Genomic DNA, 52,334 nt, shown 5'->3' on the forward strand with positions numbered 1-52,334 from the left:
GTAAACGGGGCCCGGCGTGGTTGCACCCGAGGTGACGGGATTGTTGTCCGAGGGCGAGCTCGGCGTGGCGCTGGGGGAGCGGGCGACGCTGGTGCAGTTCTCCACCGCGTTCTGCCAGCCGTGCCGGGCCACCAGGCGGATCCTCGCCGACGTGAGCGCCCTCGTGCCCGGGGTGCGGCACGTCGAGATCGACGCCGAGTCCCGGCTCGACCTGGTGCGACGGCTGGAGGTCACCGGGACGCCGACGGTTCTCGTCCTGGACGCTGTCGGTAACATCGTGCGAAGGGCCTCGGGCCAGCCGCGCAAACCCGACGTCCTGGCCGCGCTCGCGGCGGCCGTCTCATGATTCGTCTCATTAACCGGACGAGATGTGACAGATGACGAGACGCCGAGTAGTGTCATCGGCATGAACCCATCGACAGAGCTGCTGACGAAGCGGCGCGCGGTTGATTTCTGCCGCGTCGCCACCGCGCTCTGTCGCGCTGCCTGAGGACGATCTAGCGGATTTTGATCCGCCCCAATCGACCGCTTCAGGAGCATCCCGCGATGCCTGCCGCCTTCAGAGTGCCGCGCCTTGCCGCGGCGGCCACCACTACGGTCCCCGGTCACGGGGCGCTGACTGCTGCCCGCGTACTCGATGCTCCTCAAGAGATTCCTCAACGCAGCCTGGGGATCCAACCTTGGCTGCGAGACGCACTCCCTATTCGCCGACCAATGCCCGCCGCCAAAATGGAGGTTTCCCAATGAGCCGCTCCGCCGCCCTGGTGGATGCCGACTGGGTCGAGGCCAACCTCGACACCACTGGCGTCGTCCTCGTCGAGGTCGACGAGGATGTCAGCGCCTACGACAAGGGCCACATCCGTGGCGCCGTCAAGGTCGACTGGCAGCAGGACCTGCAGGACCCGGTCCGCCGCGACTTCGTGGACAAGACCGGTTTCGAGGCTCTGCTGTCGGACCGCGGCATCTCCAACGATGACACCGTCGTGCTCTACGGCGGCAACAACAACTGGTTCGCCGCCTACGCCTACTGGTACTTCAAGCTCTACGGCCACGAAAACGTCAAGCTGCTCGACGGCGGGCGCAAGAAGTGGGAGCTCGACTCGCGCGAGCTGGTCCGCGACGTCCCGCAGCGGCCCAAGACCCAGTACGTCGCCAAGGACCAGGACACCGCGATCCGCGCCTTCCGCGACGACGTGGTCGGCGCCATCGGCAAGCTCAACCTGGTCGACGTGCGCTCGCCCGACGAGTTCACCGGCAAGCTGCTCGCCCCGGCACACCTGCCGCAGGAGCAGGCGCAGCGCGCCGGCCACGTGCCCACCGCCCGCAACATCCCGTGGTCCAAGGCGGCCAACGACGACGGGACCTTCAAGGCCGACGACGACCTGCGCACCCTCTACCAGGAGGCCGGGGTCGACTTCGGCAAGGACACCATCGCCTACTGCCGCATCGGCGAGCGCTCGGCGCACACCTGGTTCGTGCTGCACGAGATTCTCGACCAGGCCAACGTGAAGAACTACGACGGATCGTGGACCGAATACGGCTCGCTCGTGGGCGTGCCGATCGAGCTGGGGGAGGCCCGCTGATGACGACTGCACAGGGTTGCGGAGCGCCGGAGCAGACGATCGCGCTGCCGGCCGGGATCGACCTGGCCAACCAGGCCGTGATCCAGGGCGTGGTGACGGGCGCGGGCACGGCGTACGCGCGGCTGCTCGACCACTCGGGTGAGTTCACCGGCGAGGTCGTGGTGTCCGAGGAGGGCGTCTTCCGCTTCTTCGCCGCGCCGGGTGACTGGACCGTCCGCATCATCGCGGGCGGCGGCGTCACCAGGGATGTCCAGGTGGAGGCCAAGCTGGGCGAGGTCTCCCAGCTCGCGGTCGCCGTCTGAGTCTTTTCGCAGAGTCTTTTCGCAGAAGCCCGCGTCCCGCATGGACGCGGGCTTTCGCGTGCAACGAATCCGGGATCGGCGGTGTTGTAGTCCACGTGAGCAGAGCCGACTGTCTCGACCCGGTGCGCAAGGCGCTCCTCGAGGACCTCGACGAGGGGTTCGCCGAGATGTACGCCGCCTACCGCGGCCTGGTCTTCTCGACCGCGTTGCGGCTGAGCGGGCGCTGGGCCGACGCCGAGGATCTCACCGCGGAGGCGTTCCTGCGGGCGTACCGGGCGCTGGCCGGATACGATCATGACCGCATCGCCGCGCTCCAGCCGCGGGCGTGGCTGATGACGATCCTGATGAACATCTGGCGCAACTGCGCCCGGGCCAAGAGCCGCAAGCCGCCGCCCGACCTGCTCGACGAGCCGGTCGACGCGGTCGATCCCGGCGAGGACGTAGAGGAGGCGGCGGCCCGCCGCGAAACCGGGGACGAGCTGGCGGAGCTGCTCGCCCTGCTGCCCGACGAACAGCGGGCCGCGGTGGTGCTCAGACACGTCGTCGACCTGCCGGTCAGTGAGATCGCCGCGGTGCTCAAGATCCCGCAGGGTACGGTCAAGTCGCACGTGTCGCGGGGACTGCAGCGGTTGCGCGCCATGGGAGGTGCCCGATGACCGAGGATCGGTTGCTCGCCGGACTTGCGGCGCTGGCCGCCGACGCGCCGGATGGGCTGCTCGACAGGATCGCCGCCCGCTGGATACGCGTGCCGGCGCCGCTCATCGCGGGCTCGGCGACATCGGGAATCGTCGCGGACCCGGCGACATCCAGAGTCGTCGCGGAGCCGGCGGCGTCTGGAGTCGGGGACCTGCACGTCGCGTTCACCGATCAGGGCGTGGCCTACGTGCACGCCGGAGAGGGGTTCGCCGCGGCGTTCAGGAAGCGCTTCGGCCGCCCGCTGCTGCCCGCCGCCCGCCCGCCCGCCGGGCTGCTGCCCGCCCTGCGCACCGGCCGGTCGTCCGGGGTGCGGCTGGATCTGCGCGAGCTGGGCGACTTCCAGCGCGATGTGCTGGCGGCGGCGCGTACGATCCCGCGCGGCGAGGTGCGCTCCTACGCCTGGATCGCCGCCCGGATCGGCCGCCCCAAGGCGGTACGCGCGGTGGGTACGGCGCTCGCCGGCAACCCGGTGCCGCTGCTGATCCCGTGCCACCGGGTCATCAGGTCGGACGGTGACGTGGGCGACTACGTGTTCGGCACGGCGGCCAAGGAACGCCTGCTGCTGGCCGAAGGGGCCGACCTGGCGCGGGTGCGGGAGCTGGCAGCGGAACGGGTGTTCTACCTGGCCAGCGACACCACGGGCGTGGTGTGCGTACCGACGTGCCACAACGCCAGGCGCATCACGCCCGCACACCGGCACGGCTTCCGCAGCATCACCCAGGCCAGGGCCGCCGGCTACCGGCCCTGCCGGACGTGCCGGCCCGTCTAGGGCCGGTGGCTACGGCTTGGTGGGATAACGCATCAGCAGCGTGGCGCGGACGATGTCGGGGCCGTGCGCGCGGTAGCCGTGCGGCACGTCGGAGCGCCACGAGATGTGGTCGCCGGGACGGGCCGTGAGCGGCTCGTCGATCGGGCCCGCGCTGAGCGTGCCGCTGAAGACCGTGACGTGCTCGCTCACGCCTTCATGGTGCGCGGGCGAGGTCTGGGTGAGGCCGGGCGGGACGCGTACGCGGTAGAGCTCGTAGGTGACGCAGTCGTCGTCGAACACCTCGAGCAGTTCCGCCTCCATCGCCGTGCCGCGCATGATCTGCGGCTCGGGCGGCGGGTCCAGGATGGCCCCGATCGGCACGCCGAGCTGTGCGGTGATCGCCCAGAGCGTCTCCAGGGTCGGGCTGAGTGTGCCCGTCTCGACCCCTGACAGCGTGGCCTTGCCGATGCCGGCGCGCTTGGCGAGCTCGGACAGCGACACGCCGCGCGCCTGGCGCAGCCGCCGCAGCCGGTCTCCCACCACGCGCGGATCGGTGTCGATCGCGGGCCGTGGCTCCATACAGTCATGCTGCCGCACGTACTGTGCTTCGTGCTCGCGCGCTTGCCTGGATAATAAATTGTCACTGCTCAGGGATGCTCAATGCACTGGCACGCGTACACCTGGACCGGCAACGCCGAGGAACGCGACAGGGAAGCGGAGCGGCGCCCCGACTCGCCCGACTTCCCCAGCTCGGCCGTGCCTCCCATGCGGACCGGCGACTGGCTCGCCAAGCCGCGCTCGCGGATCGCCGCCACCTTCGACGACGTCGACGCGGCGCTGGACTGGCTGAGCTCCCGTTACCGCCGCACGCAGAGCGCGTTCCTGCACCCCGACGGGGTGGGCCTGGCCGAGCGGCTGGCGGTGGCGAAGGACGCCCTGCCGCGTGGCGTGGACGTGCAGTGGGGCGAATGGCTCACCGGCGGCAGGTTCACCACCATCGGCGTGATCTGCTGCCCGAACCGGCACGTTGCTCATCCGTGTCCGATCCGCAAGCCGTAGTGCCGCTTCCGGGGTTGCCGCTGCGATACATGGGACACAACGCTACGATTCGACAGATGTCCGGATCGACAGGTGTGATGGCGCCGCCCCGACCTGGGCCAACGCCGGCTCAGCGGATGCCGTCGCCGTACTCGCTGCCCCTGCACGCACTGCGCCTGGCGGGGAAATGCGCCCTGCCCCTGATCCTCTGGTACGCCGCCGGTGAGCTGGTGCGCTTCGTGCTGCTGTACGGCGCCTCCGAGGTCGCCTACGGAGAATTCCGGCAGGTCCGCCTGGTCGCCGTGATGACGCTGCTCACGCTCATCGTGATGGCGGCGATGACGGTCACCGCCGGCATGCTCTACACCCTGCGCAGCGCGCTGTGGGAAATGCGCGCCAGGGCCGAGGAAGGCGTGGCGGACGAGCCCTTTTTCCGGGCGCTGGACCGGGTCGCCCCGGCCTTCGCGGTCCTCTATCTGGCCTGGGGGTTCCATACGGAGGACGCCAGGGACGTCTACCAGATGGACCTCTTCCATAACTTCCAGGACGGGCTGAACGCGGCCTTCTTCGGTGAGGAGAGCCAGGTCGGCCGGGGGCTCGTCGACCTCGACTGGCGGGTGTCGATCGGCGCGATGGCCGTCATGTTCGGACTGAAGCTGCTGTTCGCGAATCTGGTGGAGAAGGGCAAGGGCAGCTTCTCCGGCTTCGCCGCGGCCTTCTCGGAGTTCGCCTTCGTCTTCTACGGGCTCAACGCGAGCGTCGCCTTCGCCGACGCGCGTTCGGAGTGGGTGGAGCAGCGGAACGTGGTCGCCGGCACGGAAAAGCTCTTCAGCGAGGCCGAGAAGAACGCGCCGGTGTGGAAGGCCATCACCAGCGCGTTCGGCGATTGGTGGCCGCTGTTCATCGATGCCGTCGCCGTCCCGCTGGCCTGGCTCACCGTGGCGATGCTCGTCTTCGGCGCCTACTCCGACCAGGCCCGCGCCCTGCTCAAGGGCACCCGGCTGGAGAAGGGGGTGGACCGCCTCGAAAGCAGCCACGATCTCACGCAGAGGTCGTTCGACCAGGTCACCGGGGGTTTCCGGGACCGCTGGCTGCCGCTGGCCAACTCCCTGCGGATGATCTTCAGGGGTGGCGCCCCTCTGTTCGGCATGATGTGCCTGTCCTACGTGACCATCTCCGTGGCCGTGCAATACGCCGACCGGGGGCTGCGGACGCTCATCGGCACGCGGGAGGAGTGGGTCTGGGCCTACCAGGGGCCGCCGCTGTCGTTCCTGCACGAGATGGTCGTGACCGTGCTCACCATGGCGCTCCTGGCGGCCACGTACGACATCGCGGCCACCCGCGCCCGCCTCAAGGGCGAGCCGCTCAGCGACGTCTGAACCGCACCACGTCGACGTCCTTCTCCAGCTTCTCCGCGTTCTCCCGCTTGAACAAGTCCTCCGTCGGGGTGTCGGAACGGTAGTTCGCCGGCCTGAAAGAGAGCTCGACCTCGTTCGCCACCGGGGTCGGCACGATGGCAGCCCCAAGCATCTTGTACTCCTTGCCCACCTCCAGTCGGTCCGTCGGCCGCTTCCCGACCGGTTCGATCAGGACGACCCAGGTACGGCCGGCGCGATCCGCCAGCTTGACGTCTATGGGCTCGGCGATCTTGGTCGCGCTGGCCTCGTCGAGGACCTTCTTCGTGATGTCCACCCGCAGCCACGTCACTTCGGGACCGTACTTGTTGTCCGCGGGCGGTTTCATGGGGGAGACGGCGGCTTTCCACTCGATATTGTTGATCTTGGCTACTTGGCCTGCGGGGACGATGGTCTCCCTGGTCTCCTTCGTGGTCATCTTGTCGTAGAAGAGGTAGCCGTCATACGTCTGGGCGGCCGTGGTCAGCAGCGACACGACGACGGCGGCTCCCGCGATCATGAGCGTGCGGCGCCTGCGAGGTCGCACCGGCTGTCCCGCGTCGGGGGCAGCGTTCTGCTCGGGGCTTGGCGGCGGCGGCTGCTGTCCATCGTGCGCGGGAACGGAGAACGCAGCGGTCAGGGCCTCTGCGGCGTGAGGGGGCGGTACAGCGCGAGCGGGCGCTGCGGCCTGAGCGGCTGGCGCAGCGTGAGCGGGCGGTGCAGGGTGAGCGGGCGGCGTAACCGGGATGTTCGCGCCTACGACGGGAAGGGGCTGGGTGGCCGCGCCGGCGGGCTCGCGCTGGACGGGCGGCCAGACCTGCTGATCGGGATGTGCATGCCGAACCCGGCTCGGCGGCATGCCACGGCCAGAGGGCATGCCCTGCCCCTGCGGCGCCCCGTGCCTGGGCGGTGCCCCGTGCCTGGGCGGTGCCCCGTGCGCGTGCGGTGCGCCGTGGCCCTGTGGTGCGCCGTGGCTCTGTGGTGCGCCGTGGCTCTGTGGTGCCCCGTGCCCTTGCGGTGCTCCGTGCCCTTGTGGTCCCCCCTGCCCCTGCGGCGGCCCATGTCTGGGGGGCGCGCCCTGTCCGTGCCGCATGTCCTGGCCGGGAGGCGTGCCATATCCCCGCGGCATGCCCGCCGCCTGCGGCGCGTCCCCGGGCGGTGTGCTCTGCCGGGGCGGTGCCTCTTGCCCGGGTAGGGTGCCCTGCCTGGGCGGTGCCTCTTGCCTGATGCCGTGCCTGGGAGGTGCGCCATGCCCTTGCGGCGGCCCTTCCCCGTACGGTGCCGCGGGTCCCTGCGGTGCGCCTTGCCCGGGTGGCGTGTCATACCCGGGCGGCGGCGCCCCGGGGCTGTGGCGCCCAGCCCTGTGCGGCGGCATGCCCTGGCCGACGGGCGGCGGCGTGGCGTGCGCGGGAGGAGTTCCCCAACCGGATGGCGCCCCGGTGCCGGGTTGCGGACCGGTGCCCGGTTGCGGGCCAGTGCCGGAATGGGGTCCGGGGCCGGAATGGGGTCCCGGGCCGGATGGCGTGCCGAAGCCGCCGTGCGGTCCGAGGCCCGCCGGCGGGTCCTGGCTGGGCGGCGGTGGGGGTGGGTCGTCCTCGCGGCGCTGGTCCTTCCGAGGTGCGAACCAGTCGCGCTCGTCGTTCGTGCTCATGCTGCGATCACTTCTTAACGGTCGAGTAGACGTCCTGCGGCGAGGCGGCCAGCTTGCGCGCGCCCTCCTCGTCCAGGCCGAGATCGATCTCGACCTCCGGCTGGTACGACTCCACGATCATCGAGTTGGGCAGCCCGAACAGGATGTGCGCACCGGCCAGCGCCGACGGCGGCACCTCGAAGAAGAACTGGCCGCGAACCCAGATGTCCGGCTGCATCCACTTGCTCGACAGCGTCACGCTGTTGTCCACCCTGTCCGTGGCGTCGAACTTCTTCCCGTCGGCGGTCACCAGCACCGGATCACCCAGGTGGTACGGCTCGAGGCTGGACTTGGCCGAGGCGTTGACGATGAGGAAGAGGTTGTCGGTCCCGATGGTCTTGGTGCTGCTCTGGATCGACTTCGCGGCGGTGAAGGAGTCGACCCGCACGGTGAACCGTCGCGCGTCCACGGCCTCGCCCTTGTCCCCGGCATAGGCGAGCGGATCGCTGAGCTCCCCCTCCGCCAGGTGCAGGGTCTGCACGCCCATGGCAGCGCTGACCAGCAGTAGCCCGGCGACGACGCCGAGCGCCTTGGCCGCTCCGCCGCCGCGCCGGCGCTCCGCCCGCCTGCCGCGGCGAGGCGGGGCCACCGCGGATTGCTCCTGTGTGGCGGTCACGCCGCGTCCCCCTTCTTGACCGGCAACGTCACCCGTGCCTTGATCTCGGGGAGAATGTTCTCGCCGGCCTCTTTGGCGATCAGCTGCCAGCGCGGGGTGTTGCTGTTGAAGTCGGGCTCGAATTCGAACGAGGCCACGTCGAGAGTGATCTTCTCGGGCGGCTGCGCGTTCCCCTTCAGCTGGTAACGGACGATGACCTGACTCGTCACTCCAGGGTGGAGCTGCTTGGTCTCGCCCCCCTTGGCCTGGGCGAAGACGAACGGGCCCGTGCCCTCAGGGAAGGCAGGGGCGATCTTGACCAGAGAGCCGGCGAAGGAGTCTCCTGTGAAGGCCTGCTCGAGCTTCTGGGGCGGCAGACCTACCGCGGCGGTCTCCTCGCCCTTGTTGGTGACGTCGAAGACCAGCTCCACGAACCGCTTGTCCTCTTCGAAGTCGAACTCGGCCTTCTGCACCTTCACCCGCGACTCGACGAACTTGGTGGAGAATCTGCCTTGATCGAACACCGCACCCTGGCCCAGCGCCTCCGGCTCTTCAGGGGCCTCGCTGAGACCGCCCAGGAGGGCGGTGATGCCGATGGCGGTGAACGCCACCAAAGCGACTGCGGGCACCACTACCGGGCGTCGGGGCTTGTCGCTGCTGCCGCCGGAGGGTTCCGTCATGGGTATGGATGGTAGTAGGAATCCTCCGTCCCATCTGCCGCAATGCTCCCAATCGGACAGGGTGAATTGCCAAGAACCCTGCCGCTATGGGGCTTGAAGCTCATACGCTGTCACGAAGCGGAAAGGGCTGCCCCCTGCTCCTAATGACATATCGCGGCCGGAGGGTCACGTGACGGACGTGCATCCCGAGCATGCCCAGCTCCAGGCGGACCGCATCTACCTGGGCTGGCAGTACATCCTGCTGCATCCCGACCCGGGCCCGCCGCCCAAACGCCCCTCTCCCGTCGATGAGCAGGCCGCCACCGCCCCCGACCCCGCCGAGATGGAGCTGCTGCGCCGGGAGCGGCTCCAGGAGGACATGCTCAACCGGCCGGTCCGGACCTTCCGCCTGTTCATGCTGGTACTGAGCGTGCTGATCCTCGCCGCGGCCGTCGCCGGCTACCTCGCCTGGTCCTTCGCGCTCGTCGGGCTCGCCGCCGCCGGGGGCGTGGCCGTGATCTGCAGTTACGCGCTCCTGCAGGGCGATCGGGCGGTCAAATACCGGGTGATGGAGCAGCAGGCCAAGGACGAGCGCCAGCGCCAGGAACGTGACAGGGAGCTGTTCCGCGCGCAGGAGGAGCACGCGAGGCGCTACCGCGAGTGGCAGGACTCCAAGGAACGCTACGACAGGCAGCTCACGTGGTACGCGGTCGCCGTACCGCACGAGATCGACCGCATCGACGTGGCGGGCGGCACCTTACCGGGGTGGTCGGCGCTGATCACGCTGCTCGGGGCCACGCGCCTCTACAGCGGCGGGCACCTGACCGTGCTGGACCTGTCCGAGGGCGCGATCGCCAAGGACCTGATCGAGCTGGCCCGCAAGGGCGGCGACGACCCGCTGGTCTGGGTGCTGCCGGTGGATCTGCCCCGGCTCGACCTGGGGGCCACGCTGAAGCCGGAGGCGTTCGCGGACGTGCTGGCGCACGTGGTGAGCGTGAGCGAGGAGCATCGCACGACGCGCGACCTCAGCTTCGACAACGCGATCCTGGAGCGGGTGCTCGAAGTACTCGGCGAGAACGCCACGATCAGCCAGGTCACAGCCGCGCTGCGGGCGCTGGCGCAGGTGGGGGACCCGCGCGACGACCTCAAGTTCGGGCTGATCACAGCGACCCAGTTGGAGCGCATCGGCACGCTGTTCGGCCGCGGGGTGAGTGACCGGGTGGTGATCGAGCGGGCCTGGGCGCTGGAGTCCCAGTTACGCAAGCTGGAGACGCTCGGCACCGAGGCCGTACGGCTGCCGCCCGCGAGGCTCCGCGTGGTGAGCATGGACCGGCAGGCGGGCGTGTTCGGCAACCGGGTGCTCGGCACGTACGTGGCCACCGCGCTGACCCACATCCTGCGCCAGTCGCCCGCCTCCGACCGGCCCTGGTATCACACGATCATCGTGGCGGGCGCGGACAAGCTCAGGGGCGACGTGCTGGACCGGCTGATGGACGCCTGCGAGACCTCGCGTACCGGACTTGTGCTGACTTATCGGTCCTTGACGCCAACCGTGCGGGAACGTCTCGGCAGGGGGCACGCGGCGGTGGCGTTCATGCGGCTGGGCAACGCCGAGGACGCCAGGGTCGCCAGCGAGCACGTCGGGACCGAGCACCGGCTGGAGCTGGCCCAGCTCACCGAGACGATCAGCGACTCGCTGCCGGGCCTCGACGGCGGCTACACCTCCACGATCTCGCAGGTGGACGACGTCAGGGAGATCAGCGGCGAGGGCAGTACCGATCTCGCCGAGGGCATCACGGAGTCCACCGAATGGGGCAGGACCGCCGACAAGATCTCGGAGAAGGAGCGGGTGCTGCAGCGCTCGCGCGAGTTCCTCGTCGAGCCGCACCAGCTCCAGCAGCTGCCCACGACGTCCGTGATCGTCACCGACGCCACGGCCCAGGGCAGACGGGTACGCCTGGCCGACGCGAACCCGGCCATTCTGACCTTTCCCAAGACCACTCTCGGCGAGCTGGAAGAGGTGCGCGAGGCTGTATTGGCGCTCGACCCCGCGGCGCAGGACGGCGACGAGGAGCCGCCGCCGAACCTCGGGCCACCACCGCCACGCCTGGACTGGCGCAAGGGCAGGCAATGACATGGTCAATGTCAAGGTGACGAGCTGACGGTTGGCGGAATTTAGCGAATAACCGTCTGTGGGGGATTGAAAATGCAGCTGAGCGGGCCCTGGTATCGAATCCAATCGATTGCGGCACCCTCGCGATGCTCGTCGGCGGAGTGGGATTTCGTCACCGTGCTGCCTGCGGTGCTGTCGGCGGCGCAGCGCGACCGGCCGTTCGTCATCGGGTGGCTGTCGCGGGGTTCCGGCGCGCCGCTCGAACTGATCACCAACGCGGGGCCGCTGTCGCCGCCGCGCCAGCCGCGCCGGGCCACCGACGTGCCCGGCCACCCGAGCGGGCCGCAGCCGCTGCTGTTCCCCGGCGGGGCACGAGGGGTCCAGCTGTCGGACGAGTACCTGGCCGACCTGGCGGACCTGGTGTGGGCGCCGTGCCCGGGGCGGCAGGCGCCGCCGCTGGGCAGCCGGGGCAGGGAGTTCGACCCGGATGAGCTCAGGCGGCCGACGCTGTTCGAGGCGACGCTGGTGACGCTGATGTCGCGGCCCTTCGCCTGGCTGGTGGTGGCCGAGCCGACGGACCTGCTCGACGCCGAGGTGGCGCACCTGCGTACCCAGCTCAACGTGCTCAGGCAGTACGGCGACGCCTCCGAGCGCTCCCGCTTCGACGCCGAGCGGGCCGAGCGGCGCATGCAGGAGCTCGACGCGTTCAGGGAGGCCGGGCTCTGGAACGTACGCGTGCTGGCCGGCGGCGCCACCGCCGAGGAGCTGCGGCAGATCGCGCCCGTGCTGGTCGGGTCCGTCGAGATGAGCCACCACCCGTACCGGCTGCGCAGCTCCCACGGCTCCGTCCACACGCTGTCCGAGGCGCTCGCCATCACCATGCAGGATCCGGCCGACGGCGCCGCGGCTCCGTTCGCCGCCACCGCCGGAGCGCTCGCCGCGCTGGCCGGGCTGCCCAGGCGCGAGGTGCCCGGAGTACGCGTGCTCGACTCGGGCTTCTTCGACGTGACCTCGGAGGCCGACGAGGGCGAACTGGAGCTGGGCGAGATCCTCGACGGGCAGGACAGGGGCGTCGGCTCGTTCCGGGTGCCGCTGGCCACGCTCAACAGGCACGCGTTCGTCACGGGGGCGACCGGATCCGGCAAGTCGCAGACGGTCCGGCACCTGCTGGAGCAGCTCAGCAGGGCCCGCATCCCGTGGCTGGCCATCGAGCCGGCCAAATCCGAGTACGCCGCCATGGCCGGCCGCGTCGACGAGCCGGTCACCGTGATCAACCCGTCCGCGCCCGACGGCGTGCCGTTCAGCATCAACCCGCTCGAACCCGAGCCCGGCTACCCGGTGCAGGCCCACATCGACATGGTCAGGGCCCTGTTCATGGCGGCGTTCGACGCCGAGGAGCCGTTCCCCCAGATCATGTCGCTGGCCCTGCAGCGCGTCTACGAGGCCACCGGCTGGGACGTCGTCACGGGCGGCGCGGTCCCCGGCTCCAACGTCCCGCCCAGCATCCCCACCCTGGAACAGCTCCAGCAGCACGCCATGGACGTCATCAAGGAGATCGGGTACGGCCGCGAGGTCCAGGCCGACGTCGAGGGCTTCATCTCGCTCCGGCTGCGGTCGTTGCGCGTCGGCTCGGCCGGGCGCTTCTTCGAGGGCGGCCACCCCGCCGACATCGGCGGCCTGCTGGAACGCGACGTCGTGCTGGCCATCGAGGACGTGGCCAACGACGAGGACAAGGCGTTCCTCATGGGCACGCTGATCATCCGAATCGTCGAGCACCTGCGCATGCGGGCCCGCCAGGAGAAGTCCCACGAGCTGCGGCACGTCATCGTGATCGAGGAGGCACACCGGCTGCTGCGCGACCGCGGTCACGGACGGGCCTCCACGCACGCCGTGGAGCTGCTGGCCGGCCTGCTCGCGGAGATCAGGGCGTACGGTGAGGGCATCGTGGTGGCCGAGCAGATCCCCACCAAGCTCGTCTCCGACGTCGTCAAGAACACCGCGCTCAAGGTCGTGCACCGGCTGCCCGCCGAGGACGACAGGAAGCTCGTCGGCGCCGCCATGAACCTGAGCGACGAGCAGTCCCGCCACGTCGTCTCCCTCCAGCCGGGCTCGGCGGCGGTGTTCGCCGACGGCATGGACCGGCCGCTGCGGGTACGCGTACCGCTCGGCGAGTCCAGGGAGAAGGTCCTGCCCGGGCCGCCCCCGCCCATCCGCGGCCGCAGGTCGGCGGCGTGCGGGGCGCAGTGCCGTACCGGGCAGGCCTGCACGCTGGTGGAGCTGCGCGAGGCCGACGTGCTCGCCGACGCCCCCGACTGGGCGTGGCTGCGCATCTGGTGCGACACGGTCGTCCTCGCCTTCGTCAGCAACCGGCCGCTGCCCGGGGTGCCGCGCGCCCTGTCGGCCGCCTGGTCCGAACTGCCCGCGCGACGCCGGGAGTGCCTCCTGGCCACCCTGATCGAACGCTCGGTGCAGCGCCGCGCCTGGTCCCTGCGGAGCTGGTTCGACCCGTCACTGCTCACGGAGAAGGCCGCGGAGACCGCCACGCGCCTGCTCGCCGGGCTCGACGGCGGCGGCGAGCGGCCGGGCGCCTCCTGGGTCATCCCGCAGGTGCGGTGGCTGCACGAGGTCGACAGGCTCTTCCCGTACGGCCGGCCCGCCCCGGACCTGCGCAACCCCGCCCCTCCCATGGAGTACGCCCTCTTCCGCCAGCCGCCGAACGGCAACGGCTCGGCTGATCGGGCGCACACGGAGCTGCTCGGCCACCGGGCCAAGGCGCTGCGACACCATCCGCTGTCGATGGAGGTGGATCACAACCGGGCGCTGGCGTGGCGGGTGATCCTGGGGGACGACGAGAGCGAAGCGGTGCAGCGGGACATCACGACGGTGGCGGTCGGCATCGAGTCGTCGGCCCGGCTCCGGCACGTGGGGCAGACGATGGGGGCCGGATGGCTGGAGGGGGTGCTGTCCTGGCCGCGCCGCTTCGTCCTGCCGTTCGAACACGGCGGCGCCCCGGAAATCTCCTTCACCGAACCCGCGGCCCCATCCCCGTGATCCCGGTCCAGGAGCGCGACCTCGTATGGTGGCAAATAGCCGTGTGCGTCACCAGAGTATGGGCCAACGCCGACTAGGATCCATGGGCATGACCCAGCTTCCTCTGCGGGCCCAGCTCGCCAGCGCCCTGGGCCGCAGTGCCGCCACACTGTCCCGGATGACCGGGCGCGGCGACGGCTCGGTGATCGGCGGGCGAGTCGGCCTGATGCTCGAGCCCGACCTCTTGCGCAAGCTGGCCCGCGATCGCAAGCTGGCCCTGGTCAGCGCCACCAACGGCAAGACCACGACGACCCGGCTGATCACGTCGGCGCTGCTGGAGCTGGGCGAGGTGGCCACGAACGCGTACGGCGCCAACATGCCCGCCGGCCACGTCTCCGCGCTCGCCCAGCACAAGGCCGCCCCCTACGGCGTGCTGGAGGTGGACGAGAAATACCTGCCCGAGGTGCTCGACACCACCGGCGCCAGCGTCGTCTGCCTGATGAACCTCAGCCGCGACCAGATGGACCGAGCCGCCGAGATCTGGCTGCTCGCGCAGAAGTGGCGCAGGGCGCTGTCCGGCAAGCCCACCCACGTCATCGCCAACTGCGACGACCCGCTCGTCACCTGGGGCGCCTCGACGGCCGCCAAGGTCACCTGGGTCTCCGGCGGGCAGCGGTGGAAGGAGGACTCCTGGTGCTGCCCCGAGTGCGGCGGCCCGCTCGACCGCAAGGACGCCTTCTGGGCCTGCCGCGAGTGCACGTTCCACCGTCCTGAGCCGCAGTGGGCGGTCGACGACGACGTGGCGATCGACCCGCGCGGGCAGCGGTGGCTGCTCGACATCCAGCTCCCGGGGCTGGCCAACCGCTCCAACGCGGTGATGGCGCTGGCGGTGGCGGAGGCGTTCGGGGTGCCGGTGGAGCGGGCGCTGCCCCGGCTGCGCGAGGTCACCTCGGTGGCGGGCCGCTACACGACGGTCGAGCGCGACGGCCGCTTCGCCCGGCTGCTGCTGGCGAAGAACCCGGCGGGCTGGCTGGAGGCGTTCGACGTCGCCGATCCGCAGTTCCCGATCATCCTCTCGGTCAACGCGCAGGGCCCCGACGGCCGCGACACCTCGTGGCTGTGGGACGTCGACTACCGCATCCTGCGTGGCCGTCCCGTCTTCGTCACCGGCGAACGCCGCCTCGACCTGGCGCTCCGGCTCGACGTGGCGGATGTGCCGTTCGCGCTGTGCGACACATTCGCGGAGGCGCTGGCCATGCAGCCGCCCGGCCGGGTGGACGTGATCGCCAACTACACCGCCTTCCAGCAGATCCGATCGGAGTTCGGCCGTGCCGTCTGACAGCGCCCTTCGCCTCGTCTGGATCTACCCCGACCTGCTGAGCACGTACGGAGACCAGGGCAACGTCCTCGTCCTGGAGCAGCGGGCGCAGCGCAGGGGCATCGCCACCGAGACGATCTACGTACGCTCTGCCGACCCGGTGCCGGAGACCGGCGACGTCTACCTCATCGGCGGCGGCGAGGACCGCCCCCAGATCCTGGCCGCCGAGCGCCTGCGCAGGGACGGCGGCCTCCACCGCGCCATCGCCCGCGGCGCGGCCATGCTGGCGGTGTGCGCCGGATACCAGATCATGGGCAGTACGTTCGGCGGCGAGGAAGGCCAGCCGGTGGACGGGATCGGTCTCCTCGACATCGCCAGCTCGCGCGGCCCTGCCCGGGCGGTCGGGGAGCTGGTGGCGGAGGTGGACGCCGCGCTCAACCTGCCCACGCTGACCGGCTTCGAGAACCACATGGGCGTCACCCACCTGGGACCCGGGGTCAAGCCGCTGTCCAAGACCATCAAGGGCGTGGGCAACGGCGACGGGTTCGAGGGGTGCTACGCGGGCCACGTGGTGGGGACCTATCTCCATGGTCCGGCCCTGGCCCGCAATCCGGCGCTGGCTGACCTGCTGCTGTCCTGGCGGGTGGGGGAGCTGGCTCCCTTGGACGACTCCCGCTATGAGGCGCTCCGCCAGGAACGCCTGACGACCGTCCTCCAGCCCTGACCCTTCCGGGCTTCCGTTCCTCGTTACGCGGCGTCCATCCCTTTCGGGCTGGGCGCCGTTCGCGTTGTACCTGACAGTTGACATGCAGCCATTCGGTTGCCTAATTTGAACATGCAGCCAAACGGCTGCATATAGGGATGGCGATAGATGGACGAGGTCTTCAAGGCGCTGGCAGACCCCAGCCGCCGCCGGTTGCTGGACAGCCTGAACGCCCGCAACGGGCAGACCCTGCGCGAGCTGTGCTCGGGTCTGGACATGGCCAGGCAGTCGGTCAGCAAGCATCTGGCCGGGCTCGAGGCGGCCAACCTGGTGACCACCGTGTGGCGCGGCCGGGAAAAACTGCACTACCTCAACGCCGAGCCGATCAACGCCATCGCCGAGCGCTGGATCACCCAGTACGACCGCCACCGAGCCGCCGCACTGGCCGATCTCAAGACCGCACTGGAGGACCCCCAAGTGGCCGACACCGATTTCGTCTACACGACGTACATCAACACCACCCCAGAACGCCTCTGGCAGGCGCTGACGGACCCTGCCTTCACCCGGCGTTACTGGGGAGTCGCCCTGGAGTCCGACTGGAAGGTCGGCTCGACGGTCACCTGGAAGCAGGACGGCGTCACGATCGAGGATCCCGAGCAGGTGGTGCTGGAGTCCGAGCCCGGCCGCCGCCTGGCCTACGCCTGGCACACGTTCACGCCGGAGTTCGCCAAGTCCGTCGGCTTCGACGACGAGACTCTCGCCAGGATGGCCGCGGAGTCCCGCTCCAGGGTTACCTTCGACATCGAGCCGCGCGGTCAGATGGTGAAGCTCACCGTCATACACGGCGGTTTCGAGCCCGGGAGCGTCGTCCGGGAGTCCGTCAGCCAGGGCTGGCCGGAGCTGCTGTCCAACCTCAAGACCCTGCTGGAGACCGGAGAAACCCTGACCACCGTGGACTAGGAGGAAGGGCTGCGGCCCGCGCGACCGGCATCCCGCCGGGCTCGGTCAGTAGACCAGGGCCTGGGCGCCCTCGGCGACGACTTCCTCGACGAACGCCGGGGCGCCCGCGATGCGGACTCCGTCGATGAGATCGTCCACGGTGATGTTCCTGCGGGCCGCGCACTGCGTGCACAGCGTCACCTTGCCGGCCGCCAGCACGGCGTCGAGCAGGTCCGTCAGCGGCGCGGCATGCGGCAGACCGAACTCCTTGGCCCGGCCCGGCAGCGCGAACCACGACGATTCGCCGGTCAGCCACAGGGAAACGGATACGCCGCTCGCGAGGGCGGCGGCGGCGACCGTGAACGCCTGGTTGCAGCGCTCGGGGGCGTCGGCCCCGGCGGTCACCTTGATCACCAATGATCGTGCCATGCCGTCACCCTACGCCCCTCGCCCCAGAACGAGGCATCTGGCTGGAGGCCGGCACCCCGCCACTAAGCTTGGGGCACATGGAAGAACCTGAGGTGCACCCTGACCTGGAGCCGATCGCGTTCCTGCTCGGGCGCTGGGAAGGCGCGGGCGTGGGCGGCTACCCGACGATCGAGAGCTTCAACTTCGGGCAAGAGATCGAGTTCGGGCACAACGGGAAGCCGTTCCTGACCTACGTGAGCCGCACCTGGCTGCTCGACCAGGACGGAAACCGGGTCAGGCCGCTGGCCACGGAGTCGGGCTACTGGCGGCCGCGGCCGGACCGGCAGATCGAGGTGGTGCTCGCGCACCCGACCGGGATCGTCGAGATCTACATCGGCGAGGTCGTCTTCCACAAGATCGAGCTGCGTACGGACGTCGTCGCGCGCACCTCTTCGGCCAAGGAATACACCGCGGGACACCGGCTGTACGGGCTGGTCAACGGCAACTTGATGTGGGCCTACGAGATGGCGGCCGTCGGTCACCCGCTCACGGACCATATGTCCGCCGAGCTGAAAAAGGTAGCTTGATCAGATATGAGCACGCCTTTCACCGCTGACGCCATCGAGGCGATCAAGCGCCACATGAACGACGACCACGCCGAGGACGCACTCATCATCGTACGAGGGCTCGGTGGCCGGCCCGCGGCGACCTCGGCCGTGACGAGCGACGTCGACGCCGAGGCGATCGAGTTCGTCGTCGACGGCGGGGAACGGGTGCGGGTGCTCTGGGGCGAGACGCTCACCGAGCGGGCCCAGGTGCGCAAGGCCGTGGTGCGGCTCTATCGCGAGGCGTGCGGCAAGCTCGGCATCCCTGCCCGGGGCGAGCACTGATCACCGCCCGGGGCGGGTGGACATGAAAAAGGGCCCCGGGCGTCACTCCGCCTGTTGTCAGGCGGGCCGGATGGACCATGGTCGGGATGGGATCCCGCCCTCCGGCTGCCAGGGGCCCCGGTGGTTGCCTCGTATTCGCTCAACGGCACGAGACAACAGTCCGCGGCGTTAGCGGACAACCACCTCGCTAGTCCAACTATGAATCACCATTGTTTGGACCACCTCCTTTCCGCGTACCAACGAAGCTATGCGGTCGTCCGCGGACAGGGCAAGTGAATATCGCCGCACCATGCGGGGGGCCGCGTTGAGCGGCCCACCGCAGGCCGCGGAGTGTGCGCCTAGACTCGGGGCATGACGGAGACGCAGTGGCACGAAGAACTCCGCGCCAAGGGCTACCGGGTCACTCCGCAGCGCCAGCTCGTCCTGGAGGCGGTCAAGGCGCTGGAGCATGCCACGCCTGAAGAGATCTGCGTCAAGGTCCGCGAGACGGCCCGCGGCGTCAACATCTCGACCGTCTACCGCACGCTGGAGCTCCTCGAAGAGCTCGGCATGGTCACCCACACCCACCTCGGGCACGGTGCGCCGACCTATCACCTGGCCTCCGAGGCGGACCATGTGCATCTGGTGTGCCGGGGGTGCGACGAGGTGTTCGAGGTGCGGCCCGAGCTCGCCGAAGGGTTGGTCAAGGGGCTGGACGAGGAGCTGGGGTTCGCCGCCGACGTCCATCACCTGACGGTTTTCGGCCGCTGCAGCAACTGCCGGTAGCCCCTTCTGGCGCCACCGCCGACCGCGCAGCCGCGCGGCCCCGATAGCCTGGAGGGCATGCGTAGCCCTCTGCTCGACCTTTCTGGCGCCGTCCCGGCCGACAAGCCGGACTCGGACGTTGCCGCGCACTACGGCGACCTGTTCGCCGAGCAGCGCGTGCTGGCCAAGGGCGAGGCGGTCGTCGACCGCAGCAACCGCGAGGTGATCCGGATCTCGGGCGCGGACCGGTTGAAGTGGCTCAACGACCTCACCTCGCAAAAGCTCGACTCGCTGAAACCGGGTGAGTGGACCCAGACGCTCGACCTCGACCTGCAGGGCCGCGTGCTGCACCACATGACGCTGGTCGACGACGGCGAGAGCGTGCTGGCCCACGTGGAGCCGGGCACCGCGCAGAGCCTGATCGACTATCTCGATCGCATGCGGTTCATGCTCCGCGTCGAGGTGTCGCGGGCCGACGACCTGGCCGTGCTGTCCACGGCCACGGAGGACTTCCTGGTGCCGCGCGCCGAGCTGCCCGACCACATGGGCAAGCCGCTGGCGGGGCTGTGGGCGTACGAGGCGCTGCGGATCGAGGCGCACCAGCCGCGGCTCGGGTTCGAGACCGACCACAAGACGATCCCGCACGAGGTGGGCTGGATCCCCTCGGCCCTGCACCTCAGCAAGGGCTGCTACCGCGGGCAGGAGACGGTGGCCAGGGTGCACAACCTGGGGCATCCGCCGCGCCGCCTGGTGTTCCTGCACCTCGACGGGAGCGTCGACACGCTGCCCCCGCACGGCGCTCCGGTGATCTTCGAGAGCCAGGAGGTCGGCGTGGTCGGCTCGGCCGCCCGGCACCACGAGCTGGGCCCCATCGCGCTGGCGGTGATCAAGCGCACGGTGCCGGTGGACGCGCCGCTGCTGGCCGGGGGCGTCGCCGCCGCTCAGGAGGTCGTCGTGCCGCCGGACGCGGGCCGCAACGTCAGCATCGACCCCTCGCTGCGCCGCCGCATCCGCTGATCAGCGCTGATCACACGTCGAGGACGAGGGTGATCGGGCCGTCGTTGACGAGGGACACCTTCATGTCCGCGCCGAAGACGCCCGTCTCCACGTGCGCGCCCAGCGCCCGCAACTCTCCGACCACGGCCTCCACCAGCGGCTCGGCGACCGGGCCTGGGGCGGCCGCCTGCCAGGTCGGCCGCCTGCCCTTGCGCGCGTCGCCGTAGAGGGTGAACTGGCTGATCACCAGGAGCGGCGCGGAGACGTCCGAGCAGGACTTCTCGCCGTGCAGGATGCGCAGGCCCCAGAGCTTGGCGGCGAGCCTGGCGGCCTCCGCGCGGGTGTCGGTGTGCGTGACGCCCACCAGGACCAGCAGGCCCGGCTCGGCGATCGCGCCCACCGTGCGTCCCTCGACCTCGACGGACGCCGAACTGACTCGCTGCACCACTGCTCGCATGGGATCCCATTCTGGGCCAGGAAAACACCCTTCGTAGACTCATGCCGGAAAGGGAGTGGCACATGTCGCTGATTGTGGAAGTCGTCCGGTCCGGGTTCGTGGAGTCCACTCATCAGGCTCGCATGCTGACCGTGAACGCGGCAGGGCGCCCGGTCGAGGCGCGTGGCGCGGTGCACGTGCCGGCGTCGCCACGGTCGTCGATGAAGCCGCTCCAGGCGCTCGGCATGCTCCGGAGCGGGCTGCGGCTCGAGGGTGAGCTGCTGGCCCTCGCCTGCGCCTCGCACTCGGGGGAGCCGTTCCACGTCGACGGGGCCAGGAAGATCCTCGCGGGGGCGGGGCTGGAGGAGTCCGCGCTGCTGTGCCCCGAGGACTACCCGTTCGACCGGGCGGTGACCGAACGCGGCCGCATCTTCATGAACTGCTCCGGCAAGCACGCCGCCATGCTGGCCACCTGCGTGCTGAACGACTGGCCGCTGGAGACGTACCTGGCGCCGTCGCACCCGCTGCAGCGCGCGATCAGGGAGACGGTGGAGGACCTGACCGGGGAGCGGGTGGCCGCCTCGGGCGTGGACGGGTGCGGGGCGCCGCTGTTCTACGTGTCGATGCTGGGCGTGACCAAGGCGTTCCGGGCGTTTCCGATGTCGTCGCCGGACTCGTACGAGCGCAAGATCTTCGACGCCATGCGCACCTACCCCGAGTGGACTTCGGGCACCGACCGCCCCGAGGCCAAGCTGATGCGCGCGCTGCCGGGGCTCATGCTGAAGGCGGGGGCGGAGGCGTTCGACGCGTTCGTGTTCGAGGACGGGCGCGCGGGCACGGTCAAGATCGAGGACGGGTCGCAGCGCGCCCGCGTGGCCGTCACCGTGGCGGCGCTGCGCTCGCTCGGGCTGGACGCCCCTGAGCTGGCCGAGCTGGGCGCCCCGCCGGTGCTCGGCGGCGGTCGCCCGGTCGGCGAGCTGCGCATCCGTTAGAGCGTGCGGAACTGGCGGGTCGCGGAGATGGCGCCCGAGGTCGTGGTGGTGAACGTACGCATCGAGCCGGCGAACTTGGACAGGTCCCACTCCGCGGGCCCGTGATACCAGTAGAGGTTGTCGGCCTGGCCGCCGTTGCCGGTGACCGAGGCCACCACGCGCGACCAGTGCTCCACCCCGTCGAAGATCACGGCGTAGGGCAGGTAGCGGGAGAACAGCTCCACCCGGTGCTGCTCGGGCACGTTGCCCAGCTCGCCGGAGAACAGATATTCGCGAAAGCCCATCGTGTGCGCCAGCGCCGCGGAGCCCTTGGCGGTCTTGGCCGGCATGTACTGGCCGCCGACGGCCATTGCGGCGCCCGCGATGATCACAGCCAGGCCGAGCAGCCCGTACGTGGTGAACCAGGCCAGCACCGCCGTCGCGATCAGGCCCACGCCGATCAGCACCACGCCGATCGTGGTCCATCTGGTGCGTTCGGTGTCCGGGCGGCGGGCGAACCAGCCCTGCTTGACCACGTCCGCGTACAGCGCGTCGCGGACCTTGCCCAGGTGGGCCGCGAACGAGCCGGACAGCTGCGACAGCAGCACGGCGTCGCGGCCGTCGAAGATGGCGTCGTAGAGCGCGTGCTCGTACGGCAGGAGCGTGTTGACCGGCGCGTTCGGCATCCTGACCAGCATCCAGTCGGGCGCGTCGTAGGTCTGGCGGGGCTGCTCGTCGATCCGGAGGTAGCCGCGGACGGCGAGGTCCACGATGGTGGCGGTCACGTCTATCACGTCGGCCTGCTCGTCCACGAGGGTGCCGATCTGGCCGGGCCGGACCCCGTCGGGCGGGGAGAAGTGCCCGTTCTGTACGGGGACGATGGCGCCCTTCTCATGGCCTGCCACCCGTGCGTCGCGGCCCCGCGTCCAGTAGAGCAGGCCGATGCCGCCGAGCAGCAGCACCAGCAGCCCGGCCAGGGCGCCACCGGTGACGGTGTTCAGGGTGAACGCGGCCGCCAGCGAGAAGCGCTGCTCCAGGATGGGGGCGCCGCCGCTGGAGCCCTTCGGGTAGCCGACCACGACGGTCAGGGCCTGGCCGGGGGTGATGTTCTCCTGCTCGAAGTCGGCCCGGGTGGCTGAGTGGTCCATGGAGGCCGACGTGCAGCCGATGGCCGAGGTCAGCTCACCGGCGAAGCAGGACAGGTTCTGCACCTGGCCGGGGCCGCTGACCTTGACCGTGGCCTTGGCGACCGGCTGGTTCCAGCCGTTCACGGCGAACCAGCGCAGCTCCTCGACCCCGCCCGAGGTGGTCACCGCTCCCTTGACGTCGTACTCGACGGTCTGGCCTGTCACCGTGAGCACGTCGCCGTCGAGGGTGCCGCCCTTGACGTTCGAGATCTGGTAGACGCGGTCGTTGCTGTCGTCGTAGCGGGTCCTGGTGATGAACGTCCGCTTGAGACCGCCCGACGCTCCGCTGATCTTCTCGACGACGTGCAGGGTGCCGTTCTTGCCGAGGGTCATCGTCACGTCGTCCGTGATCCCTGCCCCTGCTGCCATCGCCGGAACGGCGGTCAACGTCAGAGCAGCGGCCCCCAGGGCGGCCATCGTGAGTCTGAAACCCGTCATGGCGGCACATCGTATCGGTTGGTCACTATCAGTCGAGTGTGATGCTGGTTGCCGCCCGTTGAACGCTTTCGGGTGCGGCGCCCTGGCCCGGGTTCTCGAGCGCGAGCGCCTGGTTCTGCGCCACGAACGGGCGCATGCGGGCCTCGTACCGGTCGAAGGCCGCGATCGGGTCCCTGCCGAGCTCCTGCGCCACCACGTACGCCCCCACCATGGCCAGACTCGTGCCCTGACCCGACAGCGGCGAGGCGCAGTAGCCGGCGTCGCCGATCAGCGCCACCCGGCCCGCCGACCAGCGTTCCATCTTCACCTGGGCCATGGCGTCGAAGTAGAAGTCGTCGGCCTTCCACATGGCGTCGAGCAGCCTCGGGCCCTCCCAGCGCAGCTCCGAGCAGTGCTCTTGGATGAGGCGCTTCTGCTGGTCGACGTCGCGGTGGTCGTAGTCGATCGGATCGGCGGCGAAGCCCAGGTTGACCCGCATCACGCCGGGGTCCCTGTCGCTGAAGAGGGCGCCTCCCACATCGCCCTCACGGAACCAGGTCTGCCAGTGGTCCAGGCCAAGGAAGTTGTCGGCGGTGAAGATGGAGACGTACATGCCGAGGTGGCTGAGGAACTGCGACTCCGCGCCGAAGGCCAGTCTCCGCACGTTGGAGTGCAGGCCGTCCGCGCCGAACACGTAGTCGTAGCGCCCCTTTTCGCCGCTCTCGAACGTCACGTCCACGCCCTGGCCGTCCTGGGTCAGGGTGGCGATCGAGTCGTCGTACCGATAGCGGGCGTCGGTCGCGCCGATGAGGATCGCGTTCAGGTCGTCGCGCATGATCTCGACGTCCGGGCTGTCGAAGCGGCCGCCGCTGAGCGTCTCCTCGGTGCTGCGCATGATCTCGTTGCCGTCGCCGTCCACCATGGACATGCCGCGCATGGTCGTCTTCATGGCTCTGACCTCGTCGAGGACGCCCATCCGGTCCGCGACGGTCAGCGCGGCGCCCCTTATGTCGATCGCCTGGCCGCCCTTGCGGGGGGACGGCGCCCGCTCGACGACCGTCACCTCGAACCCGTGCCGCCCCAGCCAGTAGGCCAGGACGGGGCCGCCGACGCTGGCGCCGGAAATGAGGACCTTCATGATGCGCTCCCTGTGTGTTGACGTTGTACGCAGAACTGAATGTACGTCGTACAGACAGGCTGTTACAAGGGTATGCTGTGAAGATCTGTACTAGAACAGGAGGGCCTTTCCTTGACGAGCACTCCGCCCTACGCGCAGATCGTGGGGGACATCAAGCGGCGCATCGCCGAGGGCAAGCTGCGTCCGGGGGATCGCGTGCCGTCCACCAGGCAGCTTGCCAGGGACTGGGGCGTCGCCCTGGCCACCGCGGCCAAGGCGCTCGCGCTGCTGGCCCAGCAGGGCGTGGTGGTCGCCGAGCCGCGCATCGGCACGATCGTGGCGGAGCTGCGGGGCGGGAGGGCGGCGGAGCTGCGGGGCGGGAGGGCGGCGGAGCCGCGCGGCGGCAGAGGACAGGGGCCGCAGGATGGGGGCGTCGGCGTGGCTGGAGCCGCGCGGGCGCGTGCCGGTGGGAGGGCGCGGCGGGCGGATATTTCAGAGCATGAAGTGATGCGTGAGCGCATCGTGCGGGCGGCCGTCGAGATCGCCGACGCCGAAGGGCTCTCCGAGGTCACCATGCGCGGCCTCGCCGACCGGCTCGGCATGGCGACCATGTCCCTCTACCGGCACGTGGGCGGCAAGGACGACCTGGTCCTGCTGATGTTCGATGCCGTGATCGACGAGTTCCCGCTGCCCGAGGAGCCGCCGGCCGGCTGGCGGGCCAGGCTGGAGGCGACGGCGCGCCTGCAGTGGGCCGCCTACCGAGCGCACCCGTGGCTGGTCGGGATCACCTCACTGAGCAGGCCGCTGCCGTCGGCCAGCCTCCTCAAGCACACGGAATCCGTCATGGAGGCACTCGAGGGCACCAGGCTCGACGCCACCGGCAAGATGTACGTCCAGATCCTGATCTACAGCTACGTGCAAGGCATCGCCGCCAACATCGAGCTGGAGCGGCGGGCCCAGGCCGCCACCGGGCTCACCGCCGACGAGTGGATGGACGGGCAGGAGGAGCACCTGCAGGCGATCGCGGGATCTCGCGAATACTCGGCGTTCGGCAAGCTCCTCGACGAACTGGGCGACTTCGACCTCGATCTCGACCGGCTCTTCGAGTTCGGGCTGAGCCCGCTGCTCGACGGGCTCGCTGAACTGATCGACTAATGCGAAATCTGGATGCGCAGGCGGCGGAAGCCGCGCCCCGTGCGTGCGTGGAGGTCGTAGGTCATAACCGGAAGCGTCTTCGGTTCTCTGTGTTTACAAAAGTAAAACGGACACCGGCGTAGCCTCGTCGCCTGCCGACCGAGGCCGGGCAAACGATCCGGTGGAAGCCGAAGCCGCGTCCGTCCGGCAAGCCGGACAGACCGTGGTTGAGAACCGCGTTATCGGGGCCTGACTCCGCATTCCTGGATGGAGTGCGGCTCTTGGGCCACCGCCCCGCCGGACGCTGTCCCGGTGGTGCGGACACCAACAGGGGCGAGGATCGGACGCCAGTCAGGCACCCAGCTGTGACTCAACATTACCGACCGATTACCCTACGTCGCAACCCGATCGGCCGACAGAGGTTTGGATCACAGTGACAGTTCCACCGGTAACCACAGGCTCGCATAGCAAGCGCCAGCGACAGTTCACACCCTAGCTCCAGGGCGGTCCCACAGGGCTAGGAGCCGTCCGTCACCAGGGGCCGTAGGGGCCGCTGTTGCCCCGGCCGCCCATGCCCTTGACGGCCGGCTTGACGTCCACGATGTAGACGGTGGCGGCGATGACGGCCAAGATCGAGAAGAAGCCCAGGCCGATGCCGATGAAGTCGGCGCTGCCGATGATCAGGAAGGCGTTGAAGTAGCTCCACGCCCCTGCGCCCGAGAACAGCGTCGCCAGCACGAGGATGAGCAGCCAGAGGTTCTTCTTCAGCTTGCCCGCCGAGATGAACGCGTTGGTCGGCACCCGGGCCGCGTGCACGAGCGCGTAGACCGACATGCCGAAGACGATGGCGGCGAGCACCAGGAAGAGAAGGTTGAAGACTCCGTTGATCAAATTCATGTTGTTGGCTCCGCCCAACGCCGCGATGAAATCGGCCCCAGCCTAATAGGCACCCCCGACAGCCGGGCACCCCGAAGCGAAAAGGTCCGCCTCCCGATGGGAGACGGACCTTTCCGTGATGTCAGGCCTTGGCCTTGGTGGTGCGGGTCTTCTTGACCGGGGTCACGGGCTCGGCGACCGGCGGCTCGGCGGCCTCGGACACCTCTTCCAGCTCGAGGGCGGCCTCGCCGCTGGCCTTGCTGACGACCTTGCGGCCGCGCGTGGCGAAGTCCTCATAGACCTCGGTGGCCTTGAGGGTCAGCTGGTCGGCGTAGCCGCGAGCCTTCTCGGGGAACTCCTTGGCGATGCCCTCGGCCTTGCCGGCGTATTCGCGGGCCTTCTCGGGCAGCTCCCTGGCGAGCTCGAAACGGCGCGTCTGGAGCTGAGCCAGCTGCTGAGGCAGCTCGCGCAGCTTCTCGACCGCATAGTCGCCGACACCGGCGACCGCGTAGAACGGCTTGGACTCGGTGAGCTTCTTTACCTCGGTGGCGAGCGTCATGGGTTAACCTTCCTTGGTTTCCTGGGTGACGTTGCCGTTGCGTGAGGTCGCCGCGAAGGGCTCAAGAGCGGCGAGAAACTCCTCGGGCAGCGGCTGCTCGTCGTCCGGATCGGAGTCGCGCTGAGGGCGGGCGTTCTGGGAGGTCTGCTCGTCCTCGGCGTGCTTCTCTTTGCGGAACGACTCGTAAATGTCGATCAGCACCTGGCGTTGCCGCTCGGTGAGATTCGAATCGGCATTGATCGCGGTGATCACGTCGCTGGGCGGCTCGCGGTCCTCGATGAGGCCCGCCTGCACGTAGAGCGCCTGGGAGGAGATGCGCAGACCTTTGGCGATCTGGTTGAGGATCTCCGCGCTCGGCTTGCGCAGGCCGCGCTCGATCTGGCTGAGGTAGGGGTTGGAGACCCCTGCCGCCGCCGCGAGCTGGCGCAGCGAGATCTTCGCCTGCTGCCGCTGCTCGCGGATGTATTCACCGATCGAGCCGACTTTGGGTAGTGCCATACGCATAGTGTGCCGGGCGCTGCTTGCATTTGCAAACACACTGATTAACTCCAGCAAGCATCAGAGCTGGATAACCCACAGGAACGGTGCGGCGGTGACCAAAGTCACAGAGAGTGCGATATATCCGTAACGCATCGACGGGGCCAGCTCGGGACCCGGCTTGATCAGGCGATCCACCCTGGCCATGACGTTGTGGACGTGGACGCCCAGCATGCCGTGCGGGGTCGGCATGGCGCCCGCCGTACCGAACCTGAGCAGCGCCGTGGCCAGCCTGCGCGGCGAGCAGTAGCGCTGCGCGCGGTCGTCGGCGGCCATCTCCACGAGCAGCTCCACCTGCGCCTGCGCGTCGGCCACGACCTTCGACCAGGGCAGCGCCCTGCGCAGCGCGGCGAACGGCAGCAGCACCAGGTCGTGCCGCTCGCGTACGTGCGCCGCCTCGTGCGCGAGCACGGCGGTCAGCTCGTCCTGCGACAGCAGCCGGAGCGCGCCCTGGCTGACCACGACCTGCGAGCGCAGCCCGGGCACGCAGTATGCCGCCGCGCTCGGATGGTCGAGCACGCGCACCCCGGGCACACCGGGGTCGTCGTGCGAGATCAGCGCGAGCAGCATGCGGTGCCGCCTGCGCGCCCGCAGCGTCTGCACCCCGGCGGTGAGCAGCACGGCGACCAGCACGGCGAGCGCGGTGATGCCCGCGATCATGGCCAGCACGTGCAACGCGTCCCAGGGCTGGAGCGGCGTCTCACCGCTCGCGAACGCGATGAGTCCCGGCAGCACGCCGACGCCGTAGGGCTGGACCGCGTACGCCAGCATGGCGCCGGTCGTCGCCAGCCCCCAGGCCACGCCCAGCGACTGCCAGAGAATGATGGCCAGCCGGGGCGCGCGTGAGGTCCACCGGGCCGTCGTGAAACGCCAGGAGCCAACCGCGCACGCCGTGGCGAGCGCTGCCAGCGCCGCTGCCGTGATCACTCGTCCTCCAGCTCCGTGAGGGCTCTGCGCAGGATCTCCGCCTCGGGCCCCGACACCGCCTGGGCGAAGCGGGTCAAGGCGGCCGACCGATCGCCCGTCAAGTCCAAGGCTTCCAGCATAAGCTCGGCGATGTAGGCGTCGCGGCTTCCCGCGGGCTGATATCTCCATGCCCGGCCATCGCGCGTCCGCCGCAGGAATCCCTTGCGGGTGAGACGGTCGAGCACGGTCATCACCGTGGTGGGGGCAAGATCGCGGTCGGCGATGAGTCTGCCGACCTCGCGGGCGGTCAGCGCGCCGTTCTTCTCCGCCCACAGGATGTCCATGATGCTGCGCTCAAGCTCGCCAAGACCCTTCACGCCATTCAGGGTAGCTCTACAAGCTGTCGAGCTGGCATCCGGGATGCTGGTGAGATGGATATCACGCTGGTCCGCGGAGACATCACCGAGCAGCGAGCCGACGCCATCGTGAACGCCGCCAACTCATCGCTCATGGGCGGTGGGGGCGTGGACGGCGCCATCCACCGCAAGGGCGGGCCGGAGATCCTGGCGGAGTGCAGGAAGCTGCGGGCCTCCCACTACGGCAAGGGCCTGCCGACCGGTCAGGCGGTGGCCACGGCGGCCGGGCGGCTGCCCGCGCGATGGGTGATCCACACGGTCGGGCCGGTCTACTCCAAGTCGGAGGACCGCTCGGAGCTGCTGGCGTCCTGCTACCGCGAGTCGCTACGCGTGGCCGACTCGCAGGGTGCCAGGTCGGTGGCCTTCCCGGCGATCTCGACCGGGATCTACGGCTGGCCCATGGACGACGCCGCCAGGATCGCGCTGGAGGCGGTACGGCACGCGGACACCTCGGTCGAGGACGTCCGGTTCGTGCTGTTCGACAGCGCGGCGTACGCCGTCTTCGAGGAGCGGCTGGCAGCCGGCTAGCGCGGATCGATCGCCGGCCAGGGCAGCGTCAGCTCGCCGAGCCGCCACCTGGCCGGGCCGCCCAGCGGCGGCCGCGTGGCCACCGGCCAGGAGCCGGCCAGCGCACGCACGGTGGCCAGCCACCGCTGCCGCGCCCCGTGCGGGCCATAGAGCGCGCTGACCGCCCACGCATGGTCGAAGTCCCGCAGGAACGCATGAATGCGCTCACCCGGCACGTTGCGGTGGATGAGCGTCTTCGGCAGCCGGTCGGCCAGGTCGGACGGCCGCTCGAAGGCGTCGAACCGGGCGGAGAACGTGATCGTCTCGGGCCCTTGGGGCGACAGGCCCACCCAGATCGCGCGCCGCCCGTTCTCCGACGAGGTGCCCTCCACCAGCAGGCCGCCGGGGGCCAGCTTGCCGCGCAGCACGTCCCAGTAGTGCCACGCCTCCGCCTCGCCGTACTGGCGCAGCACGTTGAAGGCCCGCACCAGCGCCGGCGGGCGGGAGACGGGCAGCTCGAAGCCGCCGCGCGTGAAACTCAGCCCCTCCCGCTCGTACGGCTTCGCCAGCGCCACCCTGGCCGGGTCGATCTCGATCCCGACGACCTCGACCCCGGGGGCCACCACGCGCAGCCGGGTGAACAGCTCCAGCGTGGTGGTGTGCGAGGCCCCATAGCCCAGGTCCACCACCAGGGGCCGGTCCGCCGCCCGCAATGCCCGCCCGCGCACCGCCACGATCCACCGGTCACAGCGCCGCAGCCGGTTGAAACCCGTGGTCCCCCGCGTGATGGCGCCGACCGGTCTAGCCACTTATCCGGTGCACCTTGTGCTGCGCGGCCTGGGCGCGGGGCCGGATGACCATGCGGTCGATGTTCACATGGGCCGGGCGGGTCACGCACCACGCGATGGCGTCGGCCACGTCCTCGGAGGTCAGCGGGTCGGGAACGCCGTCGTACACGCGGGCCGCGGCCGCCTCGTCCCCCCGGAACCGGGTGAGCGCGAACCCCTCGCTCTTCACCATTCCGGGCGCGATCTCGACGATTCGCACCGGCTGCCCGACCAGCTCCAGGCGCAGCGTCTCGGTCATCGACGTCTGGGCGTGCTTGGCCGCGCAGTAGCCGCCCCCGCCCTCGTACGACACCAGCCCCGCCGTCGAGGTCAGCATGACCAGCACGCCGTCGCCGGACTCGATGAGCTTGGGGATCAGTGCCTGGGTCATGCGCAGGGAGCCGAGCACGTTGACGTCGTACATCCGCTGCCAGTCCGCAGGCCGCCCCTCCGCGACCGATTCGAGGCCGAGCGCGCCGCCGGCGTTGTTGACCAGCACGTCGCACCGCTCCAGGGAGGCCACGAGCGCGTCCACCGACTCCTGCGCGGTCACGTCCAGCGTCACCGGCCTGATCGAGGGCACCTTCACGGCCAGCTCGTCCAGCCGGTCGCGGCGCCGTGCACCCGCTACCACGTCATATCCTTCGGCGGCGAGCCGGCGAGCCGTCGCCTCGCCGATTCCGCTGCTCGCGCCGGTCACCACAGCCGTTCTCCGCATGGACCTCATCCTGCCAGGCCTGCACGCTGGTGACCGCCTGCCGGGAATGTCGGAAAAATCTGTGTGGTTTACCACGCTTGGAGGTGGTGTCGAGTGAGGCGACGACGGGTCAGCCGGGTCGCGACCATCAGCATGCACACATCGCCGCTGGACCAGCCCGGTACGGGCGACGCCGGCGGCATGAACGTGTACATCGTCGAGTCCGCCAAGCGACTGGCTCAGCTCGGCGTGGAGGTGGAGATCTTCACCCGGGCCACCGCCCGCGACCTGCCGCCCGTGGCCGAGCTCGCGCCAGGCGTCCTCGTCCGGCACCTGACCGCGGGGCCGTACGAGGAGATGGACAGGAGCGACCTGCCGGGGCAGCTCTGCGCGTTCCTGTCGGAGGTGCTGCGCACCGAGGCCATGTACGATCCCGGCCGCTACGACGTCATCCACTCCCACTACTGGCTGTCCGGCCAGGTCGGCTGGCTGGCCAAGGAACGCTGGGGCGTGCCGCTCGTGCACACCATGCACACCATGGCCAAGGTCAAGAACCTGCTGCTGGCCCAGGGCGACAAGCCCGAGCCCCCGGCCCGCGTGGTGGGCGAGGAGCAGGTCGTGCAGATCGCCGACCGCCTGGTGGCCAACACCGCCGATGAGGCCCGCGAGCTCATCGACCTGTACGGCGCCGCCGAGGAGCGCGTCGCCGTCGTGAACCCCGGCGTCAACCTCACCGTCTTCCAGCCCGGCCGGCAGGACGTCGCCCGCCGCCGCCTCGGCCTGCCGCAGGACGCCCACGTGCTGCTGTTCGTGGGCCGCGTCCAGCCGCTCAAGGCCCCTGACGTGCTGCTGCGCGCCGCCGCCAGGATGCTGATCGAGGACCCGGCGCTCCGCGGCCGCCTGGTGGTCGCCTGCGTCGGCGGCCCTTCCGGCAACGGCCTGGCCAGACCGTCCCTCCTCACCGACCTGGCCGCCGAGCTGGGCATCTCCGACGTCGTCCACATCGTGCCCCCGGCTCCGCAGGAGGAGCTGGCCGACTGGTACCGGGCGGCCACGGTGACCGTCGTGCCGTCGTACAGCGAGTCGTTCGGGCTCGTCGCCCTGGAGTCCCAGGCTTGCGGCACCCCGGTGGCCGCGGCCGCCGTGGGGGGTCTGCGCACCGCCGTACGGGATGGGGTCTCCGGTGTGCTCGTGGACGGCCACGATCCGGCCGAGTGGGCGCGCACGCTGCGCCGCTTCCTCACCTCGCCGCGCTGGCGCGGCGAGCTGTCACAGGGCTCCCGCGCGCACGCGGCCGCCTTCGGCTGGCAGGCCACCTCGTCGCGGCTGATGGAGGTGTACGCGGCCGCCATCGCCAACCTGCACAAGACGCCCGTGGCCGTCAATCTGTAGCGTGCACTTCTATGCGCGATGTCGTCGAAGCCGCGCTCAAGGCCGCGGACGTCACCTATGACGAGCCGCGGCCCGGGGCGTTCCTGGTGAAACTTCCGGGCCAGCACAAGCTCGCCACCATGACGTGGCTGATCGTCGGAGAACGGATGCTCCACGTCGAGGCCTTCTTCTGCCGTCAGCCCGACGAGAACCACGCCGAGTTCTACCGCTGGCTGCTGGGCAAGAACGGCGCCATGTACGGCGTGCACTTCTCCCTCGACCCCGTGGGCGACGTCTACCTCGTGGGCCGGCTGCCGCTGGCCGCCGTCACCGAGGAGGAGGTGGACCGGCTGCTGGGGTGCGTGCTGACGTACTCGGACGACTGGTTCGACCGGGCGCTGGAGCTGGGGTTCGCCTCCTCGATCAGGCGCGAGTGGGAATGGCGGGCCAAGCGCGGCGAGTCGCTGGCCAACCTGCAGGCGTTCGCCCGCTTCGCCGACCCCGGCAACTGATTCCGGTTCGGCACCGCCCCTAGGATTGGCTCCATGGCGACTTTGGTGCTGCTACGGCACGGCGAGAGTGACTGGAACGCGAAGGGCCTGTTCACCGGCTGGGTGGACGTGAGCCTCTCGGTCAAGGGCGAGGACGAGGCCCGGCGCGGGGGCAAGCTCCTCACGGAGGCCGGACTGCGTCCGGACGTCGTCCACACCAGCCTCCTGACCAGAGCCATCCAGACGGCCCAGCTGTCCCTGGCGGAGGCGGACCTGCTCTGGCTGCCCGTCAAGCGGAGCTGGCGGCTCAATGAGCGCCACTACGGCGCGCTGCAGGGCAAGAACAAGGCGCAGACGCGCGAGGAGTTCGGCGACGAGCAGTTCATGCTGTGGCGCCGCTCCTACGACGTGCCGCCGCCGCCGATCGCCGACGACGACGAATACTCCCAGGCCGGCGACCCCCGCTACGCGCTGCTCCCCCCGGAGCTCATGCCCCGCACGGAGTGCCTGAAGGACGTGGTGGACCGCATGCTGCCCTACTGGTACGACGAGATCGTGCCGGACCTGGCGGCCGGGCGCACCGTCCTGGTGGCGGCCCACGGCAACTCGCTGCGGGCGCTGGTGAAGCACCTGGACGGGGTCAGCGACGAGAAGATCGCCGGGCTCAACATCCCGACCGGGATCCCCCTCCGTTACGAGCTGGACGCCGGCTTCCGGCCGCTGCAGCCGGGCGGCGAATACCTGGACCCGGAGGCCGCCAAGGCCGCCATCCAAGCGGTGGCCAACCAGGGCCGCTAGCGCGCGTCAGCCCATGAAGGTGGCGGCGCTGCAGGCGGCCGCCCCGGCGCGGCTGACCATCGTCGCCGGCTTCACCGAACGCGCGGTCGCCGGCCTGCCCCACAGTTCGGCGGCGATCCTGCGGGGCGGGAGGCTGCTCGGCGTCAGCCGCAAGCTGTTCCCCAGGGAGCCGTTCTTCAGCCCGGGCGCGGAGCTGCCGCTGCATCGCCACGGCGAGGCCGCCTTCGGCGTGGTGATCTGCAACGACGCCAACTTCGTCGAGCCGTCCCGGCTCCTCGCGCTGGCCGGCGCCCGGATCCTGGTGTGCCCGCTCAACAACGACCTGCCCGCCGCCGTCGCCCGCGGCTGGGCGATCAGGACGCGATCGACCCTGATCGCCCGGGCGGTGGAGAACGACTGCTGGGTGATCGCGGCCGACGTCGCGGGCACGGCGGGCGGCCGCGAGGGGGTAGGCGGCACCCGGATCGTCGCTCCCGACGGCCGGATCGCCGCCGAAGCGCCGGCGGACCGGCAGGCCCTGGTCATGGCCGACATCGAGGTGACGGGCCGGTCCCTGCTGGAGCGCTGGGACGCCGCCCAGAACCCGGCGCTCCACGCCAGGTGGCTGAGCAGCGTCACCGGTCGAGATCCGGCCTGAAACCGCGTCGCCCACTCCACGCGATCCGGGCGGACGGGCTCGTCGGCCGACCCGGTCACGGCCTCCGAGGTGGTCGGCCGCAGGGTGCCCAGGGCGGTGTTGCCGGGCCCCTGCAGCTTCAGCCTGCCAGCACCTTCCGCAGCACGTCGGCGAACTCCGTGGCGTGCGCCAGGAAGCCGCCGTGATCGCCGGGGAACTCGACCGGCGGCGTGCCGAGCCGCTCGGCCAGCGCGACAGACGTCCGATACGTGGACAGGTTGCCCGAGTCGACCCCGATCCCGACCACCACCCGGGCGGGACCGGCCGTCAGCGCGGCGATGTCGGGCACGTACCGGGTGGTGCCCCGCAGTTCATGCGCGAAGAACCGGACGTTGTTGGCCATGGCCTGCGACGACGGCTCCTCCAGCGGCGCGGCGGGCGCGCCCTCGATCTGGTCGAGCCCGGAGCTGACCATGAACTTCGTCCACGCCGCCTCCACCCCGTCCCGGTGGAAGCTCTCGACGATGTCGTCCACCCAGGCGCGCTGCTCGGCGGCGTCGGGGAGCAACTCCAGGACGGGAGGCTCGTGCGCGACGAGCGTACGCAGCCGTGCCGGATGCCGCGCCACCAGCGCGAGCCCCGTCACCGCGCCGCCGCTGCTGCCGAACACGTCGGCGGATTCGGCGCCGAGGTCGTCCATGATGGCGGCCACGTCGTCGGCCCGCAGCTCGGGCGTGGAGTCCTGCTCGGGATCGTCAAGGGCGCTGTTGGAGATGCCGCGCGGGTCGAGGGTGACCACGGTGTGATCGCTCGCGAGCAGGTCGGCGAACGGCACGAAGGCCGCGGCGTCCATCGGCGAGCCGATCACGAACAGCAGCGGCCCCGCGCCGCGGACCTCGTAGTGCAGATGCGCGCCGGGTACGTCGAGGGTGTGGATGGTGGCCATGCCGATGGTCCTCCCTTGAACAGTCGTCCGCGGCGGCGGCGACGAAGGTAGGACTCCCGGCGACGGCGAAAATGGTCGCGGCTGCCGGAACTCAGTTCGGCCGGCTGCCCGTCACCAGGTACACGACGTCCTGTGCCACCCGTACCGCGTGATCGGCGTACCGTTCGTAGTATCTTCCGATCAACGTGATGTCAATGGCCGGCTCCACGCCGTGCGCCCAGTCCTTGTCCAGCAGCAGCCTGAAGAGCCTGCGGTGCAGGCGGTCCATCGCGTCGTCGTCCTGCTCCAGCTCCAGCGCCGACTCGACGTCCCGCAAGGCCACGCAGCTGCCGGCCTTGGTGACGAGGTTCTCCGCGATCTGGCCCATCTCCACGATCGTGGAGCGCATCTGCGGCGGGATCGCCGAGTCGGGGTGGCGGAGGCGGGCGACCTTGGCGACGTGGACGGCCAGGTCGCCCATGCGCTCCAGGTCGGTCCCCATGCGCAGCGCCGTGATGACCATGCGCAGGTCCACCGCGACCGGCTGCTGCCTGGCCATCAGTTCGAAGATCGACGACTCGATGTCGGCGAAGGTCGCGTTCACTTCCTCGTCCCGGGTGATCACGCTCTCGGCGAGCGCGAGATCGGAGTCGAGGAGGGCCGTGGTGGCTCGGGAAATGGCCGAACGAACAAGCCGGGTCATCTCCACCAGCTTGTCGGTCAGCGAATCAAGGTCTTCATGGAACGCGTCGCGCATGCCGTCACCGTACGGTGCACTCAATGAACGAATTCCAACAGCCAAATGAACTTTCCAGGAAAGGGACGTTCATCCCTTATTGGGAGGTCTGTCCCCACGAAAGCGCCGCCTACCATCGGAGATATGAGTGAGATGGCCATGAGCTTCGCGGCCCTGGCCGGGTTCGTCGTAGGCGCCCTGGCAATCCTGTTCTACCGGAATCAGATCGAGGCCCCGAGCCGGGTCCCCGCGGCCGCCGACGGCGTGGAGACCGGAGCGACGCTGCCGCAGGGCGTGGCTTCCGTCCTGGCGGTGCTGCCCTCGTCCGCCGTGGTGCTCGACGCGCACGACAAGGTGCTGCGCGCCAGCTCGGCCGCGCGTGCGTTCGGGCTGGTCAAGGGCGACCGGCTGATGGCCGCCGAGCTGCTCGCGCTGGCCCGGCAGGTACGCCGCGACGGCGAGATCCGCGAGAGCGAGATCGACGTCGCGGGGCACAAGTTCGGCCAGGAAACCACCAACTTCGCCGTACGCGTGGCGCCACTCGGCTCCCACGGCCAGGTCCTGGTGCTGGCCGAGGACCAGACCGAGCGGCGCAGGGTCGAGGCCGTGCGCCGCGACTTCGTCGCCAACGTCAGCCACGAGCTGAAGACCCCGGTCGGCGCGCTGAGCCTGCTGGCCGAGACCATCCAGGACGCCGCCGACGACCCCGAGGCGGTCACCCGCTTCGCCAACCGCATGCAGCACGAGGCGGCCCGGCTCAACTACCTCGTCCAGGACCTGATCACGCTCAGCAGGATCCAGGGCGCCGAGCCCATCCCCACCCCCGGCCAGGTCTTGATCGACGAGGCCGTGCACGACGCCATCGACCACTGCAACACCAAGGCCGCCGCCAAGGACATCACTCTCGTCTCCGGCGGCACCGAGGGCCTGCGTATCTGGGGCGACGACGAACTGCTCGTCACCGCGTTGCGCAACCTGATCGACAACGCCGTCGCCTACAGCCCCGAGCACACCAGGGTCGTGGTCAGTGCGCGGCCCGCGGGCGACTCTGTGGAGATCAGCGTCAGCGATCAGGGCATCGGCATCCCCGAGGAGTGGCTGGAGCGCATCTTCGAGCGCTTCTTCCGCGTCGACGCGGCCAGATCCCGCGCGACCGGTGGCACCGGACTCGGCCTCGCCATCGTCAAGCACGTCGCCGCGGCACACGCCGGCGAGGTGTCCGTCTGGAGCAAGGAAGGGTCCGGCTCCACCTTCACGCTCCGCCTGCCCGCCTTCGGCGGCACGGCGGTGGCAGTACCACCCTCGATTCCCCTGGAGGCAGCCCCGTGACCGAGCGGAGTGAAGGAACCATTGAACGCGGCCCCCTTGGGGTCATGAGGCAGGGGAAGGAGGACTCATGACCCGCGTACTCGTCGTCGAGGACGAGGAGTCCTTCTCCGACGCCCTCTCCTACATGCTCCGCAAGGAGGGCTTCGAGGTGTCGATCGCGGCGACCGGACCCGAAGCGCTCGACACGTTCGACCGCAACGGCGCGGACCTGGTGCTGCTCGACCTGATGCTGCCGGGTTTGCCGGGCACGGAGGTGTGCCGCTCCCTCAGGCAGCGCTCCAAGGTGCCGGTCATCATGCTGACGGCCAAGGACAGCGAGATCGACAAGGTCGTGGGCCTCGAACTGGGCGCCGACGACTACGTCACCAAGCCGTTCTCCTCGCGGGAGCTGGTCGCCCGCATCCGCGCGGTGCTGCGCCGCCAGGGCGACGTCGCGGAGGAGCTGGAGACGGCTGTGCTGGCTGTCGGCCCGGTGCGCATGGACGTCGACCGGCACGTCGTGGCGGTGCGCGGGGAACAGGTGCAGCTGCCGCTGAAGGAGTTCGAGCTGCTGGAGGTGCTGCTGCGCAACGCCGGGCGGGTGCTCACCCGGGGCCAGCTGATCGACCGCGTCTGGGGCGCCGACTACGTGGGCGACACCAAGACGCTGGACGTCCACGTCAAGCGCCTGCGCGCGAAGATCGAGGCGGACCCGTCCAACCCGCGCTGCATCCTGACCGTGCGCGGCCTGGGCTACAAGTTCGACGCGGTGGAGAGCTGACGAACCCCTTGTTCCGGTGCGGCCCGCGTACCGGAACAAGGGGTTTTTCGTGTCTTCAGTGAGCCTCTTCCGCGTGGGCGGAGGGCGTCGGGGTGGGCGTGGGGGCGGGCGTGGCGTTCGGGGCCGGGGGGTAGTCCTTGAATTCGCGGCTGCGCGTGACCACAGGCACGTTCATGGACACGGTCCCGGCGTTGGCGAACTGGAGGTCCAGCCTGATGCTCTCGCCGCCTCTGAGGCTCTTGGGGATCGCTTCCAGCATGAGCTGCGGGGTGGGCTTGCCGGTGTTCACGAGCTGGTTGCTCGGGAGCTGGATCGGGGCGGTGATCTTGACCGTGCCCATGGTGCCCGCGGAGACGGCTTGCAGGGTGTCCGGGGTGCCGGCGGTGTTGAGGATGTTGAGGTAGATCGGAGCGGAGCCGCGCCAGGCGAGCTGTGCTCCGGAGTCCGGGCCGAGGATGAACGCCTGCGGGATTTGAATGCCGCGAGTGCCGTACGAGCCCTTGTCGATCAAGACTTGTGCCTCGTTGGGGGCGTACGGCTGGTTGGTGTTGGCGTTGAATCCAGCCGCGCACCCCGCGAGCACGGGGGCTGCCAAGAACGCGGCGGCTACGACATTCCAGCGACGGCTGGTCACGGGCGGGTTCTCCTTGGTCTAGCGCATGCGTGAGGATCAGCTCCCGCATGTCTCGCGCATGCGGGGATGAGCAGCGCCTACGATATCCACCCGATTCCATGGTCATATCCGCGCCCCCGCAGGTCATTCGCTATGTCTGGAAATTGGCGGCATACAGTTGAGCGCTTGTCAAGCCCTAATATGCGGCGTTGACCTGCAGTTATGATGATTTCACTGTTCCGGGAGGCTGTGGATGCGTGGTACCCTGGAGTACAGCGGAAGGGGTACTTGTCACATGACTTTCCAGGTCGGCGACACTGTCGTCTACCCCCACCATGGGGCTGCTCGGATCGAAGCAATCACGAAGCGATCCATCAAGGGTGAGGAAAAGACCTACCTGGTGCTCAAGGTCGACAAGGGCGACCTTACCGTCCAGGTGCCAGCCGAAAACGCAGAACTCGTCGGTGTGCGCGATGTTGTCGGCCAGGAAGGCCTCGAGCGGGTTTTCGATGTCCTGCGGATGCCGCACACGGAAGAGCCGACCAACTGGTCTCGTCGCTACAAGGCCAATTTGGAGAAGCTCGCATCCGGCGATGTGAACAAGGTCGCCGAGGTGGTTCGGGACCTGTGGCGGAGGGACCGCGAGCGCGGGCTTTCCGCAGGCGAGAAGCGCATGCTCGCCAAAGCACGGCAGATCCTGGTCAGTGAGTTGGCCCTGGCCGAGAAGACCAATGAGGACAAGGCCGAGGCCTTGCTCGACGAGGTTCTCAACTCCTGAGCGCGAAACTTCCACGGGTGGGCGTCGGAGTCGACGTCCACCCGTTCGCTTCGGGAACCTCAGGACGGGAGCTCAACCTCGCCGGCCTGCACTGGCCGGGCGAGCTCGGGCTTGACGGCCACTCCGACGGCGATGCCGCCGCGCACGCCGCCTGCGACGCCTTGCTGTCCGCGGCCGGTCTGGGTGACCTGGGCCGGCTGTTCGGCACGTCCGACCCACGCTGGGCGGGCGCCTCAGGCGCCGCGCTGCTCGAGGAGACCGCGCGCCAGGTGCGCGCCGCGGGCTACGAGATCGGCAACGTGGCCATCCAGGTGGTCGGCAACCGGCCCAAGCTGGCGCCACGCCGCCAGGAGGCCGAGAAGGCGCTCAGCGCCGCCGTAGGGGCGCCTGTGAGCGTCTCCGCCACCACCACTGACGGGCTCGGGCTGACCGGGCGTGGAGAGGGCATCGCGGCGTTCGCGACCGCGTTGGTGGTCAACCTCTCCCCCTAGCCGGGCGTCTTACCGAGGGATACGTGAGGGTGTCCCGGCGGGCCGTCGCTGGCTCGCCGTTAGTGCGGAGGCGGCGGTTCGTCACTGGCGCGGTACGGACCGCCGTCTTCCCCTTGTGGTTGTTCACCTGCTCGGCGGGTAGGTCTCAGGTGAACGTCGTCGGGGGGAGTTATCACATGATCGGCGCGATCGTTTCCGCAGTCGTCATCGGCGCCATAATCGGCGCGCTGGCCAGACTCGTGGTGCCCGGTAAGCAGAACATGTCCATCGGCCTGACGCTCATCGTCGGCATCGTGGCCGCGCTGATCGGCACGCTGATCGCGCATGCGCTCGGCTGGGCCGACACCAGAGGGATCGACTGGATCGAACACATACTCCAGCTCGCCCTGGCGATCGTGGGCGTGCTCCTGGTGACACGGATGGGCATGGGACGCGCCGGAGGCACCCACAAGACACAGGCCTGACCTGCCTGTTCGTAAAACAGCGCATAAAGTCGGGAGATCGGGTAGCGAGCATCCCCGTGAGAGTGAACCGCTCACCCTCATGGGGAGGTTTCCTACCATGACAATCGCATCCATCCTTGGCGCCATCGTGATTGGCGCCGTGATTGGCGCAATCGGTCGCCTGCTGCTTCCCGGCAGGCAGGCCATCGGGTGGATTCTCACCATCGTCGTCGGCATCGTGGCCGCCCTGCTGGGCACGCTGATCGCACAGATGCTGGGCGTGCAGACAACGCCGGGCATCGACTGGATCGAGCTGGTGATGCAGGTGGTGCTGGCCATTGTCGGCGTCGGCCTGGTCGCCGGGCTCCGGCGCGGCACAGCCTAGGCCGGATACATGGGCCCGCCCGGGAGTTGTCCTCCCGGGCGGGCCCTTTTCCATTCAGTCCTCGGGCGGGCGTGGGGTGCTGCGCACGCGTCCTGAAGGGGCCGGAGTGTCGTCGCGGATCACCGGGTGGGGTGTCGTGTCCGCTGACTCGTCCTGGGGGCGCTCGGTGGCTTGTGGGCGTTCGCCTGGCTCCGCTTCCTGGAACTCGGTGGCCTGCCGGCGCTCGTCGGTGTCGGCGGCATCCGGGCCGTGTCCCGGGTCCGGGACTTCTTCCTCGTTCTCGAAGACGGGGTGCGGCTGGGTGTCGGCGTCGCGGTCGTCGGGGCGCGGGTGGACGAGGACGTCCGCCGGCTTGACCCGGTCGCCCCAGCGGACGGGACGCGTCTCCGGCTGGGGTTCTTGGGCGGCGGGGTCCTGGACCGGGTCTTGGACGGGCTCCTGGTCGGGCTCCTGAGCGGTGGGCTCATGGGCTTCGCGGACGGGCTCGTGGGCTTCGCGGACGGGCTCGTGGGCTTCGCGGACGGGCTCTTGGGCGGGCCATTCGGTCACCTGGGTGGAGACCGGCGGGAGCTCCTGGGTGGAGACCGGCGGGGACTCCTGGGTGGAGACCGGCGGGGACTCCTGGGTGGAGACCGGTGGAGTCTGCGGGGCGGCCGTGGGACCGACCAGCGGTGCTGACTCCAGCACGGGCGCCGGCGCGGGCTGGGGCTCCTCCATGTCCAGCGGGGGCGGCGTCTCGGCCGGGCGGCCGCGGTGGAACGGCAGGATGTCCTGCTCCGCCGTACCGTCGTCGTCCTCGCCGCGACCCGGCTCCCGGTTGGCCTGCACGTGCTTGATCAGCAGCAGCCAGAGCCACAGGGCCAGGGCCAGCATGACCCAGGGCGCCAGGGCCACACCCACCGCCGTCTGCCGCGCGTCGAACGTGAACCGCACCGCCGTCGCCACGTCCGCCGCCGCGGCGGCCGCGATGAGCAGGACCAGCACGATCGCCGCCTGGATCCGTACCAGCAGCCGGGCCGAGCGCAGCAGCAGCACGCCGATCATCGCGACCACCAGCAGGGCGTCGAAGGCCGCCGGATAGAGGTAGGCGAGGTCCCGGCGGGCCTCGCCGGTGATGGCCAGCGCGCGCAGGTCGTCGAAGGACAACGCGCACGCGGCTCCGGTCAGGGCGGCGACCGCGAGCCCGGCAAGGGCGATGCCGAGGCGACGGAGCAGAGAGGGGGGAGTGACTTTCATGGCAGTTTTGAGCCTACAGAAGAATGTGGGGCAGGACCGATCAAGGGAGAGACATGGTCAAGCTGTCGGAAGAAGTCCGCAAACTCTTGGATGGGCCGAACTACGCCACGGTGACGAGCCTCAACCCGGACGGTGGGCCGCAGTCCACGGTCGTGTGGGTGCGTACGGACGGCGACGACGTGCTGTTCTCGACAGTGAAGGGGCGCAGGAAGCCGCGTAACTTCGAGCGCGACCCGCGGACCAGCCTGCTCGTCATCGACCCGGACGACCCATACCGGTACGCCGAGGTACGCGGGCGCGTGACCATGACCCCCGACCCCGAGGGCGCGCTCATCGAAGAGCTCTCGCAGAAGTATCGAGGGCAGTCATGGGAGGACAAACCGGGCACCGAGCGGTTGATTGTCCGGATCCGGCCGGACAGGGTCACGTTGCGGGGATGATTTATCGGCGTGGTGACGCCTCTCAGGCGTTAGCCTTGCCTTCGTGAGCCTGCACATCTACGACACCAGCACACGTGCCATCCGTGAATTCGTTCCGGTCGAAGCCGGCCGGGCGTCGATTTACCTGTGTGGGGCGACCGTGCAGGCTCCTCCGCATATCGGGCACATCCGCTCGGGCGTGAATTTCGACGTGCTGCGGCGTTGGCTGACGCGTTCCGGATATGACGTGATGTTCTGCCGCAACGTCACGGACATCGACGACAAGATCATCAGGGTCGCGGCCCAGGAAGGCGTGCCCTGGTTCGTCGTGGCCGAGCGCAACCAGCGGGCCTTCACGTGGGCGTACGACACGCTCGGCTGCCTGCCGCCGACGGTCGAGCCCCGGGCCACGGGCCATGTGCCGGAGATGATCACGCTGATGCAGCGGCTCATCGACCACGGGCACGCCTACGCCTCCGGCGGCGACGTCTACTTCAACGTCCAGTCATACGCCGACCGCTACGGCTACCTCTCCAACCAGAAGGTGGAGAACATGCGGGCCGCGGCCGACACCGATGACGAGTCCTGCAAGCGCGACCCGCGCGACTTCGCTCTGTGGAAGGGCGAGAAGCCGGGGGAGCCGATCTGGCCGACTCCGTGGGGTCCCGGGCGTCCCGGCTGGCACCTGGAGTGCTCCGCCATGGCGACGAAATACCTGGGGCCGACGTTCGACATCCACGGCGGCGGCATCGACCTGATCTTCCCGCACCACGAGAACGAGATCGCCCAATCCCAGGCGGCCGGTGACGGCTTCGCGCGCTACTGGATGCACAACGGAATGCTCAAGATCGGCGCGGAGAAGATGAGCAAGTCGCTCGGCAACTCCCTGCTGATTCCCGAAATGGTGCAGAAAGTACGCCCGGTGGAGCTGCGCTACTACCTGGCGGCGCCGCATTACCGCTCCTCGATCGATTACTCGGAGGAGGCGCTGCTGGAGGCCGCGGCCGCGTACCAGCGCATCGAGGGCTTCGTGACGCGCGCCGCCGAGGTGATCCACGACGTCGACGCGGACGCGCCGCTGCCGCAGGCGTTCGTGGACGCGCTCAACGACGACCTCGGCACGCCTCAGGCGCTGGCCGTCGTCCACGAGGTGGTGCGCGAGGGCAACGTGGCGCTGTCCCGGGGCGACAAGGAGGCCGTGGCGCGGCTGCTGGCCGAGACCCAGAACATGCTGGACGTGCTCGGGCTCGATCCGCGCTCGCCGCAGTGGCGGGGGGCCGGGTCGGACCTGGCGCCGGTGGTGGACGCGCTGGTGGCGGTGGCGCTGGAGCAGCGGAAGGCGGCTCGGGCGCGCAAGGACTACGAGGCGGCGGACGCGATCAGGAACCAGCTGGCCGCGGCGGGCATCACGGTCGAGGACACGCCCCACGGGGCTCGCTGGGAGCTCGCCCGCTAGGCGCTTTTGGGCTTCTGCGCGGCTACCTGAGCTCCCGCTTCAGCGAGCAGCTCTGGCCTGCCGCGCCCAGCCGTCGAAGCCGAGCCCGACCGCGTCGGCGCCGGCGTACGCGGCCGGGGCACGCGGCCACCTGCGTGGGGCTACCGCTCGCCGCCTCCTCGGGCGACATCCCATGCACGTCGACCAGGGCACGGACGAAGGACTCCAGCGCGGCATCGGTACGGTCCTTTGCGGCGCCCCGCCGGCCGCGCGTCAGAACGGCGAGCCGGGGAAGCCGCCGATGCCGACACCGTGTCCGGAGCGCTCCGCCCGGCAGTGCCGGATGACCTTCAGGTGCTGCTTCGAGGGTGTTCGGCGACTTTCAGCTCGCATACGCCGTCCGAGCACGAACGCTGTAGCCGCCCTCTTGAGATCGTCTGCACCAGCCCGATCGCCCAGCAGGTCGGGCACCCACGGAAAGCGAACAACGCCACGGCGGCGAGGAGCAGGCTGACCGGCCCCACCACCGGGATGAGCGCAACCGAGCCGATCAACGCCCCGAAACCCATCACACCGCGCCCCAGATGCCGGGACAGCGACGAACTCGCGAAGCTCTCGCTCTCAGTCATCAAGCTCCCCTGGAGTGGGATCGGACAAGGTGCGCTGCACCGCCGTACGGGCGCGATGCAACCGCGACTTCATCGCCGCCGTACTGAGCCCCAGCACGTCGGCGACCATCCGCCCGCTGAGCCCCTGCACATCTCGCATGATCAGCACCCCTCCGCTGGTCGGCGGGCAGCGCCGCGATCGCGGCCGCGACCCGTGCAGCCTCCAGCCGCTCGAACACCTCTTCCTCGGCCGACGGCACCACGGTGGGCTCGGCGAGCGGTGGCTGGAACCGCACCATCAGCCGTGCCCGCCGGATGCACTCATTGCGAATGATCCGGAACACCCACGAAACCAGCGCACCAGAAGCCCGCAAGGTCCCAATCTTGCGATAGAGGACGATAAGCGCCTCCTGCGCAGCGTCCTCGGCATCCTCGGGCGTGGCACACAACGACCGCGCGAACCGCTGCACGTGCGGGTGAGCGCCCGACACCAGCACCGCGATCGACTCGACGTCGCCACTGCGCGCGGCGGCGACCAGCCGCTCGTCCGACCACGTCACCTCAGCCACGTTCACGCCTCCTCCGGCGGAGCACGACGACACTACACGTGCAGATGAGCACGGCAGCGACGGCGACGGCGATACCTACGACCACGACAACCTCCATGTCCGTTGTCGCCGGCGGGATTGCCGGGACGTGTATGAGAGGCACCGAAGTCGCGAAAGGATTCGCCTCGCCGACGAGAAGGCTGAAAGGCGCGCCGGAGAGACGGCGAAGGCCCTGCCCGGCTGAAGCGCCTCGAACGCGAGGGCGTGCCGCGCCCGGAAGCGCGTACGTAGCCGGGATTCCTGTGGCACGGCTGGTTGGGATCAGGCGCCTGGCAGCCCGAGTACCCTTAGTGGCATGGCAGCAGGTGGTAGGGCTTCGGGCAGGCCCGCGAAGAAAAAGGGCCCGTCCAAAGGCACCGGAGGGCAGGGGCGCCGCTCGCTTCAGGGCAAGGGCGCGACTCCGCCTGCCGAAATGCGCCATTGGTACAAAGACAAGGCCCGCGCCGAGCGCATCGAGCGCGAGGAGCAAGGAGGCGGGCGACGTACGGGTCCGGCGAGGCAGCGCCGCTCGGAGGACGCCCCCGAATACATCGGCGGCCGCAACCCGGTGTTCGAGGCCCTGCAGGCGGGGGTGCCGGCCAACGCCCTCTATGTCGCCCAGCGCGTCGACAACGACGACCGCGTACGCGACTCCATCAAGATCGCCGCAGAGCGCGGCATCGCCCTGCTGGAGGTCAGCCGCGAAAAGCTCGACCGCCTGACCGAGGGCGCAGTCCACCAGGGAATCGCACTCCAGATCCCGGCATACGACTACGCTCACCCGTCGGAGCTGGTCGAGATCGCCCAGGACGCCGCCGAGTTCCCCTTGATCGTCGCCCTGGATTCGGTCACCGACCCCCGCAACCTGGGCGCCATCGCCCGCTCCGCCACCGCTTTCGGCGCCCACGGCCTGCTCATCCCATCGCGCCGCTCGGCCGGGGTCACGGGAGGCGCCTGGAAGACCTCCGCCGGCACCCTGGCCAACCTGCGCGTCGCCCGTGCCTCCAACCTGACGGCCGCGCTACGCGAATACCGCGAGGCGGGGTTGTTCGTGATCGGCCTCGACGGCACCAGCGAGACGGACATCGGCGACGTCGAGTTGCTGGCCGAGCCGGTGGTGGTGGTCGTGGGGTCGGAGGGCAAAGGCCTTTCCCGGCTGGTTCGCGAGCATTGCGACGTGGTGGCCCGCATCCCGATGCGAGCGGCGGCGGAGTCGCTCAATGCGAGTGTTGCGGCTGGAGTGGCGCTGTACGAGGTCGCTCGTCACAGGCGTCTCTAGCGTCTACACTGGTAGGCCGCGCCGACGTAGCTCAATCGGCAGAGCATCTGTCTTGTAAACAGAAGGTCAGGGGTTCGATTCCCCTCGTCGGCTCTGCAATCGAAAGGCCCCTGAACAGGCGTTACGCCGTCAGGGGCCTTTCGGTTTCTGGCCTTCAACCGGTGTCTTCGGCGTCTTCGGGAGCCACCTTGGGAGCCACCGGGGGCTGTTTCCCCAGGAGAGCGGTGGAGATGGCCTCCGTTGCCGCGCGCCGGTCGCCTTCCAGGAGGTGACCGTAGATGTCCTTGGTGATCGCGATGCTGGCATGGCCGAGGACTTCGGACACGACGTGGAGGGGAGTGCCCTGGGCGAGCATGAGTGACGCACCGGAGTGGCGAAGCTCGTGTGGGTGCCAATGGCCGAGTCCCGCCTTCGTGGCCAGGCGGGAGAACAGGTGCGAGAACGTGTCCGGGTCGGACGGATTGCCGAAAGCTGTCGGGAACATCAGACCGTGCTCCGTCCAGTCCTCGCCCGACTTGAGACGCTCCTTGTTGTGAGCGGCCTTGTGACGCTTGATCGCCTCGACCAGTTCGGGCGTCAGGCAGAGAACGCGGCGTGAGCGCCTGGTCTTGAGTTCACTGATCACGATGCGGGTTTTGGCGGTGGTGCGCGGGTCGCGGTTCTTGAGCCGCTTGACGGAGTGGGTGACTCGGAGAGTGCGGGCCTCCGGGTCGAAGGCGTTCCACATGAGTCCGAGTGCTTCGCCCCGGCGCAGGCCGAAGACGAGGGCCAGGAGGACGAGGACGCCCATGCGATGGTCAATGACAACGTCGAGGAGCCTCTTGCCCTCCTCCACTGTGAGCGTTCGACCTTCTTCGAGGGGTACGCGCGGTGGCATCGACAGCGCGGCAACGTTCCGCATGACCAAGCCCTCGCGTTCAGCCTGGCCAAGGGCCTTACGTAGGACGGCTCGCATGTTGCGGACGCTGTTCGGCTTGTAGCCGGCCTTACGCTTGGCCTGCCACAGGGCATCGACTTGGGCCACGGTGAGCTTGGTCAGCTTGTGATGGCCGAGTCCCGGTTTGAGATGCAACCGCACGGTGTCCTCGTAGTCGTCCAAGGTTCCATCGGAGATGTGGCCTGGTAGGTGGAGCAGCCAGCGATCGAGGAACGTGCCAACCGTCAGGCGGTCATCAGGGACCGGAGCGCCCTTGGCCAAGGTCTCCTTGAGCTTGCGCACCTTCTCGACTACGTCGGCGCGGGTCTTTCCGGAGACCTTCTTGCGGACGCGCTTGCCGTCTGGCCCGTAGCCGAGAGACACCGCGCCGCGCCAACGGTCACCGTCCTTGTAGATCGAGTCTTCGTTCTGGCCGCGCTTCTTGGTGCTCATGCTGCTTCCTGTTCAAGCTGGGTGACGAACTCGGTCAGTGCGGTCGCCGGAACACGGCGTAGGGTGCCGATGCGAACGGATCGAAGCGCGCCGGAGCGGATCAGCTCGTATACCTTGGTCCGGCCGATCCCGAGGTAGTCCGCTGCCTCTTCCGGCCGGAGGAGGAGTGGGGCGATGTTCGTGGTCATGCGGCCCTTCCGATGTCTGCGGTTGCCGAAAGGTCTTGTCCTGTGGCTCTGGCTTCCAGTTCGCGGAGGTGGGCTCGCCAGCGTTGGCGTTCGTGGACGGATCTGAGGAGGCGGACGGCGAGGGGTGGCACGTTGGCGTCTCCGGCCGGGATGGGGCGCCAGACGTAGCGGTGTGGGTCGGTGGGCTCGTCGGCTTGGCCGAGGGCTTCCATGACCCAGGTGCGGCGGTCCTGCTTGTGCTCGGCCAGGGTCTTGTTCGACCACTTCCGGGAGACCAGGATGCGACGTCCGGCGTAGCCGAGGTGTTCCGGCTTGTGGGCCTTGCCACGGCACCAGCCGGGGCGCATGCCGGGCTTGGCGTCTTTGGGCTGGATGCCGTAGCGCAGCCAGTTCGGGCAGGTGGGTGAGCAGGGTTCGTAGCGGAGAGCGTCGAGCATGCCGGCGGCGTGTTGTTGCTGGGCCTGGCCGCCGTCGAGGGCGTCGCCGAGGGACTTGGTGAGGTACTTGGACAGGTACCGGATGCACTGGTCGGCGTCCGGGGTGCCCGCGAGCACGCCTTGGACGTCGACCTGTTCGCCGAAGCGGATGACGTGGAGCGGTTCGGCGTCCTCGTCGAGTGCGTCGAGGGCTTCGTCCCAGGTGGGCAGGACTTCGCCGGTGGCTGGGTTGAGGTAGCCGGTGCCGTCCTGCCAGACGGGCATGTGGTCGCCGTCGAAGATGACTTCGTCGGCCTGTGGCCACCAGACCTGGTGGTAGGTGGCGGCGGCGATCTGCTTGATCTCGGCGCGGGGGAGCGTTCCACGGATGGCCATGTGCAGGTGCGGAGCGAGCCGCTTTTGAGGCTCCACGGCGGCGAAGTACTGCACGTCGTAGCCCGCGACGCGGCGCAGGTTCTGTACGAAGCGATCGACGAGTTTGGAGAAGTGCAGCGCGTCGCGGGCGGCGCGCCGGTAGTCGTAGGTGTCGGGGTCGATGGGTGCGCCGTCGCGAACCTTGCCGTACGAGGGCAAGGTGAGCGTGACGAACAGGGACGGCCGGTAGGTCTTGCCGTCCGTGCCGTGGAAGGTGCGTCCAAGGGTGGTGTGGGTCATCTTGCGCTTGGGCAGGTCGGGCGCGTCCTGCCGTCGCCTGGTGGAGCGGGTGCGCTTGGCGGTCGTGCGCCCGAGGACGTTGCCGCGCATGCCTGCGGCGTTGATCTCATCGTCCAGGCCGGAGATGATCGCGTCGAGTTCCGTGGTGTCGTCGCCGGCCTTTTCGGCGGCGTCGCGCTGGGCTTGGACATCGGCGCGGAGCTCCACGAGCCAGCGCTGTTCCTCGTTGGCTTCGTTGGGCCTGATGGCGGGTTCTTCGTCGAGGTGCCAACCTTCGCGGCACTGGGCCTTGCGGAGCTGCTTGTTGCGCTTGGCGCAGGGCGGGCACTTGCTGTCGAGGGTGGCCCCGCACGGTACGTCGATGATCTCCCACTTGCCGGTGTGGGTGTCGAGCCGCTTGAGCGGGATGGGGCGGATGCAGACGCCGTGCTGCTTGGCGACCTCTACGAGCACGTCGCGGGCCATGGGCATGGCTTGGCGGACGGCCCGGGGGAGGGCGCGGTCGTGGGCATGGGTCATGCGGTCCTCCCTTCGTCGGGATCGGTGATGATGAGCGCGGTCTGGCCGCACTCGGAGCACTCGACCACGGCGCGGACCGGGTCGAGCCAGAGAACGTTCAGGGTGAGGCAGGTGGCGCAGCGCAGGCCGTGGAGCAGGTGAGTCATGCGGCCTGCCCGTAGTAGGCGACCATGGCGCGGATGTCGGTGTCGGAGACGTAGGCGGCGCGGACCCGGATCGGTTCGGGTGAGGTCTCCAGGCGCATGTACGCGACGCCCGCGCCCAGTTCCGGGACGGGTGAGATGTGGTCGGCGAGTGCGCCCCGGTCGCGTGCGCCGTCGCCGAGGACCATGTCTACCTGTTCGGACTCATCCAGCCGGAGGGCGATCTTGTCGGGGAACAGGTTGCGGATGTTCATGACTTCCTTGCGCGGGTCTTGGAGGGCGGCCATGACGCCGACGCCGACTGAGCGGCCTTGGGTGGCGAGGGTGGCCAGGGCGGCGGAGATGCGCTGCCGGAGTTGCCGGTCGGGCTGGTAGGCGGTCAGGAATGCCACCTCGTCGACGAGGACCAGGACGAACGGGTCCTCGATCGTTGGGACGTGGGAGCGCTGGAGGCCGGCGAAGCGGGCTGCGCGCTTCTGCATGACGGAGACGGCCTCGTCGAGCAGGTCGGCGCAGTCGGCTGGATCGGCGGCGTAGCGGCCTTGGAACAGCTCGCGTCCGAAGGACAGCTCCATCAGCTTGGGATCCAGCGCCCAGACCTCGGCCAGGCCCGCCCGCATGGCGGGGAGCAAACCGCGGATGGTGTCCCACAGGAACGAGCCCTTGCCGGCCCCGGTCGCGCCCGCGATCAGGACGTGAGTGCCATGCACCTTGAGCCGGAGCGGCCGGCCGTCCTCCTGCTTGCCGATCTCGACCGGTCCGACCGATGGCTCGTCCGGGATGGGCAGCGCGGGCATGGGAGCGGCCAAGGGATCGCTGCGCGGGAAGGTCAGCAGCAATCGGCCGCCCTTGACGAGCGCGACGCGGCACGAGGTAGCGCCGAAGCCTTGGGCGAGGTTGTCGGTGCGGTCGGCCCAGTCCTTGACCGCCTGCCCGCCGAGCATGCGGACGGTGATGCGGTCGGCCCAGCCGTCGCAGGTGACGCGGAGCAGACGCGGCATGTAGAGGCGACCGTTGATGCGCTTGGTCAGGCCGGAGACGTCCATGACGCCGTGCCAGTGGCGGCGGTAGACCGACATCAGCCGCCACCAGGCCAGCAGCCGGAAGCCGACGAGGCGGGCGAAGAGATCGCCGTCGGTGCAGGCCCAGGCGAGCAGGGACAGCACGACGAAACCGAGCGTGGAGGCCGCAGCAGGCCAGCCGTACCCGTACCCGATACCGCCGAGGGCGACCGGGACGGCGACGGCGACCGGATGCCGCCAGGTTGTACGGACGAGTGCGGCCAGGAAGCGCCAGCCGTAGATGAGGAAGGTGATGATGGCGGGTGTCTTGAGCACGGCCGGTCGGAAGACGACGGCCGTGTCCGGCGTGGTGGAGACGGGGTTGCGCGCCTCGTCGCCAGGCAGCCGCTTGAACATAAGCTGGGAACCTCTCGTGATGTGGAGTCAGGGGAGAACCGAGGGGCCGCCGGAAGTTGCCGCTTCCAGCGGCCCCGCTTCGTCTCAGGCCGCCGTGTCGCTGGCGTCCTCGGCCGACTGTTCGGCGTGCAGTTGCTCGCAGTCGGCGAGATAGCGAGCGGCGGCGTTGAAGATCTCGCGGGCGAGGGTCAGGTCGGCGTCGGTGACCGGCCCGGCCCCGGTGGTGGAGATGTGCACGTTGGCCTCGTGGGAGGCGAACTCCAGGTACGGCCGGGGATTGCTGACCAGCAGTCCGGCGCGGATCTGGAGGCGCGGCGTGTGGAAGGAGACGCCGACGTGCGGGTCGGAGTCGGGTCGTATGGACAAGGCGACGTAGGTGTAGGGCCGATGTTCGCTCATGCCGCCACTCCCTGACCGTCGGGAAGGCCGTACAAGCTCCGTTCCAGGGAGCGGGCGAAGCGGTGGGCCTCGCGGGCGAGCTGGCGCGCGAACTCCAGGTCTTCCGCCGTCACCGACCCGCTCGTGGTGACCAGGACGGAGGTGGCGCCGAAGTCCAGCGCCAGGATGGGCTCACGGCGGGTGAACGGGTGGTTGAGCGTGCGAGCGGCGTTTCCGGTGGTCAGCCGGATCACGCTGTTGCGCGGGGTACGGCGACGGGTCATCAGGCGGCTTCCTTTCCGGCCTTGGTCGTCGAGGTGGTCTGAGCGGTCTGGCGGGGGGCGCGCATCTCCTGAACCTTGATCGAGAAGGCGAGACGGCCAGCGGCGTTGACGTACGGCGTGACCGTGATGCCGTCGAACTCGACGGGCGTGAACGGCAGCCCCGGCATCGGCTGCGGGGGCACCGGCTGAACCGGCGCGAGGATCTTGACCGCCACCGTCTTCTGGGCGGGCTTGAGGGTCGGGTCACCGTCCATGACCGCGACCTGCCAGACCAGCTCTGCGGTCTGCTTGTCGCGGGCCTGCACGAAGCGACCGTTGGACGAGGCGTCGAAGTCCTTGACGGGCTCGACCTCGCCGACGATGTAGCAGCCGTGCGGGAAGACCATGGCGAAGGTGACGGGGATGGGGCCTTGCAGAGCCATTGCTACTCCTCACTTGGATGACAGGCACTCGACCTATCAAGTATCTAGACGATAACTCTCCGTAGCTTGCTAGGTCAAGTTACTAGGTGAAGGTGACGGCGGTGTCACCAATCCGATAGACAGTCGCCCAAGCCAGACGGCCCTACATTCCGGGAGGATCTCGTGCGAATCGCGTGGGGATGCTTAGCCGCAGTCGTGATCGTTCCACTTGTCGGGCTGTTCCTGCTGATCATGATCCCGGAGTGGCGCGACAACGCCCGGCTTGAAGCGTTCTATGAGCGCGTCCTCGCCTACCCGCTCCCACCGAACACCCGAGACGTCTCCCGGGAGATCGCGACGTGACCTTCGGAAAGAACCTGGTCGGGGGCAGTGGATCTTATTGCGACTACCGCGTCCGGATCACGCTGCAGACGGCACTGACCCCGGAGGAGGTCCACCGCCACTATGACAACGCGTCCATTGCTGGAGCCGAGGAGAAAGCGATGATCACTTTGTACTTCGGAGACGAGGATCCTGACGTTGGCGGTCGCCGGGTCATCGTCGAGGCATACGACTCCCATAACTGGGACTGGGATTGGCGCTGCTACTAAGTGCGCAGCACATCGCGGACCCGCATCCAGGTTCGGATGGCCCTACGCGATCGGATACGCGTCTTCCAACTCATGCCGATCAGCGGGCAACAGCACTTCCACAACTGCCAAAGGCCGGCCGGAGGCATCCCGTACCGCGCCGAAGACGGCCAGAAGTGGCTGGTTCTTCGGCATAGCAAGCTGCTTGACCTCGTCAGCA

66 protein-coding genes, 1 tRNA gene and 1 pseudogene (2 of these 68 cut by a window edge) are annotated in these 52,334 nt (G+C 69.4%); 37 read left to right on the top strand and 31 right to left on the bottom strand.

What is annotated here, in order from left to right; all coding sequences use genetic code 11:
- From ACTMTI_RS25820 to ACTMTI_RS25850, 7 genes are all read left to right on the top strand, one after another.
- Nucleotides 1-4, top strand: partial view of a zf-HC2 domain-containing protein gene (locus ACTMTI_RS25820; protein ID WP_441123082.1) — the end only. It extends 812 nt beyond the left edge of the window; only the last 4 of its 816 coding nucleotides appear in the window; its start codon lies beyond the left edge, outside the window; it ends in the stop codon at nt 2-4.
- Between the two features lie 12 nt (nt 5-16).
- Nucleotides 17-346, top strand: coding sequence for a thioredoxin family protein (locus ACTMTI_RS25825; RefSeq protein ID WP_441123083.1), 330 nt, complete (start codon nt 17-19; stop codon nt 344-346).
- Nucleotides 347-406: 60 nt separating this feature from the next.
- Nucleotides 407-490 (top strand): putative leader peptide, encoded by an 84-nt coding sequence (locus ACTMTI_RS25830; RefSeq protein WP_350668905.1) that lies wholly within the window; start codon nt 407-409, stop codon nt 488-490.
- Nucleotides 491-743: 253 nt separating this feature from the next.
- Nucleotides 744-1,583, top strand: a complete 840-nt coding sequence (locus ACTMTI_RS25835) for a sulfurtransferase (RefSeq protein ID WP_441123084.1) — start codon at nt 744-746, stop codon at nt 1,581-1,583.
- Complete coding sequence (locus ACTMTI_RS25840; protein ID WP_441123085.1) at nt 1,583-1,885, top strand: DUF1416 domain-containing protein; 303 nt, start codon at nt 1,583-1,585, stop codon at nt 1,883-1,885. The genes ACTMTI_RS25835 and ACTMTI_RS25840 overlap by 1 nt, the downstream gene beginning before the upstream one ends.
- Nucleotides 1,886-1,980: 95 nt before the next feature.
- The gene (locus ACTMTI_RS25845) at nt 1,981-2,541 is read left to right on the top strand and encodes an RNA polymerase sigma factor (RefSeq protein ID WP_441123086.1); all 561 of its coding nucleotides are present in this window, start codon (nt 1,981-1,983) and stop codon (nt 2,539-2,541) included.
- Entirely contained in the window at nt 2,538-3,350 is an 813-nt protein-coding gene (locus ACTMTI_RS25850) for a methylated-DNA--[protein]-cysteine S-methyltransferase (RefSeq protein WP_441123087.1), read from the top strand. Before ACTMTI_RS25845 ends, ACTMTI_RS25850 begins: the two co-directional genes overlap by 4 nt.
- A 9-nt stretch (nt 3,351-3,359) precedes the next feature.
- Here ACTMTI_RS25850 and ACTMTI_RS25855 read toward each other — a convergent pair whose 3' ends face one another.
- On the bottom strand, nt 3,360-3,908 hold the full coding sequence (locus tag ACTMTI_RS25855; protein ID WP_441123088.1) for a helix-turn-helix domain-containing protein: 549 nt from the start codon (nt 3,906-3,908) through the stop codon (nt 3,360-3,362).
- A gap of 81 nt (nt 3,909-3,989) precedes the next feature.
- Here ACTMTI_RS25855 and ACTMTI_RS25860 point away from each other — a divergent pair, with 81 nt between their 5' ends.
- Nucleotides 3,990-4,388, top strand: a complete 399-nt coding sequence (locus ACTMTI_RS25860) for a hypothetical protein (RefSeq protein ID WP_441123089.1) — start codon at nt 3,990-3,992, stop codon at nt 4,386-4,388.
- Between the two features lie 116 nt (nt 4,389-4,504).
- Nucleotides 4,505-5,746 carry a hypothetical protein gene (locus tag ACTMTI_RS25865; protein WP_441123090.1) on the top strand — a complete coding sequence of 414 codons (1,242 nt, stop codon included), beginning with the start codon at nt 4,505-4,507 and terminating at the stop codon, nt 5,744-5,746.
- Here ACTMTI_RS25865 and ACTMTI_RS25870 read toward each other — a convergent pair.
- From ACTMTI_RS25870 to ACTMTI_RS25880, 3 genes are all read right to left on the bottom strand, one after another.
- Nucleotides 5,733-6,308, bottom strand: a complete 576-nt coding sequence (locus ACTMTI_RS25870; protein ID WP_441123091.1) for a hypothetical protein — start codon at nt 6,306-6,308, stop codon at nt 5,733-5,735. The two genes, ACTMTI_RS25865 and ACTMTI_RS25870, sit on opposite strands and share 14 nt — an antisense overlap.
- A gap of 1,111 nt (nt 6,309-7,419) precedes the next feature.
- A complete protein-coding gene (locus ACTMTI_RS25875; protein ID WP_441123092.1) occupies nt 7,420-8,067 on the bottom strand; it encodes a hypothetical protein in 648 nt (215 codons plus the stop codon).
- Entirely contained in the window at nt 8,064-8,726 is a 663-nt protein-coding gene (locus ACTMTI_RS25880) for a hypothetical protein (protein WP_441123093.1), read from the bottom strand. The genes ACTMTI_RS25875 and ACTMTI_RS25880 overlap by 4 nt, the downstream gene beginning before the upstream one ends.
- A 169-nt stretch (nt 8,727-8,895) precedes the next feature.
- Between ACTMTI_RS25880 and ACTMTI_RS25885 the strand changes: the two genes are divergently transcribed.
- The 5 genes from ACTMTI_RS25885 (at nt 8,896) to ACTMTI_RS25905 (ending at nt 16,829) form a co-directional block, all read left to right on the top strand.
- Entirely contained in the window at nt 8,896-10,839 is a 1,944-nt protein-coding gene (locus ACTMTI_RS25885; RefSeq protein WP_441123094.1) for a hypothetical protein, read from the top strand.
- 156 nt (nt 10,840-10,995) lie between these two features.
- Nucleotides 10,996-13,869, top strand: coding sequence for an ATP-binding protein (locus ACTMTI_RS25890; RefSeq protein ID WP_441123095.1), 2,874 nt, complete (start codon nt 10,996-10,998; stop codon nt 13,867-13,869).
- Nucleotides 13,870-13,957: 88 nt separating this feature from the next.
- Nucleotides 13,958-15,187, top strand: coding sequence for a MurT ligase domain-containing protein (locus ACTMTI_RS25895; RefSeq protein WP_441123096.1), 1,230 nt, complete (start codon nt 13,958-13,960; stop codon nt 15,185-15,187).
- Complete coding sequence (locus ACTMTI_RS25900) at nt 15,177-15,890, top strand: type 1 glutamine amidotransferase (protein ID WP_441123097.1); 714 nt, start codon at nt 15,177-15,179, stop codon at nt 15,888-15,890. The genes ACTMTI_RS25895 and ACTMTI_RS25900 overlap by 11 nt, the downstream gene beginning before the upstream one ends.
- A gap of 147 nt (nt 15,891-16,037) precedes the next feature.
- Entirely contained in the window at nt 16,038-16,829 is a 792-nt protein-coding gene (locus ACTMTI_RS25905; protein ID WP_441123098.1) for an ArsR/SmtB family transcription factor, read from the top strand.
- Nucleotides 16,830-16,874: 45 nt separating this feature from the next.
- Here ACTMTI_RS25905 and ACTMTI_RS25910 read toward each other — a convergent pair whose 3' ends face one another.
- Complete coding sequence (locus tag ACTMTI_RS25910) at nt 16,875-17,237, bottom strand: DsrE family protein (RefSeq protein ID WP_441123099.1); 363 nt, start codon at nt 17,235-17,237, stop codon at nt 16,875-16,877.
- A gap of 77 nt (nt 17,238-17,314) precedes the next feature.
- Here ACTMTI_RS25910 and ACTMTI_RS25915 point away from each other — a divergent pair, with 77 nt between their 5' ends.
- The 4 genes from ACTMTI_RS25915 to ygfZ all read left to right on the top strand — a co-directional run bounded on the left by ACTMTI_RS25915 (nt 17,315) and on the right by ygfZ (nt 19,867).
- The gene (locus ACTMTI_RS25915; RefSeq protein WP_441123100.1) at nt 17,315-17,803 is read left to right on the top strand and encodes an FABP family protein; all 489 of its coding nucleotides are present in this window, start codon (nt 17,315-17,317) and stop codon (nt 17,801-17,803) included.
- A 6-nt stretch (nt 17,804-17,809) separates the two neighbouring features.
- Complete coding sequence (locus tag ACTMTI_RS25920; protein ID WP_441123101.1) at nt 17,810-18,106, top strand: DUF2470 domain-containing protein; 297 nt, start codon at nt 17,810-17,812, stop codon at nt 18,104-18,106.
- A gap of 351 nt (nt 18,107-18,457) precedes the next feature.
- The gene (locus tag ACTMTI_RS25925; RefSeq protein WP_441123102.1) at nt 18,458-18,871 is read left to right on the top strand and encodes a Fur family transcriptional regulator; all 414 of its coding nucleotides are present in this window, start codon (nt 18,458-18,460) and stop codon (nt 18,869-18,871) included.
- A gap of 57 nt (nt 18,872-18,928) precedes the next feature.
- A complete protein-coding gene (gene ygfZ, locus ACTMTI_RS25930) occupies nt 18,929-19,867 on the top strand; it encodes a CAF17-like 4Fe-4S cluster assembly/insertion protein YgfZ (RefSeq protein ID WP_441123103.1) in 939 nt (312 codons plus the stop codon).
- A 10-nt stretch (nt 19,868-19,877) separates the two neighbouring features.
- On the opposite strand, the gene dtd is transcribed toward ygfZ, so the two are convergent.
- Complete coding sequence (gene dtd / locus ACTMTI_RS25935) at nt 19,878-20,303, bottom strand: D-aminoacyl-tRNA deacylase (RefSeq protein ID WP_441123104.1); 426 nt, start codon at nt 20,301-20,303, stop codon at nt 19,878-19,880.
- Between the two features lie 62 nt (nt 20,304-20,365).
- Between dtd and ACTMTI_RS25940 the strand changes: the two genes are divergently transcribed.
- Nucleotides 20,366-21,274: an asparaginase gene (locus ACTMTI_RS25940; protein ID WP_441123105.1), complete on the top strand. Its 909-nt coding sequence runs from the start codon at nt 20,366-20,368 to the stop codon at nt 21,272-21,274.
- On the opposite strand, the gene ACTMTI_RS25945 is transcribed toward ACTMTI_RS25940, so the two are convergent.
- Both ACTMTI_RS25945 and ACTMTI_RS25950 read right to left on the bottom strand, forming a co-directional pair.
- Complete coding sequence (locus ACTMTI_RS25945) at nt 21,271-22,878, bottom strand: DUF2207 domain-containing protein (protein ID WP_441123106.1); 1,608 nt, start codon at nt 22,876-22,878, stop codon at nt 21,271-21,273. The genes ACTMTI_RS25940 and ACTMTI_RS25945 overlap by 4 nt on opposite strands.
- A gap of 28 nt (nt 22,879-22,906) precedes the next feature.
- Entirely contained in the window at nt 22,907-23,995 is a 1,089-nt protein-coding gene (locus tag ACTMTI_RS25950) for an FAD-dependent monooxygenase (protein ID WP_441123107.1), read from the bottom strand.
- 111 nt (nt 23,996-24,106) lie between these two features.
- Here ACTMTI_RS25950 and ACTMTI_RS25955 point away from each other — a divergent pair, with 111 nt between their 5' ends.
- On the top strand, nt 24,107-25,129 hold the full coding sequence (locus ACTMTI_RS25955; RefSeq protein ID WP_441123108.1) for a TetR/AcrR family transcriptional regulator C-terminal domain-containing protein: 1,023 nt from the start codon (nt 24,107-24,109) through the stop codon (nt 25,127-25,129).
- Nucleotides 25,130-25,639: 510 nt separating this feature from the next.
- On the opposite strand, the gene ACTMTI_RS25960 is transcribed toward ACTMTI_RS25955, so the two are convergent.
- The 5 genes from ACTMTI_RS25960 to ACTMTI_RS25980 form a co-directional block, all read right to left on the bottom strand.
- The gene (locus tag ACTMTI_RS25960; RefSeq protein WP_441123109.1) at nt 25,640-26,005 is read right to left on the bottom strand and encodes a DUF2516 family protein; all 366 of its coding nucleotides are present in this window, start codon (nt 26,003-26,005) and stop codon (nt 25,640-25,642) included.
- A 121-nt stretch (nt 26,006-26,126) separates the two neighbouring features.
- On the bottom strand, nt 26,127-26,543 hold the full coding sequence (locus tag ACTMTI_RS25965) for a hypothetical protein (protein WP_441123110.1): 417 nt from the start codon (nt 26,541-26,543) through the stop codon (nt 26,127-26,129).
- Nucleotides 26,544-26,546: 3 nt separating this feature from the next.
- Nucleotides 26,547-27,041 carry a helix-turn-helix domain-containing protein gene (locus ACTMTI_RS25970; RefSeq protein WP_441123111.1) on the bottom strand — a complete coding sequence of 165 codons (495 nt, stop codon included), beginning with the start codon at nt 27,039-27,041 and terminating at the stop codon, nt 26,547-26,549.
- A 60-nt stretch (nt 27,042-27,101) separates the two neighbouring features.
- On the bottom strand, nt 27,102-28,007 hold the full coding sequence (locus tag ACTMTI_RS25975) for a M56 family metallopeptidase (RefSeq protein ID WP_441123112.1): 906 nt from the start codon (nt 28,005-28,007) through the stop codon (nt 27,102-27,104).
- Nucleotides 28,004-28,363 (bottom strand): BlaI/MecI/CopY family transcriptional regulator, encoded by a 360-nt coding sequence (locus ACTMTI_RS25980; protein ID WP_441123113.1) that lies wholly within the window; start codon nt 28,361-28,363, stop codon nt 28,004-28,006. The genes ACTMTI_RS25975 and ACTMTI_RS25980 overlap by 4 nt, the downstream gene beginning before the upstream one ends.
- A 54-nt stretch (nt 28,364-28,417) precedes the next feature.
- On the opposite strand from ACTMTI_RS25980, the gene ACTMTI_RS25985 reads away from it, so the two are divergent.
- Nucleotides 28,418-28,930, top strand: coding sequence for an O-acetyl-ADP-ribose deacetylase (locus ACTMTI_RS25985; protein ID WP_441123114.1), 513 nt, complete (start codon nt 28,418-28,420; stop codon nt 28,928-28,930).
- On the opposite strand, the gene ACTMTI_RS25990 is transcribed toward ACTMTI_RS25985, so the two are convergent.
- Together ACTMTI_RS25990 and ACTMTI_RS25995 are read right to left on the bottom strand one after the other, a co-directional pair.
- Nucleotides 28,927-29,718 (bottom strand): class I SAM-dependent methyltransferase, encoded by a 792-nt coding sequence (locus ACTMTI_RS25990; RefSeq protein ID WP_441123115.1) that lies wholly within the window; start codon nt 29,716-29,718, stop codon nt 28,927-28,929. The two genes, ACTMTI_RS25985 and ACTMTI_RS25990, sit on opposite strands and share 4 nt — an antisense overlap.
- Nucleotides 29,711-30,454 carry an SDR family NAD(P)-dependent oxidoreductase gene (locus tag ACTMTI_RS25995; protein ID WP_441123116.1) on the bottom strand — a complete coding sequence of 248 codons (744 nt, stop codon included), beginning with the start codon at nt 30,452-30,454 and terminating at the stop codon, nt 29,711-29,713. Before ACTMTI_RS25995 ends, ACTMTI_RS25990 begins: the two co-directional genes overlap by 8 nt.
- A 93-nt stretch (nt 30,455-30,547) precedes the next feature.
- Here ACTMTI_RS25995 and mshA point away from each other — a divergent pair, with 93 nt between their 5' ends.
- From mshA to ACTMTI_RS26015, 4 genes are read left to right on the top strand one after another with little or no spacing between them, the layout of a single operon-like run.
- Nucleotides 30,548-31,825, top strand: coding sequence for a D-inositol-3-phosphate glycosyltransferase (gene mshA / locus ACTMTI_RS26000; RefSeq protein WP_441123117.1), 1,278 nt, complete (start codon nt 30,548-30,550; stop codon nt 31,823-31,825).
- A gap of 11 nt (nt 31,826-31,836) precedes the next feature.
- Nucleotides 31,837-32,316, top strand: a complete 480-nt coding sequence (locus ACTMTI_RS26005) for a YbjN domain-containing protein (RefSeq protein ID WP_441123118.1) — start codon at nt 31,837-31,839, stop codon at nt 32,314-32,316.
- Between the two features lie 33 nt (nt 32,317-32,349).
- Entirely contained in the window at nt 32,350-33,093 is a 744-nt protein-coding gene (locus ACTMTI_RS26010; protein ID WP_441123119.1) for a phosphoglyceromutase, read from the top strand.
- Between the two features lie 13 nt (nt 33,094-33,106).
- A complete protein-coding gene (locus ACTMTI_RS26015; RefSeq protein WP_441123120.1) occupies nt 33,107-33,730 on the top strand; it encodes a carbon-nitrogen hydrolase family protein in 624 nt (207 codons plus the stop codon).
- Nucleotides 33,731-33,848: 118 nt separating this feature from the next.
- Here the strand turns inward: ACTMTI_RS26015 and ACTMTI_RS26020 are convergent, their stop codons facing one another.
- A complete protein-coding gene (locus ACTMTI_RS26020) occupies nt 33,849-34,655 on the bottom strand; it encodes an alpha/beta fold hydrolase (RefSeq protein WP_441123121.1) in 807 nt (268 codons plus the stop codon).
- 91 nt (nt 34,656-34,746) lie between these two features.
- Nucleotides 34,747-35,391, bottom strand: a complete 645-nt coding sequence (phoU, locus tag ACTMTI_RS26025) for a phosphate signaling complex protein PhoU (RefSeq protein ID WP_441123122.1) — start codon at nt 35,389-35,391, stop codon at nt 34,747-34,749.
- Nucleotides 35,392-35,523: 132 nt separating this feature from the next.
- Here phoU and ACTMTI_RS26030 point away from each other — a divergent pair, with 132 nt between their 5' ends.
- On the top strand, nt 35,524-36,699 hold the full coding sequence (locus ACTMTI_RS26030) for a sensor histidine kinase (protein WP_441123159.1): 1,176 nt from the start codon (nt 35,524-35,526) through the stop codon (nt 36,697-36,699).
- A gap of 67 nt (nt 36,700-36,766) precedes the next feature.
- Nucleotides 36,767-37,459, top strand: coding sequence for a winged helix-turn-helix domain-containing protein (locus tag ACTMTI_RS26035; RefSeq protein ID WP_441123123.1), 693 nt, complete (start codon nt 36,767-36,769; stop codon nt 37,457-37,459).
- A gap of 55 nt (nt 37,460-37,514) precedes the next feature.
- Here the strand turns inward: ACTMTI_RS26035 and ACTMTI_RS26040 are convergent, their stop codons facing one another.
- Nucleotides 37,515-38,093 carry a copper chaperone PCu(A)C gene (locus ACTMTI_RS26040; protein WP_441123124.1) on the bottom strand — a complete coding sequence of 193 codons (579 nt, stop codon included), beginning with the start codon at nt 38,091-38,093 and terminating at the stop codon, nt 37,515-37,517.
- A 274-nt stretch (nt 38,094-38,367) separates the two neighbouring features.
- Between ACTMTI_RS26040 and ACTMTI_RS26045 the strand changes: the two genes are divergently transcribed.
- From ACTMTI_RS26045 to ACTMTI_RS26060, 4 genes are all read left to right on the top strand, one after another.
- Entirely contained in the window at nt 38,368-38,850 is a 483-nt protein-coding gene (locus ACTMTI_RS26045; RefSeq protein ID WP_043624891.1) for a CarD family transcriptional regulator, read from the top strand.
- Nucleotides 38,851-38,867: 17 nt separating this feature from the next.
- Nucleotides 38,868-39,341, top strand: a complete 474-nt coding sequence (ispF, locus tag ACTMTI_RS26050; RefSeq protein WP_441123125.1) for a 2-C-methyl-D-erythritol 2,4-cyclodiphosphate synthase — start codon at nt 38,868-38,870, stop codon at nt 39,339-39,341.
- Nucleotides 39,342-39,517: 176 nt separating this feature from the next.
- Complete coding sequence (locus ACTMTI_RS26055) at nt 39,518-39,805, top strand: GlsB/YeaQ/YmgE family stress response membrane protein (protein WP_441123126.1); 288 nt, start codon at nt 39,518-39,520, stop codon at nt 39,803-39,805.
- A gap of 97 nt (nt 39,806-39,902) precedes the next feature.
- On the top strand, nt 39,903-40,169 hold the full coding sequence (locus tag ACTMTI_RS26060) for a GlsB/YeaQ/YmgE family stress response membrane protein (protein WP_441123127.1): 267 nt from the start codon (nt 39,903-39,905) through the stop codon (nt 40,167-40,169).
- A 54-nt stretch (nt 40,170-40,223) separates the two neighbouring features.
- Here the strand turns inward: ACTMTI_RS26060 and ACTMTI_RS26065 are convergent, their stop codons facing one another.
- On the bottom strand, nt 40,224-41,405 hold the full coding sequence (locus ACTMTI_RS26065; RefSeq protein WP_441123128.1) for a hypothetical protein: 1,182 nt from the start codon (nt 41,403-41,405) through the stop codon (nt 40,224-40,226).
- A 53-nt stretch (nt 41,406-41,458) separates the two neighbouring features.
- Here ACTMTI_RS26065 and ACTMTI_RS26070 point away from each other — a divergent pair, with 53 nt between their 5' ends.
- Both ACTMTI_RS26070 and cysS read left to right on the top strand, forming a co-directional pair.
- Entirely contained in the window at nt 41,459-41,845 is a 387-nt protein-coding gene (locus ACTMTI_RS26070; protein WP_441123129.1) for a PPOX class F420-dependent oxidoreductase, read from the top strand.
- Between the two features lie 43 nt (nt 41,846-41,888).
- Nucleotides 41,889-43,280 (top strand): cysteine--tRNA ligase, encoded by a 1,392-nt coding sequence (gene cysS / locus ACTMTI_RS26075; protein ID WP_441123130.1) that lies wholly within the window; start codon nt 41,889-41,891, stop codon nt 43,278-43,280.
- 329 nt (nt 43,281-43,609) lie between these two features.
- On the opposite strand, the gene ACTMTI_RS26080 is transcribed toward cysS, so the two are convergent.
- From ACTMTI_RS26080 to ACTMTI_RS26090, 3 genes and pseudogenes are all read right to left on the bottom strand, one after another.
- On the bottom strand, nt 43,610-43,888 hold the full coding sequence (locus tag ACTMTI_RS26080; RefSeq protein ID WP_441123132.1) for a hypothetical protein: 279 nt from the start codon (nt 43,886-43,888) through the stop codon (nt 43,610-43,612).
- Entirely contained in the window at nt 43,881-44,027 is a 147-nt protein-coding gene (locus ACTMTI_RS26085) for a sigma factor-like helix-turn-helix DNA-binding protein (protein WP_441123133.1), read from the bottom strand. The genes ACTMTI_RS26080 and ACTMTI_RS26085 overlap by 8 nt, the downstream gene beginning before the upstream one ends.
- Before the next feature lie 70 nt (nt 44,028-44,097).
- Nucleotides 44,098-44,469, bottom strand: a pseudogene (locus ACTMTI_RS26090) (RNA polymerase sigma factor); the annotation flags it as partial.
- A 301-nt stretch (nt 44,470-44,770) separates the two neighbouring features.
- On the opposite strand from ACTMTI_RS26090, the gene rlmB reads away from it, so the two are divergent.
- Both rlmB and ACTMTI_RS26100 read left to right on the top strand, forming a co-directional pair.
- On the top strand, nt 44,771-45,733 hold the full coding sequence (gene rlmB / locus ACTMTI_RS26095; RefSeq protein WP_441123134.1) for a 23S rRNA (guanosine(2251)-2'-O)-methyltransferase RlmB: 963 nt from the start codon (nt 44,771-44,773) through the stop codon (nt 45,731-45,733).
- 20 nt (nt 45,734-45,753) lie between these two features.
- Nucleotides 45,754-45,826, top strand: a tRNA-Thr gene (locus ACTMTI_RS26100).
- 61 nt (nt 45,827-45,887) lie between these two features.
- Here ACTMTI_RS26100 and ACTMTI_RS26105 read toward each other — a convergent pair.
- From ACTMTI_RS26105 to ACTMTI_RS26140, 8 genes are all read right to left on the bottom strand, one after another.
- Nucleotides 45,888-47,102, bottom strand: a complete 1,215-nt coding sequence (locus ACTMTI_RS26105; RefSeq protein ID WP_441123135.1) for a tyrosine-type recombinase/integrase — start codon at nt 47,100-47,102, stop codon at nt 45,888-45,890.
- Complete coding sequence (locus ACTMTI_RS26110; protein ID WP_441123136.1) at nt 47,099-47,290, bottom strand: excisionase family DNA-binding protein; 192 nt, start codon at nt 47,288-47,290, stop codon at nt 47,099-47,101. Before ACTMTI_RS26110 ends, ACTMTI_RS26105 begins: the two co-directional genes overlap by 4 nt.
- Entirely contained in the window at nt 47,287-48,900 is a 1,614-nt protein-coding gene (locus tag ACTMTI_RS26115) for a replication initiator (RefSeq protein WP_441123137.1), read from the bottom strand. Before ACTMTI_RS26115 ends, ACTMTI_RS26110 begins: the two co-directional genes overlap by 4 nt.
- Nucleotides 48,897-49,046, bottom strand: a complete 150-nt coding sequence (locus ACTMTI_RS26120) for a hypothetical protein (RefSeq protein WP_441123138.1) — start codon at nt 49,044-49,046, stop codon at nt 48,897-48,899. The genes ACTMTI_RS26115 and ACTMTI_RS26120 overlap by 4 nt, the downstream gene beginning before the upstream one ends.
- A complete protein-coding gene (locus ACTMTI_RS26125; RefSeq protein WP_441123139.1) occupies nt 49,043-50,461 on the bottom strand; it encodes an FtsK/SpoIIIE domain-containing protein in 1,419 nt (472 codons plus the stop codon). Before ACTMTI_RS26125 ends, ACTMTI_RS26120 begins: the two co-directional genes overlap by 4 nt.
- A gap of 84 nt (nt 50,462-50,545) precedes the next feature.
- Entirely contained in the window at nt 50,546-50,860 is a 315-nt protein-coding gene (locus ACTMTI_RS26130; protein ID WP_441123140.1) for a hypothetical protein, read from the bottom strand.
- Nucleotides 50,857-51,123, bottom strand: a complete 267-nt coding sequence (locus ACTMTI_RS26135) for a hypothetical protein (RefSeq protein WP_441123141.1) — start codon at nt 51,121-51,123, stop codon at nt 50,857-50,859. The genes ACTMTI_RS26130 and ACTMTI_RS26135 overlap by 4 nt, the downstream gene beginning before the upstream one ends.
- Nucleotides 51,123-51,545, bottom strand: a complete 423-nt coding sequence (locus tag ACTMTI_RS26140; RefSeq protein ID WP_441123142.1) for a plasmid replication, integration and excision activator — start codon at nt 51,543-51,545, stop codon at nt 51,123-51,125. Before ACTMTI_RS26140 ends, ACTMTI_RS26135 begins: the two co-directional genes overlap by 1 nt.
- Before the next feature lie 195 nt (nt 51,546-51,740).
- Between ACTMTI_RS26140 and ACTMTI_RS26145 the strand changes: the two genes are divergently transcribed.
- Both ACTMTI_RS26145 and ACTMTI_RS26150 read left to right on the top strand, forming a co-directional pair.
- Nucleotides 51,741-51,887, top strand: a complete 147-nt coding sequence (locus tag ACTMTI_RS26145; RefSeq protein ID WP_441123143.1) for a hypothetical protein — start codon at nt 51,741-51,743, stop codon at nt 51,885-51,887.
- Nucleotides 51,884-52,135: a hypothetical protein gene (locus tag ACTMTI_RS26150; protein WP_441123144.1), complete on the top strand. Its 252-nt coding sequence runs from the start codon at nt 51,884-51,886 to the stop codon at nt 52,133-52,135. Before ACTMTI_RS26145 ends, ACTMTI_RS26150 begins: the two co-directional genes overlap by 4 nt.
- 42 nt (nt 52,136-52,177) lie before the next feature.
- Here the strand turns inward: ACTMTI_RS26150 and ACTMTI_RS26155 are convergent, their stop codons facing one another.
- A protein-coding gene (locus ACTMTI_RS26155; protein WP_441123145.1) for a GntR family transcriptional regulator crosses the window boundary here: on the bottom strand, nt 52,178-52,334 show its final stretch. It continues 578 nt past the right edge of the window; 157 of the gene's 735 nt are visible here — the last part of the coding sequence; its start codon lies off the right edge, out of view; it ends in the stop codon at nt 52,178-52,180.

This window comes from Nonomuraea sp. H19 (assembly GCF_052068215.1).
Classification (GTDB): domain Bacteria; phylum Actinomycetota; class Actinomycetes; order Streptosporangiales; family Streptosporangiaceae; genus Nonomuraea.

Bases quoted from the DNA above. Each gene is read 5' to 3' on its own strand.
- ACTMTI_RS25830 (WP_350668905.1), top strand. From the start codon at position 407: ATGAACCCATCGACAGAGCTGCTGACGAAGCGGCGCGCGGTTGATTTC.
- ACTMTI_RS25835 (WP_441123084.1), top strand. From the start codon at position 744: ATGAGCCGCTCCGCCGCCCTGGTGGATGCCGACTGGGTCGAGGCCAAC.
- ACTMTI_RS25840 (WP_441123085.1), top strand. From the start codon at position 1,583: ATGACGACTGCACAGGGTTGCGGAGCGCCGGAGCAGACGATCGCGCTG.
- ACTMTI_RS25850 (WP_441123087.1), top strand. From the start codon at position 2,538: ATGACCGAGGATCGGTTGCTCGCCGGACTTGCGGCGCTGGCCGCCGAC.
- ACTMTI_RS25855 (WP_441123088.1), bottom strand. From the start codon at position 3,908: ATGGAGCCACGGCCCGCGATCGACACCGATCCGCGCGTGGTGGGAGAC.
- ACTMTI_RS25860 (WP_441123089.1), top strand. From the start codon at position 3,990: ATGCACTGGCACGCGTACACCTGGACCGGCAACGCCGAGGAACGCGAC.
- ACTMTI_RS25865 (WP_441123090.1), top strand. From the start codon at position 4,505: ATGCCGTCGCCGTACTCGCTGCCCCTGCACGCACTGCGCCTGGCGGGG.
- ACTMTI_RS25880 (WP_441123093.1), bottom strand. From the start codon at position 8,726: ATGACGGAACCCTCCGGCGGCAGCAGCGACAAGCCCCGACGCCCGGTA.
- ACTMTI_RS25895 (WP_441123096.1), top strand. From the start codon at position 13,958: ATGACCCAGCTTCCTCTGCGGGCCCAGCTCGCCAGCGCCCTGGGCCGC.
- ACTMTI_RS25905 (WP_441123098.1), top strand. From the start codon at position 16,038: ATGGACGAGGTCTTCAAGGCGCTGGCAGACCCCAGCCGCCGCCGGTTG.
- ACTMTI_RS25910 (WP_441123099.1), bottom strand. From the start codon at position 17,237: ATGGCACGATCATTGGTGATCAAGGTGACCGCCGGGGCCGACGCCCCC.
- ACTMTI_RS25915 (WP_441123100.1), top strand. From the start codon at position 17,315: ATGGAAGAACCTGAGGTGCACCCTGACCTGGAGCCGATCGCGTTCCTG.
- ACTMTI_RS25920 (WP_441123101.1), top strand. From the start codon at position 17,810: ATGAGCACGCCTTTCACCGCTGACGCCATCGAGGCGATCAAGCGCCAC.
- ACTMTI_RS25925 (WP_441123102.1), top strand. From the start codon at position 18,458: ATGACGGAGACGCAGTGGCACGAAGAACTCCGCGCCAAGGGCTACCGG.
- ygfZ (WP_441123103.1), top strand. From the start codon at position 18,929: ATGCGTAGCCCTCTGCTCGACCTTTCTGGCGCCGTCCCGGCCGACAAG.
- dtd (WP_441123104.1), bottom strand. From the start codon at position 20,303: ATGCGAGCAGTGGTGCAGCGAGTCAGTTCGGCGTCCGTCGAGGTCGAG.
- ACTMTI_RS25940 (WP_441123105.1), top strand. From the start codon at position 20,366: ATGTCGCTGATTGTGGAAGTCGTCCGGTCCGGGTTCGTGGAGTCCACT.
- ACTMTI_RS25945 (WP_441123106.1), bottom strand. From the start codon at position 22,878: ATGACGGGTTTCAGACTCACGATGGCCGCCCTGGGGGCCGCTGCTCTG.
- ACTMTI_RS25950 (WP_441123107.1), bottom strand. From the start codon at position 23,995: ATGAAGGTCCTCATTTCCGGCGCCAGCGTCGGCGGCCCCGTCCTGGCC.
- ACTMTI_RS25960 (WP_441123109.1), bottom strand. From the start codon at position 26,005: ATGAATTTGATCAACGGAGTCTTCAACCTTCTCTTCCTGGTGCTCGCC.
- ACTMTI_RS25965 (WP_441123110.1), bottom strand. From the start codon at position 26,543: ATGACGCTCGCCACCGAGGTAAAGAAGCTCACCGAGTCCAAGCCGTTC.
- ACTMTI_RS25970 (WP_441123111.1), bottom strand. From the start codon at position 27,041: ATGGCACTACCCAAAGTCGGCTCGATCGGTGAATACATCCGCGAGCAG.
- ACTMTI_RS25985 (WP_441123114.1), top strand. From the start codon at position 28,418: ATGGATATCACGCTGGTCCGCGGAGACATCACCGAGCAGCGAGCCGAC.
- ACTMTI_RS25995 (WP_441123116.1), bottom strand. From the start codon at position 30,454: ATGCGGAGAACGGCTGTGGTGACCGGCGCGAGCAGCGGAATCGGCGAG.
- ACTMTI_RS26005 (WP_441123118.1), top strand. From the start codon at position 31,837: ATGCGCGATGTCGTCGAAGCCGCGCTCAAGGCCGCGGACGTCACCTAT.
- ACTMTI_RS26010 (WP_441123119.1), top strand. From the start codon at position 32,350: ATGGCGACTTTGGTGCTGCTACGGCACGGCGAGAGTGACTGGAACGCG.
- ACTMTI_RS26015 (WP_441123120.1), top strand. From the start codon at position 33,107: ATGAAGGTGGCGGCGCTGCAGGCGGCCGCCCCGGCGCGGCTGACCATC.
- ACTMTI_RS26020 (WP_441123121.1), bottom strand. From the start codon at position 34,655: ATGGCCACCATCCACACCCTCGACGTACCCGGCGCGCATCTGCACTAC.
- phoU (WP_441123122.1), bottom strand. From the start codon at position 35,391: ATGCGCGACGCGTTCCATGAAGACCTTGATTCGCTGACCGACAAGCTG.
- ACTMTI_RS26030 (WP_441123159.1), top strand. From the start codon at position 35,524: ATGGCCATGAGCTTCGCGGCCCTGGCCGGGTTCGTCGTAGGCGCCCTG.
- ACTMTI_RS26035 (WP_441123123.1), top strand. From the start codon at position 36,767: ATGACCCGCGTACTCGTCGTCGAGGACGAGGAGTCCTTCTCCGACGCC.
- ACTMTI_RS26045 (WP_043624891.1), top strand. From the start codon at position 38,368: ATGACTTTCCAGGTCGGCGACACTGTCGTCTACCCCCACCATGGGGCT.
- ACTMTI_RS26055 (WP_441123126.1), top strand. From the start codon at position 39,518: ATGATCGGCGCGATCGTTTCCGCAGTCGTCATCGGCGCCATAATCGGC.
- ACTMTI_RS26060 (WP_441123127.1), top strand. From the start codon at position 39,903: ATGACAATCGCATCCATCCTTGGCGCCATCGTGATTGGCGCCGTGATT.
- ACTMTI_RS26065 (WP_441123128.1), bottom strand. From the start codon at position 41,405: ATGAAAGTCACTCCCCCCTCTCTGCTCCGTCGCCTCGGCATCGCCCTT.
- ACTMTI_RS26070 (WP_441123129.1), top strand. From the start codon at position 41,459: ATGGTCAAGCTGTCGGAAGAAGTCCGCAAACTCTTGGATGGGCCGAAC.
- ACTMTI_RS26080 (WP_441123132.1), bottom strand. From the start codon at position 43,888: ATGACTGAGAGCGAGAGCTTCGCGAGTTCGTCGCTGTCCCGGCATCTG.
- ACTMTI_RS26085 (WP_441123133.1), bottom strand. From the start codon at position 44,027: ATGCGAGATGTGCAGGGGCTCAGCGGGCGGATGGTCGCCGACGTGCTG.
- rlmB (WP_441123134.1), top strand. From the start codon at position 44,771: ATGGCAGCAGGTGGTAGGGCTTCGGGCAGGCCCGCGAAGAAAAAGGGC.
- ACTMTI_RS26105 (WP_441123135.1), bottom strand. From the start codon at position 47,102: ATGAGCACCAAGAAGCGCGGCCAGAACGAAGACTCGATCTACAAGGAC.
- ACTMTI_RS26110 (WP_441123136.1), bottom strand. From the start codon at position 47,290: ATGACCACGAACATCGCCCCACTCCTCCTCCGGCCGGAAGAGGCAGCG.
- ACTMTI_RS26115 (WP_441123137.1), bottom strand. From the start codon at position 48,900: ATGACCCATGCCCACGACCGCGCCCTCCCCCGGGCCGTCCGCCAAGCC.
- ACTMTI_RS26120 (WP_441123138.1), bottom strand. From the start codon at position 49,046: ATGACTCACCTGCTCCACGGCCTGCGCTGCGCCACCTGCCTCACCCTG.
- ACTMTI_RS26125 (WP_441123139.1), bottom strand. From the start codon at position 50,461: ATGTTCAAGCGGCTGCCTGGCGACGAGGCGCGCAACCCCGTCTCCACC.
- ACTMTI_RS26130 (WP_441123140.1), bottom strand. From the start codon at position 50,860: ATGAGCGAACATCGGCCCTACACCTACGTCGCCTTGTCCATACGACCC.
- ACTMTI_RS26135 (WP_441123141.1), bottom strand. From the start codon at position 51,123: ATGACCCGTCGCCGTACCCCGCGCAACAGCGTGATCCGGCTGACCACC.
- ACTMTI_RS26140 (WP_441123142.1), bottom strand. From the start codon at position 51,545: ATGGCTCTGCAAGGCCCCATCCCCGTCACCTTCGCCATGGTCTTCCCG.